This window comes from Citrobacter sp. Cpo040 (assembly GCF_030332915.1).
Lineage (GTDB): Bacteria > Pseudomonadota > Gammaproteobacteria > Enterobacterales > Enterobacteriaceae > Citrobacter > Citrobacter portucalensis.
In genome coordinates, this window is record NZ_JAOWGX010000034.1 from 630,119 (window position 1) to 687,789 (window position 57,671).

A 57,671-nucleotide genomic window follows, 5' to 3' on the forward strand; every position below is an offset into this window, starting at 1 on the left:
TATCGCGGTGCTGGTGGCTAGCCAGTTAATCGGCGGACTGGTGCTGGATATTCTACGTAGTCACGGCGTGCCGCTGCGGGCGTTGGTAGGTCCGGTCTGTGGCGCGGTGCTGTTGGTCATCGGGGCGTGGCTGGTGGCGAGACGTTCATTTTAATTGCCTGATGGCGCTTCGCTTATCAGACCTACAGAACGTGCCTGTAGGTCGGATAAGGGAAATATCAGAGGATTGTGCCGCCTTTGGTCAACTGTTCGCGACGGGCTTCCATATCTTCTTTATGCTGACGGCCATGATGTGCGATAGCCGTACGCAAACGCTGTTGCTGGGTATAGCGGTCTTCCCGGCTCAACGCGACATCATCGCTGAGCTCAATCAGCAATTCATTCATATGCGTAATGACGCTCTCTTCAATGGCGGCATCAACACGTGCGCTGACCTCATCCAGATGCGACATAACCTCTCCTTAACTCATTAATTTAATTTTGCTTTTGAAAAATCACTGCCCATCAGGCTGACGCTGTATCCGCTGACGTTGCTGCGCGTAGCGTAGAACGTTTTACCGTTTGCCAGAGCTATCCACGGAGCCTGCTGGTAGAAAATCTCTTGCGATTGCTGGTAAAGCGCGGCGCGCTCTTCCGGTTTACTCACCAGCTTCGCCTTTTGAACCAACGAATTATACTCTTTATCGCACCAGCGCGCGGCGTTAGATCCGGTTTTTATGCTGTCGCAGCCCAGCAGCACATCGGCGAAGTTATCCGGATCGCCGTTGTCTGACATCCAGCCAAACAACGCGGTGTCATGCTCACCTTTACGCATTCCGGAGAGATATTCCCCCCACTCGTACGACACAATTTTCGCCTTCACGCCCACCTTTGCCCAGTCGCTCTGGATCATCTCAGCAATCCGTCGGGAGTTCGGGTTGTAAGGGCGCTGAACCGGCATTGACCACAGCGTCGCTTCAAAGCCGTTTTCCAGCCCCGCCTGCTTCAGCAGATCTTTTGCCTTTTGCGGGTCGTAAGCGTAATCCTGCAGATCTTTATTGAAGCCCATCATATTCGGCGGAATCGGCGATTTTGCCACCGTACCGGAACCTAAAAAGACGGCGTTAATAATGGCCTTTTTATCGGTCGCGTAGTTTAGCGCCTGACGCACCAGTACGTTATCAAACGGTTTTTTCTCGGTATTAAACGCCAGATATCCTACGTTCAGCGCTTCAACCGAATGCAGCGTCAAATCTTTATTCTTTTTAATCTCGTCAAACTGTACGGGGGCTGGCGCCGGGATTATCTGGCACTCATTGGTTTGCAGTTTTGCCAGCCGCGTCTGGACGTTTGGCGTGATTGAGAAGATCAGGTGCTTCGTTGGAACGGCGCCATCCCAGTAGTTAGGGTTGGCAAGATAGCGGATTTGCGAGTCCTGCTTGTACTGTTGCAACACATAAGGACCTGTGCCAATCGGCCAGTTATCGACGTTTTCCGGGGTGCCTTTTTTCAGCATCGCGTCGGCATATTCCGCAGAAAGGATGGAGGCAAAATCCATACCCCAGTCGGCAAGAAACGCAGCATTAGGTTCATTGAGGACAAACTGAACGTGATAATCATCGACCTTCTTCACTTCTTTAATCAGTTTATCCAGACCAACATCGTTAAAGTATTCGTAGCTTCCCTGAGAAACCTTGTGATACGGATGATCGGCATCTTTCTGCCGTAATACCGAGAAAATCACGTCATCAGCGTTGAAGTCGCGGGTCGGTTTAAAGAATTTATTACTGTTGAATTTCACGCCCTGACGCAGGGTAAACGTGTAAGTTTTACCGTCCGGGGAAATCGTCCAGTCCGTTGCCAGAGACGGTATCGGGGTATTCTTTATCGGATCAAAGTTGATGAGTCGGTTGTAGAGCACCTGTGAACTGGCCACAAATGAAGGACCTGAACTGGCGATTTGCGGGTTAAATGACTCCGGAGATGCTTCAGAGCAATAGATGATGGTGTCAGTATTGGCCGCGAACGCAGCGCCTGACGGTAAGACAGCGCTGAGAGCCAGCGCGAGTAACGTTTTCCTTGCAATCATGGTTATAAGCCTTCTTATTTTATTATTAACAGGGATATCAGAGCATAGCTGACAAAAACTGACCAATAACAAATCACTATCAGGTTATTCTAATCCGGTGTATTTCGCTGAATAATTCATCACTCCAAGCGAATTAATTTCCCTTAAGTCTTTTTCAAAACGTCAAGATTTTTCCCGGCACTCTATGCCATGAAAATTAGCCCCTTTTTGCCTCTCTTTCGCCGTTTGCTCGTTTTTATAAAACGTAAAGTAGATACGTGAAGAAGTCTAAGGGGTAACAACGTGGCAAAAACTCTCTTGCGCAGCGGCAATTTGGATGACTATCAGGCCGTGGGCGGCGGTGGTCAGGCCGTGTTTGATTCAGCATTGCAAATTCGTGAAACGCTTCGTCTGCGTAAACAGCAGGCGATGGTGGATTGTCTGGCGATCCCACAAATTAACGACAACGGCGATCGGGTTGACTGGTATTCCCCGATAGAAGGGAAAGCCGTGGCGTGGAAAGCCGCTGATGAAGAAGCACGTTTTCGTGCGCTGCGCTATCTGGGGAGCACGCTGGAAAATGCGGCGACCCTGAGCCGTAAAAGCCTGCAATCGGGGAAAACCTCCCTACAGCTGTTTGGCTCGCTGCTCGAAAAAGCCATCCAGTTTCCCGGTGAAAATCACGTGTTTCTGGTTGATGGCAAACCCGTTATTACGTTCTGGGGCTTCGTCAATTTGAATGAAAATCCCCGCGACGATGTGCTCGACTGCCTGCGCATTGCCGATGTCCCTCCTGTGGTTACCGTAGCAGAGCCAGAACAGGAAGAAGAAACCGCACCGGAAATTACCTTTGCCGAGGCCGATGTCCCCTTACTGACGCCGGTCGTTGATCAGCCAAAACCAGCTGAACCTGAACCTCAACCCCCGGTTATTGTTAACGAACCTGAAGTCACTGCGTCGCCGGTACAGGAGAAGCCCATACGCCGCCTGCCGCTGTGGAGCCTCCCCGTTGCCGCAGTGATTATTGCAGCCATCGTTGGGCCACTGCTGTGGAAGCAACAGACCACCCAGCCCGTACCCGCAGTAGCCGCTATTGAAGTCGCTAAGGTTGATATGGCACCGCTGCCAGCACTGACATCTGCACTGCCCCTGCATCGTGCTGAAGTGACCCCAACTGCGAAGAAAGAGAAACCTATCGAAGGACCGGTGGTGATCGCCGCAATTCCAAAAGATGCGCTGGTGATGGATGCCAACCAGATGAAGGCAGGAACGACACGTTTTCTCAACGGTAACTGGCGCGTCATGGTCGATGTTAAAGATCCGGTGAGCGGCAAAGCGCCGTCGCTGCGCTATCAGATTCAGGCCAATAAAGGCACTGCGCGCGTGGTTCATGGTGACAATATTGTTTGTCGTGCCGAGATTTTCTCCGGTTTGCACCAGTCGGGTGAATTAATGATTAAGAGTCGTGGCAATGCCCGCTGTACCGACGGTTCACGTTATCCGATGCCTGAAATTACCTGCAAAGCGGGAACCAATGACGTCGCCGCCTGTACCGCGCGTTATGACGATCACGCGGAAATCCCTCTGACGATCAAAAAGATAGGTGCCTGATTTTATGTTGGTGAATCTGTGTGATTACAAACAGAGCGTGACGCTCATCGCCAATAGCGGTGTGCAATTTCTGGATTTCGGCCTCACGCCGCAGGAATCTGCGCACCATGGACGCTTTGTGCGCAAAACGGCAAACGGTCCGCTACTGAGACTAGATTTCGATCTGACGTCAGGACGCTATACCCTACCGGGCAGCACCGGCGCGCAACCCGAAGTGGTGAAGCCGGAAAGTACTCAGACGCTGCACTATTCGCTGGACGTGCTCGACGGCGTCTGGCTGCCGCTGCCGTTTTTGCGCTTTAACCCGCCGCGTACGTTTGTTGAAGGTCCGGATAACTGGGCACGCGTGCAGGTGCGAAAGCTGCCGCAGCCGGACAGCGCGGGCAACACCCACCGTGTTACCGTAGCGCTGGACAGCCAGCTTACTGAAAATGCCCCTGCGGCGTTAACCCCCAACGAAAATGATCTGCTTAACGGTACACGGTTTGCGCTGGCCTGGCATGACAACGAAATTGCTGATTTCCTTGACCAGACCTGGATTGACGGCTGGTTGCGCGAATCTTTTATGCACCATGTCACCCAACATGAGAACCGCTCAGAACAAGAGATCCAGCAGGCGCTGCGTAACTTTGAATACCAGGCGCACTGGCTGAATGTGCTGACCCTGTTAGGTGAGCAGCTTTCCGTCCCGGAAGTGAAACTGGTTACGCACACCCTTAGCACCCCCGCCATTCCCGTCGATCTTATTTTGGATATCGGTAATACCCATACCTGTGGTGTCCTGATTGAAGATCACGGGGATGCCAATGACGGGCTGCGTCAGACCGCTGAATTGCAGGTCCGTTCGTTAAGCGAGCCGCAGTTCCTCAACGATCCGCTATTCACCAGTCGGCTGGAGTTTTCCGAAGCGCGCTTTGGTAAGCAGCACTTTTCCGTTGAGAGCGGACGTGATGACGCCTTTATCTGGCCGTCGATTGTGCGTGTGGGTGATGAAGCCCGTAAGCTGGCGATGCAGCGTATGGGCACCGAGGGCAACAGTGGGATCTCAAGCCCGCGCCGCTATCTGTGGGATGAAACGCCGGTGTTACATGACTGGCGCTTTAGCCAGATGAATGGCAAAACCCAGCGCGAACCGCTGGCTACCGCCTTCCCGCTGATGAACCTGATGAACGATGACGGGCAACCGCTGTTCAGCCTGCCGCAGGACGATCGTCTACCAGTGTTCTCACCACAATACAGCCGCAGCACGCTGATGACGCATATGCTGTGCGAAATACTGGCCCAGGCGCTGGGGCAAATTAACAGCGTAGCGACGCGTTTGCGCCTCGGATTCCCGGCGTCTCCTCGTCAGTTGCGGACGCTGATCCTGACCCTACCGTCGGCGATGCCCAAACAGGAGCGCGAGATTTTCCGCCTGCGCATGTTTGAAGCTATTGCCCTGGTCTGGAAAGCGATGGGCTGGCACCCGCAGGATGAAGACTTCACCACCCGTAAGCAGCAGGAAAAAAGTGTGGTTCCCGTACCTGAAATTCAGATGGAATGGGATGAAGCCAGCTGCGGGCAACTGGTGTGGCTGTATAACGAGGCTATCTCACACTACGATGGCCACACCGAATCGTTCTTTAACGCCCTTGCCCGCCCGGACCGTTTGCCGGAGCCTGGTGAGACTAAAGGTCGAGCACTGCGCGTGGCATCGATCGATATTGGCGGCGGGACAACGGATATGGCTGTCGTTCATTACCAGCTTGATGACGGCGTTGGCGCGAATGTCAAAATTACCCCGCATCTGCTGTTCCGTGAAGGTTTTAAAGTTGCGGGCGATGACATGCTGCTGGACGTGATTCAGCGCTGCGTGTTGCCTGCGCTGCAAACCCGCTTACAACAGGCTGGCGTGACCGACGCCGCCGCATTGCTGGCCACGCTGTTTGGCGATTCCGGGCGCATTGACACCCAGGCGATTTTGCGTCAACAAACGGCGTTGCAGCTCTTTATGCCGCTTGGTCATGTGGTCCTCTCTGCCTGGGAACAAAGCGATATTAACGATCCGGTCGCCGGGCTACATGCCACCTTTGGCGAACTCCTGAGTCAACAACCCACGCGCAACGTGATGAACTACATCCAACAGGCTATCGACCATGCGTTGCCAGCAGGGTCGCCAGCGTTTGATGTTCTGAGCGTGCCGTTACAGGTACAGTTCAGGCAGTTACAAGAAGCACTGTTAGCGGGTCAATTTACCCTGACTTCCCCGCTGCACGCGGTTTGTGAGGCCATTTCACACTATCGCTGCGATATTTTATTAGTGACCGGCAGGCCCGCCTGTTTACCGGGTGTACAGGCGTTGATCCGCCATCTGCAACCTGTTCCGGTTAATCGTATGATCTGGATGGATAACTACCGCGTGCATGAGTGGTATCCGTTCAGCCAGCAAGGGCGAATTGGTAATCCTAAATCCACCGCTGCTGTAGGCGCTATGCTGTGCAGCCTGGCGCTGGATTTGCGTTTGCCACGATTTAACTTTAAAGCTGCCGATATCGGCGCTTACTCGACCGTACGCTTTCTCGGTGTGCTGGATAATACGGTCAATACCCTGCGCGATGAGAACATCTGGTATCACGATATTGATCTGGATAAACCTGGGGCGAAGCTGGATGCCCGGTTGCATTTCCCGTTACGTGGCAACGTGACGTTAGGATTCCGGCAACTGGCAAACAGCCGCTGGCCTGCCACGCCGCTGTATACGCTCAGCATAAACTCTGCCGAACTGGCAAAAACTATCGCCGGAGATGGCGTGTTGAATGTTCGGCTGCAGCTACGCGGCGGCAGCAAAGAAAGTGGCCCGGAATTCTTCATCCTGAGTGATGCCTGGTTACAGGATGGCACCCCCGTTGCCGCCAATGCCTTAACGTTAAAACTGAATACGCTGGCAGACCGTCGCCATAGCGGAAGCCATTACTGGATTGATAGCGGGAGCGTGTACCTGAAATGAGTAAGATGTTAAATACCGCGCAGGCCGCCATCGAGTGGGTGGTAGATACCCGTCAACGTGCGGCGCGTCTTGATGATGAAGCGGATGCCCTGCTGGCACAGCTTACGCTAGCCGCAGTGAGTGAATCTGCGCTGAAGACGACCTTTTCATCGCAAGGATGTATAGGGTTATACGGACACTCACAATCGGCAAAAGCACATCTGCTGGCGGCATTGTGCTGCAATGCCACTGGCAAAGTGAATATTGTTACCCCGGATCGCAGCTTTGATTATTTCTCGCATATTAATCCGGGCCATGCACCAACCAATATGGCGATCCGTTTTACGCGCGATGAAAATCCGCATGATAGCGAATGGCCGTTGCGTCTGCGGTTACTCAGTGAAGCCGAACTGGTACAGCTATTTATCGCCCAGTTCAGCGCGCTCCCGGACAACCGACAGGTCGAGAAATCGATTATTGAGGCCCGCCTGGAAAAATGGCAAACGCTGCGTCAGCGTCACCCGGTGCCGGGCATTACCGCACATGATGTTGCGGCAATTGGTCGTTTCTGGCGCTCCTGCGTACCGGCAAACCAGCAGCAAATTGACGATGCGCTATGGTATCAGTTTGCCACGTTGCTGCCCGCACTGGACCTGACTACCCGGGCAAACGCCTGGGCGTTACTGTGGGGAGAACAACCAGAGCTGACGCAGCAGTGGCTGGCGCTGGCGCACACGTTGCAACAAACCGGACACGCGCAAGAATTAGCGGCCCCGCTGAGCCTGCTGGTTGATCATTTTGGTTTACCGGCCGAAAGTTTCCTGACCCAGGTGGCATTGACCGGCAATAATGAGGCGCAAAGCGATGTGGTGGTTCATCCGATTGAAAATCATCAGTTGCTCAATGCGGTCAGCCTTTCTTTGTCGTCACTGGCGCTGCTCACGCGCGAGCTGGTCCTGACGGTTGAAGACGCGGTGCTGGAGAATGTCGATCTGCTCGATATTCCCCTCGCCCCGGATGCTCATCCTCATCCACTGTGGCAGGCAAAATTAGGCTGGATGCTGGAACATTATCGCCAGCACCTGCAACCGGATGTGCTCTTAATCTGCAACGCGGTCTCTGCCCGCGCCCAGACACCCGCCATCACCCGCAAGCTGTTGGGCTGGGTCAACGATACCCAACCTGTTCATGATGCCGCATTACCGGGCGTGGTTTGGGCCATTACCCCGCAGGATGCGCGTTTTAGTACCCAGCAAAACCTTGATGAATCCGTGCAGCAATTAATGGGCAAGCCCGGGCTGCATTGGGGCACGTTGCAGGCGCTGGATAAACATAGCTTACAACGTCTTGTCGAATGGCTGACTCAGGCAACCTCACCACAGCAGCGCCAGGCCAGGTTGACTTCTCTACGCGAGCAGCATCAACAGCGCATCCGCGAAACTCTGATAAGCTGGATTAATCCCGCTCAAGCTGAATCGGATAGCCACGAATCGGTGATCCGCCAGTTACAGGCGCAAGCGGCAAAACATGGCGAACTGCTGGATGGTTTGCTCCCGCCGATGCGCATTTTTGAGTCGCTGCTGCGTATTCAGCAACCGCGCGAGGAGCAGGTAAGCGGTTTATTTAATGAAGAGATTGACCTGTTTGCCGAGGTGCGTGACACACTACACTCGCCGGAAAGTCAGGAGACCGGATATCAGGCACACAAAATGTGGATTAACCACGTGCGCCAGTGGTGTCGCGATGAAAATAATGCCCGCCGTTTACGACTCGATCCCCGTACGTTAAGGCAGGTTGCCGACATTCTCGTCACCACCAGCTATCGCCTGGAGATGCCACAACGCTTACAGCGCATTATGCAGCGCGAAAATGTCTGTGCCGCGCAGTTACACGCCGATATTGGTGATTTTATTACCTGGCTTGGATTTGCCGACGTTGCTGAGGAACAGCGCCCTGCCAGCAGGATCCAAAAAGGAACGGCTATTTTTAGCGCGCCGAAGCAATCGCCGATGCTACGCCTGACGAAGCTGGATGAACAACCCTCGCATGGTGCAAGCCGTTACGTTTACGACTGGCTGGTTGCCTTGTACACCCGTGCGAATGAGAATGCGGGATATCAGCACCCACAGGATGTCTCTGAAACCGACAAAAAACGATTAGATGCCCTGCTTTTCTCCTGAAACGGCGAATACGCCGTCATCAGAAAAGAGAAAACATCAGCGCAACGGGAAAACTCATCGGCCAGGTCGCCCCGACTAATACCGCGCTAAGAAAGCGGATCCGCTTTTTATCGCGGGAAAGAAACCAGGTGATGATTGCCGTGATGACGGCCATCACCGCATAAAAAACCAACATTTTTTGGTATAGGGACATTTAAGGCATCCTGGCCAGAAGGGAAAATCGCGCGCAATATGCTCTTTTTCATGACTCACATCAAGTTTTATTAATTAATTTAAGAAAAACGGCTGTAAAACAACCCATTTTCATTATGTTCAGAATTCGTACTATTGCGGATAGTTATAAGCCGTACTATACCCATAAGGGTTAAAACGAAAGGTGGCAAAAATGAATGTTTCCAGTAAAACTGTGGTGCTGATAAATATATTTGCTGCTGTAGGACTTTTCAGTCTGATATCCGCAAGGTTCGGCTGGTTTGCTTGATGTAACTCTTCTTGATTAATTGCAGCGTCCGCTGGCAGAGAGGATCTTCTCTCTGCCATCAGTAAACGATCTTCCCACTCTGCTATTACTGGGTAAATTATCCTTAATATGTAATCCCCCTAATCCTTCTGCGGCATTATATTGCCCGAATATCGGCCAGGTGTTGTGCCGGTATGTTGATGGAAGAACGCAATAAAAGCACTGTCGCTGACAAACTCCAGATATTGCGCGACCTGGCTGATATGGCCTCCGTCAGCCAACATCTCCATGGCTTTTAACAGCCTAAATTGCTGCCGCCAGTCCTGATAATTCATCCCGGTATCCCTGATAAATATTCGGCTGATCGTCCTCTCGCATGCCCCAACCTGTCGGGACAATTGATTCAGTCGTGGTGGCAATTCCCCCATGCGTAATCCCTTGAGCCACACGTTAAGCCGCGGATCTGAGGGATACTGCAATGTCCAGTTTTCAGTGCGGGCGGCACGCATTTCCTCACAAAAAACGGTAATGAGGCTGGACTGCTGTGCGGCAGGCATTTCCCATGGCCAGAAGGCCATACGTTCTATCACTTCAAAAAAAAGCGGATTAACTTCGACTATCTGCAGCGGAAACTCAGATAACGGCAATGTGGTAGAAAAGTACAAAGAGCGATAAGCCATCACACCACGCATTATGGCGCGATGTACCGTGCCTGCCGGGATCCAAACCGCACGGCGTGGCGGTAGCAGACACAGGGCCTGCTCCAGTTCAATCGTAATACTTCCCGCTGCCGAAAAAAGTAGCTGATTACGAAGATGACTGTGCCGCCCGGAATCATGTACCCCCATATCGGCAGCAATACCGATTACCGGTTTATCAAAGCTATCCGCATCAAAAGCATCATCAGGGGCAATTTTCATTATCTGTCTGATATTTGATATTTAAAGTCCTGATAATGGTAATACGACATATCCCTTTCAGCAATAATGCCCGCCTGTTTTCTGTCTCTCTGGATATTGCTATGAACACACTTCGTCGCCCATCGCTGTGGCTTCTTACGCTACTGATTATGTTTCCACAACTGGTGGAAACCATTTACAGCCCGGCATTGCCGGGTATCGCTACCTCTTTTCACGTAAGCAGTGAGCGCGCGGCTCAAACACTCTCCGTTTATTTTGTTGCCTTTGCCGTCGGCGTAGCGATGTGGGGTTGGCTAAGTGACTGCATCGGACGACGTTGGGCGATGTTGGCAGGGCTTATCTGCTATGGAACAGGTTGCGCATTGGCCGTTTTTGCCACCGACTTCAGCGTTTTGCTGCTGGCACGGATGATCTCCGCCGTCGGTGCGGCTGCGGGGTCGGTCGTGGTACAGACCATGCTAAGGGACAGTTATGAATCAACTGCGCTATCCCGCGTCTTTTCCTTGATGGGGGCCGCGCTGGCATTGAGTCCGGTTTTTGGCCTGCTAAGCGGAGGTTGGTTAGTGAGTCTGTACGGCCATACCGGTGTCTTTGTTGCCCTTGTGCTGTTGGCGTTGCTACTGCTAATACTGACAGCGACCATGCTGCCAGAAACCCGGCCCGAACATACGCTCAGCCCGAAGCTTGCCGCGCTATTTTCCCGCATGATGCGGGACAGTGAGTTGCGGAAAAACGCCATGCTGGTTGCACTGCTGAACACCATGCTGTTTAGCTATTACAGCCTGGCACCGTTTCTTTTTGGGCAATTAGGATGGAGCTCCAGAGCCTTTGGCTGGACGGGGTTGCTACTTGCGTTTGCTTCTCTGTCAGGTAGCCTGCTGAACCGAAGACTGTTAACGACAGGTCTGACGCCGGAGCGACTGGTACGTTATGCCTGTGTGCTGGCAGCGTTGTCAGGTCTCGTCGCATGGTGTTTACAGCACTCCGCGTGGATCCTGATTCCGGTGTTCGGCGTGGTGATTGCCTATGGTATCGCCATTCCCAATGTGCTGAGTCAGGCGCTGAGTCACTACCGTGAACAGGCCGGGGCCGCCGGTGCTTTGTTCGGATTAAGCTATTACCTGTTACTTGGGATGATGCTGGGTTTAGCAGGCATGGTGCAGCAACTGGGGCTGGTTCTGAGCGTCTGTGCCCTACTCGCCTGGCTTTGCAGCCTGGGCCGCAGATAAACCCGATGGCGATCCTGAAAGCACAAAGCCCCGGCTATATGCTGGGGCTTTGTTGTATCAATTAGCTTGACCTCGCGGATATTTCCAACTTACCGCCGTCCGATGGCGACGAGGCCAGTGGCGCGAATAGTATAGACACACGTATGCCAATATTTAGCTATCCGTGCCCCATTCGCCGATCGCGCTTAAGATATTACTCATGCTTGATCATAACATGGCGAATAACCGTGTAATCCTCCAGCCCATAAACCGACATATCCTTTCCATAGCCGGACTGTTTTTGCCCACCGTGCGGCATCTCGCTAACCAGCGTGAAATGGGTATTGACCCAGGTGCAACCATATTGCAGGCGAGCGCTAAAGCGATGCGCTCGCCCAACATCCCGGGTCCAGACGGAGGATGCCAGGCCGTATTTCGAATCGTTGGCCCATGCCAGCACCTGATCTTCATCATCAAATACGGTCACGCTGACCACCGGACCGAAAACTTCCCGCTGTACGATGGCATCGTCCTGCTTCGCCCCAGCAAGCAGCGTCGGGGCAAAATAGTAGCCTGAACCAGCCACTTTTTTACCGCCGGTGATGACCTTAATATGGCCCAACGCTTTAGCCTCATCGACCGCTTTAGTCACGCGATCGAGATGTGCCTGCGAGCTCACTGGTCCCAGCTCGGTCGATTCATCATTCGGCGGACCGATTTTCAGGCTGGCAACGGCGGCGCCAAGTTTTTCGACCAGTGCATCATAAATGCCTTTCTGGGCATAGATTCGGCAAGCGGCGGTACAGTCCTGCCCGGCGTTGTAATAACCAAAGGTCCGCACGCCGCTCACCACTGCATCCAGATCGGCATCATCAAAAATGATCACCGGAGCTTTTCCGCCCAGTTCCATATGCGTACGCTTAATTGACGGCGCGGTGTGCTGAATAATGTGTTCGCCGGTTGCAATGGAGCCGGTCAGCGAAACCATACGCACTTTTTCATGACCGGTCAGCGGATCGCCCACCGTTTTACCGCGACCAAACAGCACGTTAATCACGCCAGCCGGAAAAATGTCTTTGGCGAATTCGGCTAATTTAAGCGCTGTCAGCGGAGTAATTTCTGACGGTTTAATCACCACGCAGTTCCCCGCCGCCAACGCTGGAGCCAGCTTCCACGCCGCCATCATCAGCGGATAGTTCCACGGCGCAATAGAAGCCACCACACCCAGCGGATCACGGCGAATCATCGAGGTATGCCCTTCCAGATATTCACCGGCCGCCTGTCCTTGCAGGGTACGCGCCGCACCGGCAAAGAAGCGGAAAACATCGACAATAGCGGGAATTTCATCGTTGAGAACACAGTGCAGCGGTTTACCGCAGTTAAGTGATTCCAGCTCAGCGAAGGTTTGCGCGTTATCAGCAATAGCATCCGCCAGTTTCAGCAGCAGTTCAGAGCGGACTTTCGGCGTGGTTTGCCCCCAGGTGGCAAACGCGGCGTCTGCCGCACGTACAGCGGCATCAACCTGCATGGCTGACGCCTCAGCAATCTCCAGAATGAGTTCACCAGTGGCAGGGTTATAGACTGGCTGCTTTTCACCTTCACCGTTGACCAGCTCGCCATTAATCAGTAATTGATGTTGCATAGCAATTTCCCATATCGTCGTTTATTTACCGTTTCCGGCGAGAGTGTCGCCTTCACGCGTTAGCCACCAGGCCCCTAAAATTGGCAGTGTTGTCACCAGCATTACCAGCAATGCCACAACGTTGGTGACAGGCACATCCCGTGGACGGCCCAATTGATTGAGCAACCACAGAGGAAGTGTTCTTTCATGTCCGGCGGTGAACGTTGTCACGATGATTTCATCAAACGACAAGGCAAACGCCAGCATCCCCCCCGCCAGAAGTGCCGATGCCAGATTTGGCAGCACGACATAACGAAAGGTTTGCCAGCCATTGGCGCCAAGATCCATAGACGCTTCGACCAGACTCCATGAGGTACGGCGAAAACGCGCCACAACGTTGTTAAACACCACCACCACGCAAAACGTCGCATGGCCCACTACGATCGTGAGAAAACCCGGTTCCAGGTTGATGGTTTTAAACGCCGTCAACAGCGCAAGGCCGGTAATAATGCCCGGCAGCGCGATCGGCAACAGTAGCAACAGCGATATTGCACTTTTGCCAAAAAAATCCCTACGCCACAGCGCGGCCGCGGCCAGCGTCCCCAGAACAAGGGCAATAGCTGTCGACAACGCAGCGATCTTAAGTGACAACGTCACAGATTCCAGGATATCGCTACGCTGCGCAGCAACGCTAAACCACTTCAGCGTTAATCCCTGGGGTGGAAAACTAAAAGCAGCCTCCTCAGTATTAAAAGCATAGGTGGCGATGATGAGGATGGGAAAGTGCAGGAAAATAACCCCGCCCCATGCCGCCAGTTTGAGTAGCCAGGGTGCGCGTTCAGAGTGCATCGAAAGCTCCCAGACGCTTCACGAACGCCAGATACAGTGCGATTAACACAATCGGCACCAGAGTAAATGCCGCCGCCATCGGCATATTGCCGATCGCCCCTTGTTGCGAATACACCATGTTGCCGATGAAATAACCCGGCGGTCCCACCAGTTGCGGCACAATAAAGTCACCCAACGTCAGAGAGAAGGTAAAGATCGAACCCGCTGCAATACCCGGTATCGCCAATGGAAGCACCACATAGCGGAAGGTTTGACGCGGACGCGCGCCCAAATCAGCAGAAGCCTGTAACAGCGACGGCGGAAGTCTCTCCAGCGCGGCCTGTACCGGCAGGATCATAAACGGCAGCCAGATATAGACGAACACCAGGAAACGCCCTAACCCTGAAGTCGACAGCGTATTGCCGCCTACCGCAGGCAATGTCAGGAACGAAAGCAGCAACGGCTCCAGCCCAAGGTGGGTTAAAAACCACTGCGCCACGCCGTCTTTAGCCAACAGCAGCGTCCACGCATAGGCTTTAACGATGTAGCTGGCCCACATTGGCAACATTACGGCAATGTAAAAAAAAGCCTTCATTTTGCCGCTGGTATAGCGAGCCATATACCACGCCATCGGAAACGCCAGAATCGCGCTGGCGATGGTGACCGCTACCGCCATCGTCAGAGTGCGCAAAATGATGTCGTAGTTAGCGGGATTAAACAGCGCCTGCAAATTCGCCAGCGTCAGGTCTGGTGTGACCGACATGGTGAAATCGTCGAAGGTATAAAAACCTTGCCACAACAGCGTCAGTAATGAGCCAAAGTAGACGATGCCAAACCACATCAGCGGTCCGAGGAGCAGCAAAAACAACCCCAGCCCCGGATTACGCCAGAAGTAACCGGAGATCCGGTTCAGGCTTGTCGACTGTGGAGGCGAATGTAAGACGTTCATAGCCATTCACCTCTCCTCAACCAGCGGTACCATCACGTCGCGTGACCAGGATGCCATCACCTGCTGACCCGGCGACAACGTTGACGGTAGCATTTCTCCCGTCAGGTTCGCCTGGCTAACCAGCAATTTTTCCCCTCCGGCGAGTTTTAGCTCAAACCGCGTCGCCGCGCCCTGGTACTGCACCGCCTGGATAACTCCCGTAGCCTGGACTTCTCCCCCGGCATCATTCAAACGAATATGTTCCGGACGCAGGGAGAACATCCCCTGTAGCCCGCAAACGTTCGCCGACATCGTCGCATCGAAGACATTTGACGTCCCGACGAAACTTGCCACAAACGGCGTACGTGGACGCATATACAGTTCACGCGGAGAATCTACCTGTTCAATGCGACCGTTATTAAACACCGCCACACGATCGGACATCGACAGGGCTTCACCCTGATCGTGAGTAACAAAAATGAACGTGATGCCAAGAGATTGCTGTAATTTTTTCAGTTCCAGCTGCATCTGTTCACGCAATTTAAGATCCAATGCCCCGAGCGGCTCATCCAACAGCAGGACGCGCGGCTCATTGACCAGTGCCCGGGCAATCGCCACGCGCTGACGTTGCCCACCGGAAAGCTGCGACGGTTTACGCTCATGCACAAAGCCGAGTGCGACCTTATCCAGCGCTTCACGTGCTTTCGCGTGGCGCTGTTTTTTATCAATGCCTTTGACCATCAGCCCGTAGGCGACGTTGTCGAGAATCGACATGTGCGGGAACAACGCGTAATCCTGAAATACCGTATTGACGTCCCGTTCCCAGGGCGGTAATTCGCTGGCCTGCTTACCAAAAATGGTAATTGCGCCGCCTGACAGTTGCTCAAACCCGGCAATCAGGCGCAGACAGGTGGTCTTGCCGGAGCCGGATGGCCCCAGCATAGAGAAAAACTCACCGTCGTTAATCGCAATACTCACCCCATCTACTGCACGAACATCCCCATACAAACGCGAGACGTTATGAAACTCCACTGCGTACGTCATAAAACCCCCAGCGGAATTAACGACCGCCCATAATGGCGATGTAATCCTGCGTCCAGCGACTGTAAGGAACGAATTTTCCACCTTCGGCAATCGGCGTTTTCCAGAAGGCAATTTTGTCAAAGTAGCTATAGCCGTTGGTTTCACAACCCTTTTCACCCAGTAACGGGCTGGCTTTACAACCTTCAGGCACCACTGGCAGAGAACCAAACCAGGCCGCTACATCGCCCTGTACTTTCGGGGTTAATGACCAGTTCATCCATTTGTAAGCACAAACCGGGTGCTTCGCTTCACTGTGCAGCATGGTGGTATCAGCCCATCCGGTAACCCCTTCTTTTGGGAAGACCGTTGCAATTGGCTGACCTTCGCCTTTCAAGGCGTTAGCCTGATAAGGCCAGGCGCTTGACGCTACCACGCCTTCGTTTTTGAAATCGCTCATTTGCACGGTGGTATCGTGCCAATAGCGATGGATCAGCGCGTGCTGATCGCTCAGGACTTTGATCACCGCCTGATACTGTTTTTCAGTGAGCTGATAGGGATCGGTAATACCCAACTGCGGCTGAGTGGCTTTAACGAATAACGCGGCATCGGCAATATAGATCGGGCCATCGTAGGCCTGAACGCGCCCTTTATTGCTTTTCCCATCCTCAAGTTTTTGCTCAACAAACACCACGCTCCAGCTATCCGGCGGCGTTGGGAAAATTTTGGTGTTATACATCAGCAGGTTTGGTCCCCACTGGTACGGTGTGCCGTAAACTTTTCCGCCAACGTTAAACCATTCGCCTTTTACCACGCGTGGATCGATGGTTTTCCAGTTAGGGATCAGTGCGGTATTAATTGGCTGAACGCGTTTTCCCATAATCAGGCGCAGTGAGGCATCACCAGAAGCGGTAACCAGGTCGTAGCCGCCTTTTGCCATCAGGCTGACCATTTCATCAGATGTGGCTGCCGTTTTTACATTAACCGCGCAGCCGGTATCTTTCTCGAACTGCGAGACCCAGTCATATTGTTTATCGGTTTGCCCACGTTCGATATAACCCGGCCAGGCAATAATATCCAGGCGGCCTTCCGGTTTATCTAATGATGTGGGGGGTTCGGCTGCCTGCGCAGTCATCAGCGTCATACTGAGTGCGCACAGGCTACTGAGGGCAAACTGCTTGCTCATAACGTCTTACTCCTGTCTAAAAAATATTGAGCGGCAGCCTTGCCGTAAATATATGTCCTTTTCTAAAAATAGTCGGGGTGTTGTAAGCGTTCCTGCTGGCGCAAGGAAATTTAATCAGGTTGTGAGCTAACGCTCATTACGCTACAGACTCTGACCTGGGGGGTAATCTTCTGGAGTATAGACAAGGAGTTAGACGCAGAGGTGGCAATAGTATTAACTATTGATATTTTGTATGGACGCACCCGATATTAATAATACCGTGGTTCAGCATTCACTATTTCGAAAATAAGAACACGCTATTCATTTATATTGAATAGCGCGTTATGGTTTATTTCATCATTTCACGAATTAATTTACCAAGCTGTTTTACGGCCTGCTCTTCGCGATCTCCCCAGTGCCATGCAGTATTAAAACGAAAAAAACGTGTCCAGCTTCCCGAGGTCGAGAACATTTTCCCCGGCGCAATACTGATGTGATGTGCCAGCGCATGGGTACTGAGCACACCGGCATCAAGCGGTTCCGGCAGCTCCAGCCACAGAAAATAACCGCTGTCGTTGTGGTGAATTTTGACTTCCGCCGGAAGATGACGCAGCAGCGTTTTCCAGGCCTGTTGTTTGCGTTCCGCCAGTTGCCGACGCAAGCGCCGCAGATGCGCGTCATAGCGTCGGGTTGAAAGATAATCAACAAGGGCAAGCTGCATAGGCGAACTGGTAGATAAGGTGCTCATTAGCTGGAGTCGCTGAATACGCCGGGCATGTTTCCCTGCTGCTACCCAGCCAATACGAAATCCTGGCACCAGGCACTTGGAGAAAGACGAACAATGCAGAACGCTGTCGGCGCGATCCCAGGCTTTGGCAGGCAACGGTTTTTCGCGGCCAAAGTACAACTCGCTGTAAACATCATCTTCAATCAGCATTACGTGGTATTTTTCCAGCAAGACGACCAGACGCGCCTTTTTTTCTGCGCTGAGCGTAAACCCCAGTGGATTTTGGCTGTTGGTCATTAGCCAGCAGGCTTTTACCGGGTACTCCTGCAATGCCTGCTCCAACGCAGCAAGATCGATCCCCTCGTTAACGTCGGTGGCTACCGACAGCGCTTTCAGACGTAATCGCTCCAGGGCCTGCAACGCCCCGTAAAAACAGGGGTTTTCGACAATCACCCAGTCACCCGGCTCGGTGACCGCCTGTAGGCTCAGATTAAGGGCTTCCAGCGCGCCGGTGGTGATGACGATTTCGTCAGGTGAAATGGTCATCCCCTGTTGAGCATAGCGACGGGCAATGGCATGACGCAGGTCAGCATTCCCCGGCGGCAGGTTTTCAATCACGCTCATGGCGGTGGCGGTTTTACTCACCTGCGCCAACGAGCGGTTCAACTGCTGAAGTGGAAACAGACGCGGGTCGGGGAATGCGGAGGCAAAGGGCATCACTGACGCATCCCGGCTGGCCTGCAACATATCAAAAATGTAGGTATTGATATCCACTGCTTCATCGCGCATGACCTGCACCTGTGGCGCAGCAAGTTCACGTTCGGGGCGCGCGGCGACATAATAACCAGACTGCGGTCGGGCAATAATCCGCCCCTGGCTTTCCAGCAACTGATATGCGTGTCCGACGGTCATAAAACTCATTCCGCTGCTGACCACCTGCTCACGCAAGGATGGCAAGCGATCGCCTGGCTGCCATACGCCAGACGCAATTTGATCGCGAATTTGCTCTGCCAGTCGCTGGTACTTTTTCATTTTTCGTCCTGATTACCGGTGTCGGTGACAACCACTGTGTATATCAGTTTACATAATCAGGGTATTTTATTTAACTGTTATAGTTAACAGTTTTACAACATCGTTAATGACAGTTCTTTGCCTACGGCGCGCACAGCTATCTGCACTGCATCAATTTTTGTCGCGAGATTTAAATCGAATAAGCGAGTAATTTCCTGCTTAGACCTGCCGATCCTGTTTGCCAACTCCTGCTGGATGATATTGGATTCAAGAAAGGCATTTAACAACAGAACCTTAGACGCAACGCTCAGTGGTATTTCCACATAGTCAGTTTCAGTACCTACTGCAGAAGGTAAAGGAATCGGTTCGTTATCGTCGAAGTGACCAATGCGGCTTGCGCAGCCTGCGCCATTTGACACCATAGGGATTCCTACCGGAGTTTTTGCTTTCTATAACGTAACCTGCTTTCGCTTTTGTGGTTTTCGCAGTAACCGGAACAAAGCAACTGCAATTTCTTCAAATCCCACAGGGAGTATTTAACGACACACCGAAAGTGAGAGGTTGCCGATGGAGTTTGCGGAAAAATATCCACAGATAACCAGAGAGTTACCAGCATGAAAATTCAATTAATTGGCTAAATGAATTTGTTACATCTAATTATTTACTCATTAGTTTCGATTCAGTACACTGTCAGATGAAAATGTCTGGCAACCGATAAGAGATTAGTAAATGAAACAAGTATTATCTTTCTTAATCTGGGTTGGGATCGCTTTAGCAGCATTCTTAGCAATAACATCAACATTATCAAATTTAATACTAATGTTTAGTGTTTATCCAGACTCCATTGCGGACAAATATGCTTACATGTTTATATTTGGACGTTGGACATTTACGGCAACAATGATTCTTACTAGCTGGTTGCTTTACCGCTTAACAAAAAATTGATGAGCTACATCCCCTTGAAAAAATACTCTACCGCCTGTTTGAATAAAGCAGGATTTTCTTTTGATAATCTGGTTGCTTTCTCAAATGGCTCAACCCGCTCCTGAATAGCAAAATAGAGAAGATCTAAATCTCCCAAGTCCTTAAGCTTCCGGTAAACTTCATAGTTTGATATTTTTAGGTATCTCGAAGCATGTATAGCACTTGATACTCCACCACCAATCATTAACAATGTGCTGACCGACATACTAAAAGCAATAGACACGGTGATCCGTGAAGAGATTAAGGCTCCAATTTTTAAACCAGAAAGTTCACCGAAAGTATAACTACCCAATGTAGAAGCTACAGTGTCTTTTGCTACATTTGTTACGATATCAGATAAATTAACGTGCTGCATGAAACCATCAATGAATACATTGACCGCTTTTTCCACAATGTTAATATTTTTCGTTGATGTTGCCCGCTTCACTAGTCCCGCAATCCTCATATTATCATCCATATTTTGCCGCCTGTCATCGGTATGGATAAAATCGGATGCGAGAGAATACAAGTCTACAGGAAAGTGAATCAAGCCTTTAATGTATGCAACCAGCATCCCTTCATTTTCTAAATTCAGAGCTGAGAGCATTTCCTTTGCCAAATCTTTTGCGTATCCCATCCCTTAAGGTCCATGTGGTATTATTTTAAACACAATCATAGAGATCATCTTATGTACATTCCATAATTAGACAGCTCGTGACTGTCCATTTTAAGAATAATGCTCACCAGCGATAAAAATTCCAGGCAGGTACCGGCGGTTCCGCTGTTGGTCGCGGATCACCATGTTCATTTCAGTCTGATTGACACGATAACCGGATGTCACCCGAAGCTCAGTGATGCCATTCGCCCTCTTTCCCTCACTACACCGTCATGAGAACTCAACCGTATGAATGCCGTCGTCGCTATGCCAGCTAGCTGGCGGTAATGCAAGGACAACGCGGCACGCAGGACTGCTGGGTCATAAATCGGCCAAAATGACCGAGAAATATCACGATGAAAGGAATGACAGTTGGGTGATTCTGGCAATTTAATTTTAGCCATTATTGGGGAGGAGTTTTGGGGAAGGCCCATAACAGTCGGGTAACTGTTATGGTTAAAAAGAACTGTTCTGTTTCTGCCTTCCATTGCTCCTCAGACTTAGAATTGCGCTAAATCAATTTTGCCTGCGGAGTTAAGCATGTTCGGTCTTGACGCGTTTCACCTGGCAAGGATCCAGTTCGCGTTTACGGTATCCTTTCACATCATCTTTCCGGCTATTACTATCGGGCTCGCCAGTTATCTGGCTGTGCTGGAAGGGCTATGGCTAAAAACGAAAAATCCCACCTGGCGATCGCTTTACCATTTCTGGTCGAAAATATTCGCCGTAAACTTTGGTATGGGTGTAGTTTCCGGGCTGGTGATGGCTTATCAGTTCGGCACCAACTGGAGTGGTTTTTCCGAGTTCGCCGGGAGTATCACTGGGCCGTTACTGACCTATGAAGTATTAACCGCCTTCTTCCTCGAAGCTGGTTTCCTTGGGGTGATGTTGTTTGGCTGGAATCGGGTTGGTCCAGGACTTCATTTCTTTGCCACCTGCATGGTCGCACTGGGTACCATTATTTCAACCTTCTGGATCCTCGCCTCCAACAGCTGGATGCAGACACCGCAAGGCTATGAAATAGTTAACGGCCAGGTCGTTCCCGTCGACTGGTTCGCCGTTATTTTCAATCCTTCGTTCCCCTATCGTCTGCTGCATATGTCGGTTGCCGCCTTCCTGAGCAGCGCGTTGTTTGTTGCCGCCTCTGGGGCATGGCATTTGCTGCGCGGGAATAACACACCAGCAATTCGAGCGATGTTTTCGATGGCGCTGTGGATGACATTAATCGTCGCTCCATTGCAGGCCTTGATTGGCGATATGCACGGTTTGAATACGCTGAAGCATCAGCCGGCAAAAATTGCTGCGATTGAAGGACACTGGGAAAATCGCCCCGGTGAACCGACTCCGCTGCTGCTGTTCGGCTGGCCGGATATGGAGCAGGAACGCACCCGCTATGGGCTGGAAATCCCGGCTCTGGGCAGTCTGATCCTGACCCATAGCCTGGACAAACAGGTTCCGGCCCTAAAAGAGTTTCCTAAAGAAGACAGGCCCAACTCCACCATGGTGTTCTGGTCGTTTCGCATAATGGCCGGGCTAGGCATGCTGATGATCCTGTTGGGCGCGTTTGCCCTGTGGTTGCGCTATAAGCAGCGTTTATACGCCTCGCGCCCTTTTCTGCGCTTTGCCTTATGGATGGGCCCCTCCGGTCTGATTGCCATCCTTGCCGGTTGGGTGACCACTGAAGTTGGCCGTCAGCCTTGGGTGGTTTACGGTCTGCAACGTACGGCGGATGCGGTTTCTGCACATGGCGATTTACATATGAGCATCAGCCTGCTGTCCTTCTTTGTGGTGTACAGCTCAGTGTTTGGCGTGGGTTACAGCTACATGATCCGCCTGATCCGTAAAGGGCCACAGGAAGATGACCCGACCATTCCGCCAACAGGCACGCCTGCCCGGCCGCTTTCAGCCGCCGTCCTCGATTCTCAACTGGAGGCACATCGCTAATGGGTATCGATTTATCAGTTATCTGGTTTGTGATTATCGTCTTCGCCACGCTGATGTATATCGTGATGGACGGTTTTGATCTCGGGATTGGCATTTTATTCCCAGCGATTCAGGACGCTGACGACCGCGACGTTATGGTCAACAGCGTCGCCCCGGTATGGGACGGCAATGAAACCTGGCTGGTGTTGGGCGGAGCCGGATTATTCGGCGCTTTCCCCCTGGCCTATGCGGTGATTGTCGATGCGCTGACGATCCCGTTGACCCTGATGCTAATCGGCCTGATTTTTCGCGGCGTCGCGTTCGAGTTTCGCTTCAAAGCCACACCGGCTCACCGACCATTCTGGGATAAAGCCTTTCTCGGCGGTTCAATCCTCGCGACATTCACGCAAGGTGTCGTGGTGGGTGCCGTACTCAACGGATTTTCCGTTACCGGACGCAGCTACAGCGGCGGTCCTTTCGACTGGTTGACCCCGTTCACGTTGTTCTGCGGTGTTGGTCTGGTCGTGGCTTACGCCCTGCTGGGGGCGACATGGCTGGTGATGAAAAGCGAAAATCCGTTGCAGGATAAAATGCGCAGTGTGGCCAAACAACTGCTGCTGGCAATGTTGGTTGTGATTGCCATTATCAGCCTGTGGACACCACTGGCACATAGCGCGATTGCCGAGCGTTGGTTTAGCCTGCCCAACCTGTGGTTCCTGATGCCTGTTCCGCTGCTGGTTGCGCTTATCAGTCTCTGGCTGTGGCGTTCGCTGGGGCAACATAACTGCCATACACTGCCTTTTGTATTAACGCTGGGGCTGATTTTTCTCGGGTTTAGCGGGCTGGGGATCAGTATCTGGCCACATATCATTCCACCGTCTATTACGCTCTGGCAGGCGGCGGCTCCGGCACAAAGTCAGGGCTTTATGTTGGTTGGCGCACTGCTGATTATCCCGATAATCCTGGTGTACACCTTCTGGAGCTACTACGTTTTCCGCGGCAAAGTTCAACATGGTGAGGGGTATCATTGATGCAACAAACAATCTGGAAACGCCTGATGTGGCTGGTGATCCTCTGGGGCGGCAGCGTGCTGGCCCTGGCCGCCGTTGGTATGTTCTTTCGTCTCCTGATGACAGCCGCCGGATTTAAGTCCTGATACTCTCCTTGCAAACAACCGGGCAGCACTGTATTGCCCGGTTGTGACAAATCCCAACACTGGCTAAACAAATATGTAAAAAACATCGAAATGGCAAAACAGAGATTGTCATTAACCCGATTAAAATATTGAATAGTCACCAGGCGAAATTATCGCCAATTCCGCAGCTAACGTACCAGAGGGTGCATGATGTTTAAGAAAGGGTTAACGGTGTTATTGCTGGCCAGCGCGCTTTTTTCCGGTCAACTTTTCGCTACTAATCAGGGACATGAATATCTTCAGGTGCAGGATGCCGATCACTTACTACGACACACGGCCGACAGCGATGAGCTGCGAGTGACGGCGGAAGAATCCGCCGCCGATCTTCGTGAACACCATCACTGGCAAAAATCACGCAAACCCGATACACATCTGAGCTAACGATTAACCTTTGCGCTTCGGCAGTGTCTTCATCAGTTCTTCTGGACTGACCGAAGCCACGACGCTGCCCGGCAACGGCATCTTCAGAATGTGGTGCTTCATCTTGCCGATTACGTGCATTTCGCACGGTCGGCAATCAAATTTCAGCGTCAGGACTTCATCGCCGTTAACCAGTTGCATCGGTGTTGCTTTCCAGCTTTTGATGTTACCTTTCGCCTGTTTCGGACACAGGTTAAAGGCGAAACGCAGGCAATGTTTGGTGATCATCACCGGCACTTCACCCTTTTCTTCATGTGTTTCATAGGCTGCATCAATCAACTGAACGCCATAACGGTGATAAAACTCACGCGCTTTTTGGTTGTAGACGTTAGCCAGGAAACTCAAGTGCGTTTGTGGATAAACCGGCGCTGGCTGAGATATCGGTTTGCGGCTACCGCGCTGATAGCTTTGCAGGCGCGCTGCATCCAGCATATCAACGGCTTCACGCCGGAACTGATTTAGTTGACCGTTTGGCACAAACAGTGCGCCCGGCAGATTCACCTGAATATTACGGGCGTAGTACATCGTCTGACCAAGTTTTGCCAGTCCGTCCTGTAGGTTACTCAACGCTTTTTCCGCATTGTTCGCTTCCTCAAACTGGCCGTCCAACGTATGGGTGATACTCACGCCCTCTTCACTGGTGAGCGTCAGAATCAACTGCTCCTGCCAGCCGCCGAGCTCAATATCGATCGCAACACGGCGTTCGCTGGAAGTTTTTGTTAACGCTTGCTGCCAGTTATGATCGAGGTTGCGATTCAGCGGATGATGCGGACGCACTTTGTGCAGGTCGACGGGCATTTCATTCGGCCATACCCGATAACGATTGTTCCCCGTTTTTTCCACGGTGTTGGCGCGAAATCCAACAACCTCACGTTTGATTAACACGTTCAGGCCATCCCCGTTTGCCAGCGGTTCAGTCACCTCAACATCGAGATGATCTTTCGCCACCTTCAGGACTTCGCCGACCGGCAAACCGATAAACTTTGGTGAGTCGAATGCGCCAATATCCCCTTTACGGGCATTCACAAAATAATCGGTACTGCCGCGATGGAAGGTTTTCTCTGTGGATGGAGTAAAGAAATGTTCGGTACGTCCCGCTGATGAACGGGCCAGATCGCCGCGCTCTTCAATAATGGCGTCGAGCATCTGGCGATAATGCGCGGTAATATTCTTCACATAACTCATGTCCTTATAGCGCCCTTCAATTTTGAAGGAACGCACACCTGCGTCAATCAACGCGCCCAGGTTGGCGGTCTGATCGTTATCTTTCATCGACAACAGATGTTTTTCATAGGACACCACGCGTCCCTGATCGTCTTTCAGGGTATACGGCAGACGGCAAGCCTGGGAACAGTCGCCGCGGTTAGCGCTGCGTCCGGTTTGCGCATGTGAAATATAACACTGCCCTGAATAGGCAACGCACAGCGCACCGTGAATGAAAAACTCAATGGTCGCATCAGTAGCCTGATGGATAGCGCTAATCTGCTCAAGGCTCAGTTCGCGCGCCAGCACAATCTGGGTGAATCCCACATCGGATAGAAATTTCGCCTTCTCAACGCTGCGAATATCGCACTGGGTGCTGGCGTGCAGTTCAATCGGGGGAATATCCAGTTCAAGAATCCCCATATCCTGCACGATCAGGGCATCAACGCCGGTCTGATACAGATCGGTAATTAACCGTTGTGCGGGCTCCAGCTCATCATCATGCAAGATCGTGTTTAGCGTCACAAAGATTTTTGCCCCGTAACGATGGGCAAAAGGCACTAATTCGGCAATATCTTTCAGGCTATTACTGGCGTTATGACGCGCGCCAAAACCTGGTCCACCAATGTAAACGGCGTCTGCGCCGTGCAAAATGGCTTCGCGCGCAATGGCGGTATCCCGAGCCGGGCTTAACAATTCAAGGTGATGAGGCTGCTGGCGCATACAGTTGTTACCATCCACAAGCGGTAAAAATGGCGGTTATTGTAGTCACAAGCGCGGCGTTTCGAAATAGTTTTCCCGATTAACCGCGTGGGTAATGGATCAGCGAGTGAAAATGAACCGTTTGCTCGCTACTGTTACGGTAGCTATGTGCCGTATCTCCGGCGAAACGGACACCTTCACCGGATTTAAGGGTGCGCCACTGCCCCTCAATACACATATCCAGCAGACCACTAATCACCACCACGTGCTCAATTACGCCGGTTTCATGCGGAGTAGATTCACTGAGCGCGCCGGGTGCCAGCAGTATCGAAAAATGATCGAAGCACAGTTGCGGATCCCACGGGAACAACGGCGTGACGACCATCGCCTGCTGCTGGGGATCGAATGTTAGCGTGCCTTCTGACTCTGGTGGTGAAATAAACGTTGAAAACGGGACGTTCAGTCCAGTGGCAATTTTCCACAATGTCGCCACCGTTGGACTGGATTCGTTGCGCTCAATCTGCCCCAGCATCGCTTTTGAGACGCCAGTTTCCTCCGCCAGACGCGAAAGGCTCCATTCACGCTGGTGACGTAGCGTCTTGAGCGTTGTGGCCAGATAGTGGGTTAAGTTGTCCATTTTTCTCCTTCATCGCTCTCCTTTCTCGGGGCTACAGCTTAGCACTTGTACGCTATAACGCACAGTGCTACAGTGACTGACCGTTATAACGCACGCGGAGTTGCTATGCGCACATTTTCCATCCCCTTGCCTACAGTTTTGTCGGGTTTTGTGGCTGTCCTGGTCGGCTACGCCAGTTCAGCGGCCATTATCTGGCAAGCGGCGCTCGCCGCAGGTGCGACGACCGGACAAATCGCAGGCTGGATGACCGCACTGGGGCTAGCAATGGGGGTCAGTACGCTGGCGCTGACATTGTGGTATCGCGCCCCTGTACTCACCGCATGGTCAACGCCCGGTGCCGCGCTGCTGGTGACGGGCCTGCACGGGGTATCGATTCAGGATGCTATCGGTGTTTTTATCGTAGCTAATGCATTGATTGTGCTGTGCGGTATAACCGGGTTGTTTGCCCGCCTGATGAAAATTATTCCCCACTCGCTGGCATCGGCCATGCTGGCCGGGATCTTGCTGCGTTTTGGTTTGCAGGCGTTCAATAGCCTGAACAGTGAGCTTATCTTGTGCGGCAGCATGCTGCTGGCGTGGTTAGTACTAAAAGTGATTGCCCCAAGGTATGCCGTAATCGCCGCAATGTTGGTAGGTATAGCCATCGCCCTGGTTAAAGGTGACATTGTCACCGATAGTGTTAATCTGTCACCGGTATTGCCAGCGTTTATTGCCCCACACTTTTCATTAGCCCACAGTATCAGTATTGCGCTACCGCTGTTTCTGGTCACTATGGCTTCGCAAAATGCCCCCGGTATTGCGACCATGAAAGCATCTGGATATTCGTTACCCGTTTCACCCCTGATTGTTTTTACGGGTCTGCTGGCACTGCTATTTTCGCCGTTTGGCGTCTATTCCATCTGCATCGCCGCCATAACCGCAGCAATTTGCCAAAGCCCCGAAGCCCATCCAGATGCAAATCGACGCTGGCTCGCCGCAGCGGCAGCGGGTGTCTTTTACATTCTGGCTGGGGTGTTTGGCGGTTCGGTCACAGGACTGATGGCAGCCCTGCCCGTAAGCTGGATCCAGATGCTTGCTGGTCTGGCATTACTCGGCACGATTAGCGGTAGTTTATTTCAAGCCTTACATAATGAAGCAGAACGCGATGCGGCCATCGTCACTTTTCTGGTTACGGCCAGTGGTCTGACGGTATTTGGTGTTGGGTCTGCATTCTGGGGGCTGGTCGTCGGCGGTATCTGCTACTCAGTGTTGACGTTATTTCGCCGCGCGTAGCTGCGTTGGCGTTTTACCCGTCACTTGTTTAAACCGGTTACTGAAATGGCTCGCCGAACTGAACCCACAGGCCATTGCAATATCCGACAGGCTGCGTGATGAACAACAGACCAGTTGCTGCGCCAGCGCCATACGGCGTTGCATGACGTACTGATGAGGCGCCATATTCATCGACTGGCGAAACATTCTGGCAAAATGGAATTCACTTAGCGCTGCTTCACCTGCCAGATCGCTCAACGTTATGGGATACGCCAGATGTGCTTCAATATAGGCCAGCACGTTGCGCAATGTGGCAGGCGCAAGCCCTCCGGTGACAACGGGAAGTCGCCATTGCACATTGCTGTAATGCTGGATCAGATGCGTTAACAGTAGTGAAGATGCCGCGCTAAGCGTGAGGTGATTGGCCGGTTGCTGCCAGTCATTACCAAGCAAAAACTGACGGTAAACCGCCGTGATCCCCGGGTCACTGCCAAACGTATGCTCGTCCAGCGTGAAACTATAGGGGCTTTTGTCCCAGACTTTTTCACCCACTTCGCGCAAATGGGCGTCCGTACAATAGAGATGAACAAAGGAAAGATCGTCACGAATATCCCAACTAGACTCACTCTCTTTCGGCATCAGGCAAAAACGGTCTGGCCCCCCGCCATTCTTCCAGCCTCCCGCCGTCTTGTGGTAACTCTCGTAACCATCTGCGATGTATAAACTGAGCGTATGATGATCGCAATACTGGGTGATGGTATCGCGTTTGTTCGACCAGGCCGCCAGTTGGATCCCTGAATGTAACGCAACCGATTCATGCAGCACGGCATTATGTTTGCGCAAGTTTTCAAAGGCACCGTAGGGCTGAGACATACCATCACATTCAAAATAAGTTAGCAGGCTTTCAGTCTATATCAGCTACATATCGTTAACAGCTGCCTTTTCACTATTACGCTAAAAAAAGCGCAAGATTTTGCAAGTCCACCGCAAGTCGATGAAAGTCTCCTGCATTCCGTCGTGACACAGTGTAAGTCTGAAAGCATAAAGAGAGAGTCGTATGAACGCACTGTTGTACTGCCTGGTGGTGGTTATTTGGGGAACGACATGGATTGCGATTTATTTGCAGCAAGGTCCGGTTTCTGCACCGGTTTCTATCTTTTGGCGCTTCGCCGTTGCCAGCTCGGTGATGATAGTGATCCTGTTGCTAAGCGGTAAATTACGCAAACTGTCTGGTCGCGATCATCTGTTTTGTCTGTTACAGGGCGGATGCGTTTTTTGCTTTAACTTCTGGTGTTTTTATACGGCTGCGGCGTGGATTAATACCGGCCTGGAGTCGGTGATTTTCTCAATGGCCGTCCTGTTCAATGCAGTCAATAGCTTCATCTTTTTTGGTCAAAAACCACCGCTGCGCTTCTATATTGCAGCGGGTCTGGGACTGACGGGCATCGTGACTCTGTTCTGGCAGGATTTGCTCAACAGCGGGTTTAATCATTCACTGCTGCTGGGCATCGGCTTAAGCGCCCTCGGGACCTTCGGCTTCTCACTGGGTAATATGATCAGTCTGCGTCACCAGAAAAAAGGGTTAGAAGTGTTAACGACCAACAGCTGGGCCATGCTGTACGGCACATTGCTGATCGCGGCCATTGCTCTGGTGCGCGGCGACAACTTCACGCCACAGTGGACATTCAGCTATCTTAGCGCGCTGTTATATCTTGCTATTTTCGGCTCAGTGATTGCCTTTGGCGCTTATTTCACGCTGGTAGGTCGCATTGGTCCCAGTAAGGCGGCATACAGCACGCTGCTGTTCCCGCTGGTGGCGCTGACGCTGTCAACATTGTATGAAGGATACATCTGGCAAGTTAATGCAATTGCCGGATTGGTGTTGATCTTACTGGGAAATCTGGTGATGTTTGCCCGACCGGAAGCGCTGATGGGTAAACTACTCTATCGTCGTCGTGTGGCATAAAATAACGCACCATCCTGAGATGGTGCGTTCATCATTTTTATTGTGGTTTTTGGTTCACATCAAACATGGAGGCATCGGTCGCCATGTCATCAACAACTTTCTTCAACGTTTCGAACGCCATCGGCGTACTTTCGTTGTTCAGGTCTTTACCTTCACCCTTACGTACAACTTTAATCACCGGTTTATTGGTCGCTGCATCAATCAACTCACCCTCGAAATAGAGGTTGGTATCCATGGTACGGTGACCCGTCGCCATTTGCGTTCCCGCAACGAGCAGTGCAACCGGGACCACTTCATAGAACTGCAGTCCTTCTTTGCTGGTCGCTACACCGGTAATCGCCCCGCGGAAAATCAGGCTACGCGGTCCAGGGGTCGTAACCAGAGGCTTACGCTTGCTGATGGCGGATTTCAACTGTGTATTGGTATAGGTCAGTAATTGATCAAGAACCTGCTGCCCTACCTGCGTAGTAGGTTTCGGAACCGGATAATACGTTACCGGGTTATACACGATGTTGTCATATTTGGATTCGTTGTAGCTCGGGTCAACCCAACGGAGTACCGTTTGTCCCGAGGCTGATTTTGTTTCCTTCAGATCAGAGTAATTTTTTAAAAACCCAGAATATTTATCCGGCTCGGTCACTTTTGACGCACAGCCGGATAATGCCAACAAGCCAGTAAGCGCTGCAACTTTAAATAAAGTTTGAGTACGCATGAAACGATCCCTTTAGTTTTCGCAATGATGCCTAAAAAGGATAGCAAAACAGTTTCATTTTGGATGTACTAAAAATGGTAAGCACCGCACAATTTTATCTCTGCGCTCAGCACAAAAAATGCTGAACGCAGAAAGAGTTAACCCAGACGCGAGGTTCAGGCAGTTTTGCGTGCCAGCATGGTGGCAAAGCGCAGTTTAATTCGATTACCGTTTTCATCTGTACGATGAAGTTCACCTACGTCTTCGTTATATTTCAGCAGATCCCACCCACTGTAATAGTTGCGTAATTCTCCGGTTTTAAACGCAAACGGAAAACCAACGGTGCACGGAAAATCATCAGTATCCATCGCTGCGACGATTAAGTTATATCCACCCGGTTTAGTACAACGTTGCATATTCTCAATAAGGCCAGGGATCGTTTTGGCTTCAAGAAACATCAGTACAACGGTAGAAAGAATAAAATCGTATTCACCCTCAAAACGCAACGCATTAAGGTCAGCGACCTTCGCGTTCAGGTTGGTCAGCCCCTCAGCCGCTTTGATGCGCTCAAGGTTAGCGATGCTCATGGGGTTTTTATCCCATGCGGTAACGTCATAGCCGTTTGCCGCCAGGTACAGGCTGTTTCGGCCGTTACCGCAGCCCAGATCTAACGTTTTACCTGGTGCAACCACTTTTGCCGCTTCAACGACATCGGAATGCGTACGGGTTAAATCATATTTTTCAGTAAAGTAGTTTTCGTCGCAAAGGGTCATTATTTATCCTCAGATTTCAGTAATGCAGCACGCTCCGTGCGGATGAGCAGTTTCCCCTGCATCAGCAATGCAAACGTACGTATCAGTAATAATGCAATGATAAAATTGGTAAAAATAAACAGTGGGATAGACAGAGTATGAAAAAATCCTGATTCACTGCCGTGTCCAAGATGCAATCCCGTTGTCGCCAGGGCCGACACGCCAAACGAGAAGCTCCAGAAAGACGCATTAAACGGCTGTGACAAATACCACGGCATAAGGCGTAGCATGAACAGAAGTTGCAGCAAACCATAGCCGAACAACATTTTGGCTAACGTATCCCCCTCGCCACCGTTGACGCTAAGCCAGGCGCTACAGGCGACCAGCGCGGGTGCCAACTGAATACCAAGTGAAGTCCGTAAAACCGTCGGCAGCTCGCCGCAGCTTCGTAAACGTTGCAGAATCACTGGCTCCAGGCTGAGCCATGAAAATACCCCGGCGCCCAAAAACACCAATCCGGCATCGTTGAACCCAAGTGCACCACAGGCCATGGCGCTGATAAAGTTATTGGCAACGGTTGGCAGATACAGACCCGGCGTGGTGGCCTCTTCCGGATGCTCCCCACGCCACAGCCCTGCCGTTTGCCAGGCTGCGTATGCCAGCTGTATGACCACGCCAATACTGAATAACCCAATCGCCAGCGGTCGATACCACGGAACAAATCCAATCGCGACCAGCATCGTGGTGGCCGGAAACAGACTGACAAAGCTACTCATCACCGGATGACGAATTTCCGCCAGTACGCTATGCGGAAAACGCAGTAAACGGCTCAGAAAGGCCAGCGTCAGCAATCCCCAGATGACCATTGCAAGGATGACTAAGCCATCACCAATCCAGTGGCTCACCGGCCACACCTGGCTGGCGTAACGCCACGCAAATCCCATCCCAATTGTACCCAGTACCATGCCAAAATAACCGGCCGGAAGATTGAGGACCCGTTCACTCTGTTTGTTCTTACTCATTTTGTTTATTTTTTAAAGTATATTTGAAATGCATTTTATGGAATATCTGCCGGTTTAGCCAGTGCAGAAAACTTTGCTACGTTTAACTAAGGTGCGCAACATGGAAATGAGCTATGACCAAATACCGTCTAAGCGATGAATCTCGCTCCTTTAGTTACCTGGATAATGGCAATAAAAAAAGTGTATTACTACGCCAAATCATCGCACTCATTGATTTTAATGATGTTAGATCCGGTACGCTCGGTGGCTGGATTGATGATGAAAGCGTTCTGTCGCAAAGCGGTAATTGCTGGATATACGATGAGAATGCGCTCGCGTTTTGCGGCGCGACGATAACAGGAGACGCCCGTATTACACAGGCAAGCGTGGTCAGAGATGGCGCGCAGATTGGTGATGCCGTCTGGATTGACCGAGCAGAAATCAGCCATAACGCGCAAATACGTGACAACGTCACCATTCAGGATTCTGTTGTTCGCGGTGAGTGCCTCATCTGCGGTGATGCACGCATTGTGTGTGACTCTGAAATCATTGCAGCCAGAGGGTTAACCCGTGAAAGCGACCAGCTCCTGCAAATTTACGAGCGGGCGGCAGTCAGCAATTCACGCGTGGTGCATCAGGCGCAAATCTATGGCGATGCGATGATCAATTATGCCTTTATAGAACATCGGGCTGAAGTTTTTGATTTTGCACGGATAGAAGGCAACGAAGAGAATAATGTCTGGATCTGCGATTGCGCCAAAGTCTATGGGCATGCACGCGTCATCGCCGGAACGGATGAAGACGCCATTCCTACCCTGCGCTACAGCTCGCAGGTGGCGGAACACGCGGTGGTTGAAGGTAACTGCGTGCTGAAACACCACGTGCTGGTTGGGGGGCATGCGCAATTACGTGGCGGACCGCTCCAGCTTGACGGTCACATCCTTATTGAAGGCCATGCCTGTATTCTGGGTGAAGTGCTGATCGAGCATCATATTGAGATAACCGATCAGGCCCAAGTTGAAGCCTTTGATGGCGATGCGATCCATCTGCGCGGGCCAAAAGTGATTAACGGCGAACAACGTATCACGCGCACCCCTATCGCCGGTTTATTCTGAAGAGCCATCAATGATGCGGGCGTAGAGATTCACGTCATGGTAATCGCCATTAAGGAACTCCGCCTGTTGCATACATCCTTCCAGTCGGAAGCCATTGCGCAGTGCAACCTGGTTGCTCTTGACGTTATCTACACGACATTTAATCACGAAGCGGCGAATCTCCTGGCGCTGCGCATAATGATGAATCATTGCCTGTAGCGCCTGAGACAGAATGCCTTTGCCCTGGTGCTCTTCACCCAGCCGATAACCAATATAAGCGGCTTTGTTCAGCGGCTCTATCTGGTTAAACGAGATAACGCCAGCCACCTCCCCTTGTTCGAAAATAAGGAACATTTTGGCGTAGCCGCGCTGGTGCAACATCATATTCCCCTGCACGTTCTTACGCGTGTCGTCCTCAGATTCGACAAACTGCGGCCAGTTCAGTGACTGTTGGAGCCAGGTTTTATTTTTAAGCACCAACTGATGCAGAGGGGTGACGTGGTGTTCTTCTACCGCCCGCAGTTCCAGCGCGTCACTAACGATAATTATTTCTGACATGTTTATCTCCTTTGCGATCGTAAACGGGGCATTTCTGACTGGCAGTAGCCGATATTACTCTGTTTAGCGCCGGGGATGTCTTATTTTTATGCTGTAACAGCAATCACTTAGAAAGAATCTCTGGCGTTGAACCCGTTACTCTGGTGATCCGGGTATCCCCTCATGGATAGACCGTAATGATGACAATAACACTTTCATTCTATTGCTAAGGAGCAAGCATGGCAGCACCTTTGGGTCGTTTAGCACTTATTCCGCTTTTACTGATTACCGCCTGTCACCAACCTGTTTCTACCACGCAAGCGGGCCCCGTTCCCTTTGCCGTCAATAAGCAACAGGTCGTGGATAATACCACGCTGGAAATTTCCCGTAGCGCGCTGGAATATAACATTCATAAAGTTCAGCAACTGCTGGGAGATAAAACCCGGATGTGCGCCATTCTTAAAGGCGACGCGTATGGCCACGATCTCTCACTGGTAACACCGGTGATGATGCAAAACGGCGTACAATGTATTGGCATCGCCAGCAACGAGGAGATTAGTACCGTTCGCCAGTCAGGCTATACATCGCAGCTCATGCGCGTGCGTAACGCGACGGAAAAAGAGATGCGCCAGGCGGCGGATTTCGATACCGAAGAGCTTATCGGTAATCTGGATATGGCTAAGCGTCTAAGTGCAATTGCTCAAGAGAAAGGTAAAACTATTCGTATCCATCTTGCGCTGAACTCTGGCGGTATGTCGCGTAACGGTCTGGAAGTCAGTACCGCTGCAGGTCTGGAAGAAGCACGCGCTATTTCCGCATTACCCGGCCTGAAAATTGTCGGTATCATGTCGCATTTCCCGGAAGAAGATGCGGCAGTGGTAAAACGCGATCTGGCCCGTTTCAATACGCAATCAGCCCAGGTACTGAAAATTACCGGGCTTAAGCGCGAAGATGTCACCCTGCATGTCGCGAATACGTTCGCTACCCTGACCGTTCCAGAATCCTGGCTCGACATGGTGCGTGTTGGCGGTATTTTCTATGGCGATACCATCGCCAGCACCGAATACAAACGCGTCATGACGTTTAAATCTGCCATCGCGTCGGTAAACCATTACCCCAAAGGAAACACCGTCGGATATGACAGAACCTATACCCTTAAACGTGATTCCGTTCTGGCCAATATCCCGACAGGTTATGCCGATGGTTATCGCCGTGTGTTCAGTAATGCGGGACACGTGCTGATCCGCGGCCAGCGGGTTCCGGTACTGGGTAAAACATCCATGAATACCGTGATCGTCGATGTAACCGATTTGCCGCAGGTTGCATCCGGTGATGAAGTGGTGCTGTTCGGTAAACAGGGAAATGCGCAGGTTAGTGCAGAAGAAGTCGAAGAAATTAGCGGCGCGTTGTTCACTGAAATGTCGATCCTCTGGGGGGCGACGAACAAACGCGTGATGGTCGATTAACACCTAAAACAGGAAGGGCTTCCGTTTCTCGCAGGAAGCCCTTTTACACAGCAAGCGCCGTTCTACTTAGCTCTCACTGACACTCTCTTTTTGCAATATTTTGAGCAGATCTTCCTTCAGGTGGAGTTTCTGTTTCTTAAGACGAACAATGTCCAAACTATACCCCCGACCATCCGAACCTTCCAGTCTGGAGATCTCATGATCAAGGCTGTTGTGTTTTTCGAATAAGGACAGAAAGCGAGGGTTCTCGGATTTCAGTCGGGAAATAAGGTCTCTGTATTCTGGAAACATACTTTCTCCCTGTTAGTGGACAAGAACGTGTATAAGAAATACACACCCACAGAGTACCCATTTGCCATACAGAAAAATGCGAACAGGATCGAGTAAATAGTGTACAGAGTCGTTATGAGGATGAATGCAGATACGGCTCCCCATCAGGAGAGCCGTAAAGGGGGGCTTAACGCATCTCGCGGTCGTCAACGTACTGACGTTTATCCGGCGCTGGCGGGAAGTACTGATACAGCCAGGTTTCGCTGATGGCGTCACCCTGACAACGCAGGAACATACGCATATCTACCGGATCGGTTGAGTCAGAGGTCGGATACCAGTCAAACTGAATGCGATAACCGTCGATAGGCTCCACGTAGAGGATCTCAATCTGTTTCGCTTCACCGCTGGAGAGCGTAATCACCGGTTCAATGCCTTTCGGCGCAGCCGCTTTTAGATCGCCACCAACGAAGTCAACGGCAAAACGACGTGCCCATTTTTCTGGGTAATGCTCGCCCGGTGCCCATCCTTCCGGGAAACCGCCCATGCCTGTCCGGGTCGCCATCACGCGAGCCAGCGGTGAACGCACCGGCGGTTGAGCGCTCCAGTACAGGCGATATTTGAATTCCAGCTCATCGCCGGCTTTGATCTTCTTGTCCGGCTGCCAGAAGCAGACAACGTTATCCAGCGTTTCGCCGGTCGTCGGGATCTCCATCAGACCGATGGTCCCCTTGCCCCACTGGTTGCGCGGTTCGACCCACAGGCTTGGGCGCTTGTTATACCAGCCCATGATGTCCTGATAATGGGAGAAGTCGCGATCGAGTTGCAGCAAGCCAAACCCTTTCGGGTTGTTATCGGTATAGGCGTTGAACTGCAGCTTTTGCGGGTTATTCAGCGGACGGCAGATCCACTCACCATTGCCCCGCCACATCGCCAGACGATCGGAGTCATGGATTTGCGGGTGAATAGTGTCGCACATCCGACGCTCATTGTTGCCGCAGCTGAACATGCTGGTCATCGGCGCAATGCCGAGCTGCTTGATGTCTTTGCGCGCATAGATGTGGTTTTGTACATCCATAATCACCTGCGTTTTCTCGCAGTGGATCACGAACTTGAATGCGCCGGTTACGCTTGGGCTGTCGAGAAGCGCATACACGGTAAAAGAGGTTGCGCCCGGTTTAACCGTTTCAAACCAGAAAGAGGTGAAATCAGGAAACTCTTCTTTGCTGTCGGTGTAGGTATCTACCGCCAGACCACGGGCCGATAAACCGTACTGATAGGTGTCATCCACGGCGCGGAAATAGCTGGCGCCCAGGAAAGAAACGACATCGCGGCGGGCCAGTTCTGGCGCTTTAAACACGCGGAATCCAGCGAATCCGAGGTCAGTCTGCCCTTCCAATTGTTTGGTATCCACACCCGCGTCGTTGTATTTAAACAGTTCCGGACGGAAGTGAATTTCACGCGCCATATGCGTACTACCATCAACCGAGAACATGCGTACACGGCGACGGAAGCCCATTCCCACGTGGAAGAACTGCGCATCAAGCTGACGATTTTCAACATTGTTCCACAGAGACTGCTCTGCGTCATATTGAATGCTGTTGTAGGCCTGCGGCGTCAGTTTCGCCAGCGTTTCCGGTAACGCGCGCGGTGCGCCGCCCCAGGGCTTCTGTGCTAAGTCATGGGCCATCGATTGCAGAACGGAAAAATCAAAACGTACGGTTTTTCCGTCTGCAATGTCAGACTCTGCCGCAAAGGCGGCGCGGGAAAAGAGTGATGCAATACCACTGGTTCCGCACACGGCGGCCATTGCCATTGAACCTTTAATAAATCGTCTGCGATTCATGCCTGAAAGTGAGTCCTTCTGGTCGTGTAAATGGTCCCGCGCCGGTCAAAATCAGCGGCAAGAGAGTGCACATTTCTGACCGCTCACTCTAGACAAAATTCATTAATAATCCAATTGTTGGTCGCCGATTATCTGTACAAAATCGAAAATATTTTATGTCGATGGGAACAGACCGAATCCCATGTAAATTCCGTTAAAGTAAACCACACCGACGTTTACTTCGCTCTTGAGCCTCCTGATACAGCGCAAACTCATCATAAACCGCGCAACCCAGCGCCTGTTCAAACGCGTCGCGGCTGGAATTTCCGTGGCTGCGAGCCTGTGTTTCATTACCCAAATTGGACTGGAAAATTCCTGCGGCGCTCACCGGTAAAAAATCTTCGTAGGTGATGGGTTGCGCAACCAGCCAGCCCCGTTCAATAAGCGGCTGTGGATCGTCATCCGGGCGAATCGCCTGCCGATGCGCTTCACCCGATGGCGTCAGACGATAGCGGAACCAGGCTAGCCCCTGCTGGCGCAGCAGGAATTCGCTGTCCGGGAAGGCCTTGAATACTTCCTGAAGGTGTAGCTGGTGCGTCAGATTGTCTTTCCCCGTTCCCGCTTTATTCAGCAATTCGTCGTACAACGCTCTGCCTTTCGGCGTCAGGGCCACGCCGCGCTGTTCGATTTCACCAAAACGTGCCGTGTGAGTGCCGCGCATTTCACCGGCAAACAACACCGGTTCTTCCAGCGCTTTGAAACTGGTCTGACGCAATAAAATGGGCACCTCGCGGCGCGGCGGCCCTTCAATCAGTATTTTCGGTTCAATGCCGCATTCCGGCATCATCGACTGCACCCGGTCAATATCCAGCGTTCGCGGTGTCAGATGGTTGATATGACAACCGGGGAAGCACACTACATCAGCAATCAGCCGGTGTTCGTTATGTAATGCGTGATAGGTCTCTTCATCGACCGTGGCGTGCTGATGCCAGCGGAATGTTTCCAGCGCTTCATGCACAAATTCTTGCGCCTGTTCAGATGTAAAACTGCCCTGCGCATCAAATTCATCCAGTAGTTCGTGGCAACGGCGAGTGAAAATATCGCGTTTCGCGAGGATCTCAGCGGCTTTTTGCCGCAGCGCGGCGTTTTCGATTAGTTCGAGCCGTAATAACGAGGTGAATACCCGAAACGGGTTGCGCGATAGCGAGGCATCGTCGATGGGACGAAAGGCTGTAGAATGTACGGGGACGCCCGCCTGGGAGAGATCGTAATAACTCACCGGATACATGCCCATAACGGCAAACATCCGGCGCAGCGTAGAAAGCTCCTGCGCGGTACCCACTCGAATGGCGCCATGACGCTCAACGTTTAGCCGGGCCAGTTCATCCGCATTCGCCAGTTTTTCATGCAGCGTCGGATTATTTTCCAGTACCGCCAGATTCACATCAGCGACAAGTTCCAGCAACGTGCCGTACTGCGGGACTTCCTGCTGGTACATTGCTGACATTGCCTGCGAAAATTGTTCCCGAATCTCATCTGCCGTGATGGTGTTCGCCATAATGTCATGCCTCCAGTGAATATTACCTGGAGTGTAGAAAACGCCGCTGACTCCGGTGGGAAGAATTTACAAAGTGTGACCCCGCGTAAACTTCCCACCCATACAAACGATGAACAGTACCTACTGGCGTGGTTTCAAATGACTTTCCAGCCAGGGCAGCATCTGTTTTTTACGGCTAAGCATACCTTCTACCTTGCAAGGCTGCGGGATGTCTGAAAGTTCTGCTCCAGCAAACCATAAGCTGGTATCACCCAGATTGATGTCAGTGAGCATCAGCACGACTAACGCAGCGTTCTTTTCTTCTGCATAGCGCGCCATTTCCTGACGGAGATCGTCCAGCACCGCATCCACCTGTTGCAGCGCATACAGTTCAAGCTGCGCTACACAAACTGAATGCCCATGGATGGTGAAGGTTTTAATGTCTTTCTGCAGAAGCTCGCGGGCGCTCATCCCTTCCACGCTTGTTTTGGCTGACAGCAGGTCGCGACTGAAAGCGTCAAGATCCACTCCGGTTTTTTGGGCCAGCGCATCAACCGCCTGGCGATCGTCAGTGGTCGTCGTTGGTGAACGAAGCGTGACAGTGTCACTCAATACGGCGCCGAGCAGTAAAACAACCTCAGCGGAAGATAACTGGTTGCGTTCATCCTCCGTCATCAGGTGCCACAGCAGGGTTGCGCTACTGCCGACGGGCTTCACCCACACTTCCGGTGGCAGACGGGTGACTAACCCACCAAGTCGGTGATGATCGATAATTCCCACCACGTTACTTTCTGTTAACGATTCCGGTCCCTGGGCCGGCTCGGTGAAATCGACCAGCCAGACATCACGATCGGTCAGTTCAAACGTCAACCGTTCAGGCATCGTCAGCCCCGCATGCTCAAAGATAAACTGCGTTTCGCGATTAGGCTCGCCCAAACGCCATGCCGTCGCCTGCTGGCCACGTAAACTAAGCCAACGCGCCGTCATTGCGGCGGTGCAGATGGCATCGCTATCGGGATTAAGGTGCCCTATTACATGTATCATTCATCAGTGCCTTGTGAAGAGAAATCGTTCAAAAGTAAACAATCACCAAAGTATAACGACTGGGCACACTCCCTTCCATGATCCCACCACCCAGCAATGCTGTACAAAACATAAGCAAAATAAATCAGTTGTAAGTAAAACATGATAAATGTTAATAATATTTTGCTATCAGGTTATCAAAAACAAACAACTTTACTTGTCACCGATACGGCTCTGTTTTTAACATCGCTTATGGAAAAAAATGTTCTGTTCAATCAGCGCATTCGCTTGCGCCACCTTCATACTTTTGTCGCCGTTGCACAGCAGGGAACGTTGGGGCGCGCGGCTGAGACCCTTAACCTGAGCCAACCGGCTCTCTCCAAAACGCTAAATGAACTGGAGCAACTGACCGGTACCCGTCTCTTTGAGCGTGGCCGCCTTGGCGCGCAGTTAACGCTGCCCGGAGAACAGTTTCTTACCCACGCGGTAAGAGTGCTGGATGCGCTCAACACCGCCGGACAAGCGTTAAATCAGCGCGAAGAATCGCAGACTGATGTCGTACGGATCGGGGCCTTACCCACCGCGGCACTGGGCATTCTGCCTGCGGTAATTGGTCCTTTCCACAAGCAGCAAATGGAGACCACGCTACAGGTCGCCACCATGAGCAATCCGATGATTCTGGCAGGTTTAAAATCCGGGGAAATCGATCTTGGCATTGGTCGCATGGCCGATCCGGAATTAATGGTCGGTCTGAACTATGAATTGTTGTTTCTGGAATCACTTAAACTGGTCGTGCGCCCTAACCATCCGCTGTTGCAGGAAACCATCACGTTAAGTCGGGTAATGGAGTGGCCGGTGGTGGTTTCGCCAAAAGGAACCGCGCCTCGCCAGCACGCAGAAGCATTGTTGCAAAGTCAGGGTTGTAAAATGCCGCCAGGCTGCATTGAAACGCTGTCAGCATCGCTTTCCCGCCAGCTGACGGTTGATTACGACTATGTGTGGTTTGTCCCTTCAGGCGCGGTTAGAGAGGATTTACGCCAGGCGACGCTGGTGTCGTTGCCGATACCTACCCATGGTGCGGGTGAACCCATCGGTATTCTTACCCGTGTCGATGTGCAACTCTCTCAGGCCGCGCAGATCCTCATCGCCGCAATACGCAAAACCGTACCGTTTTGATGCCAAATATTAAGGGACCATCAGGTCCCTTAATTTATTGTTAAAACGTTTCCCAGTTATCGCCACTGGCCGTTGCCGTCTGCGGACGCGAATGGTCAGGCGTAGTGGTTACGGGAGGGCGTTTAATTGCACTCGTTCCCGTTAAGCGAAATGTACCTACGGCTTCCGTTAAGCGCGCCGCCTGCTCTTCGAGAGAGGCCGCCGCAGCCGATGCTTCTTCAACCAGCGAGGCATTTTGCTGCGTAACTTTATCCATTTCTGATATCGCCTGGCTCACCTGTACGATACCCCGGCTCTGCTCATCAGAAGCCGCCGCGATTTCCAGCATGATATCGGTCACGCGTTTTACCGCATCGACAATATCCGTCATCGTATTGCCCGCCGCGACGACTTCTCCGGAGCCCTGGTCAATCAGTCGGACCGATTCGCTGATCAATCCTTCAATCTCTTTTGCCGCCTGAGCGCTGCGGCTTGCCAGCGTACGGACCTCACTAGCGACCACGGCAAATCCACGCCCCTGCTCTCCTGCCCGCGCCGCCTCAACCGCCGCGTTCAGCGCCAGGATATTGGTCTGGAAAGCAATGCTATTAATCACGGCTGTGATTTCGGAGATTTTCTTCGAACTCGTTGAGATATTACCCATGGTTTTCACCACGCCAGAAACCATCTGACCGCCCCGGCTGGCCTTACCGGACGCATCTTCCGCCAGCTTACTTGCGTGATGCGCGTTGTCGGCGTTTTGCTTCACCGTGGCGGTCAGCTCTTCCATGCTGGCTGCCGTTTGTTCAATCGCTGCGGCCTGTTGTTCAGTACGTGAAGACAAATCGGTATTACCCGCCGAAATCTCACTGGTACCGCGGTATATTTCTTCCGCACCCTGACGTACCGTACCCACCGTTTTCCCCAACGATCGTTGCATTGTCTGCAGATGGCGGCTCAGGCGACCAATTTCGCTGCGCCCGGTCGGTTCATCTTGCATGGTCAGATCGCCCGCGGAAATTTGCTCAATACGCTTGGCCGCGCGTAACAGAGGATGAATGACCGTGCGGCGCAGAACAATGAACGTCATTACGGTCAGCGCCAGCGCAAGAACGAATGCCCCCAGCATAAAAGCCATGCCGAGCTGTGTACGCTGGTGCGCCTGTTCGCTTAACTGGTTCGCCCTTGCGGTACGAATGTCGATCGCTTTTAACAACACCTTGTTGTAAGCAGAGTCCAGCGGTCTGGCCTGTTCATTTTCATGGTTGATGATCGCTTCAAACATGCCGTTTTTAGCGTACTTCAACATAGGCTGTAAGCCGTCGATATAGGCTTTGAAGCTGGCGCTCAGTTCAGCATCTAACGCTTCATCGGCAGACGTTTTTACCGCGCGTGACATATAAGCATTGAAACCGTCCTGCGACTGCTTGATCCGTTTTTCTGCCTCGGCAATATTGGCCTTCATATCATCCATTTCGGCAATACGGCTCGCCGCGCCGGCGTGGATCATGTTGATACGTGCGGTACGTAAATGGTTAGAGCTGTTAGATAACCCCATCCTGACCTGAATTTCATCGGTCACGTCGCGCTGATCGCGATCGGCCTGCATAAGAAAATAGCTTGCCAGTCCGGAACTTAAGGCGAACAGCAGAAGGATGCCACCGAGAATGGAGGAAAACAGCGGAACCAGCCGGATTTGATGCAGAAAGCCCAGTTTATGCTGGGCTTGCATCGATGTAGTGTTGTCCATGACCGTCGACTCTCTTGTAGGGTTTATGCGTGAAAACACGCCCGTTAGATAGTCATCGGCAATCCGGGAAGTTTACTTACCGTGAAAAGCGCCGGATTCGTCACACTTTCACAACATAATTCTAAAAAATTCAGGAAAGTGCCAGCGGTTAAATCCGCTGGCCAATGAATCAGTTATCGCCAAAGTGGATAACGGTACGGATGGACTTACCCTGATGCATTAAATCGAACGCTTCGTTAATCTGCTCCAGCGGTAAACGGTGGGTAATAAAGGGATCCAACTGAATTTTCCCACTCATTGCTTCTTCAACCATGCCAGGAAGTTGAGTACGCCCTTTCACGCCGCCAAACGCGGAACCGCGCCAGACGCGCCCGGTAACCAGTTGGAACGGACGCGTTTTGATCTCTTGCCCTGCTCCCGCCACGCCAATGATGATGCTTTCGCCCCATCCTTTATGGCAACATTCCAGTGCCGCACGCATCACGTTAACGTTGCCGATACATTCAAAGCTAAAATCCACGCCGCCATCGGTCAGCTCAACGATCACATCCTGAATCGGTTTGTCGTAATCCTTCGGGTTGATGAAATCAGTCGCGCCCATTTCACCTGCCAGCTTAAATTTTTCCGGATTGGTATCAACGGCCAGAATACGCCCGGCTTTCGCCTGCACCGCGCCCTGAATTACCGCCAGACCAATACCGCCCAGACCAAATACGGCGACGGTGTCGCCTTCTTTCACTTTTGCGGTGTTATGGACTGCTCCGATACCGGTGGTCACGCCACAACCCAGCAGACACACTTTGTCCAGCGGGGCCTGCGGGTTAACCTTCGCCAGAGAGATCTCCGCGCAAACGGTGTATTCGCTGAAGGTGCTGGTGCCCATATAGTGATAAATCGGCTCACCGTTATACGAGAAGCGCGTTGTGCCATCCGGCATCAGACCTTTGCCCTGGGTCGCACGTACGGCCTGGCACAAGTTGGTTTTACCCGATTTACAGAACTTACACTCGCCGCACTCTGCGGTGTACAGCGGGATCACATGATCGCCCGGTTTCAGACTGGTGACGCCTTCGCCTACTTCAACCACAATGCCGCCACCTTCATGGCCAAGTACCGCCGGGAATACGCCTTCCGGATCGTCGCCAGAGAGCGTAAAGGCGTCGGTGTGGCACACGCCGGTATGGGTAATTTTAACCAGCACTTCACCTTTCTTTGGCGGTGCGACGTCGATTTCGACAATTTTTAACGGTTGGCCGGGGCCGAATGCAACTGCTGCACGTGATTTCATTTGTCTCTTCCCATTATTGCGAGGTGATGATGTTATTTTAGATAAGCACGCAGAAGATGGCCGATTTCAGCCATACGCACGGCACGCTGGTCTGGCGTAGTTTCCCCACTGACCAGCTCGTCTTTCAGATGGATCTCAACCATTTCGCCCATCAGGCCATTTGATGCACCGCGCACAGCGGCAATTTGCTGCAGGATAGCCAGACACGGTTCGCCAGATTCCAGTGCACGCTCAAGCGCATCAACTTGACCGCGAATACGGCGTACACGGGTGAGAATGCGTTTCTTGTCTTCAGGTGAATGCGGCATACGCCCTCCAGATACTATAGGGGGGTATACTATCAGATTTGTTATTTGGCTGTAAAATATATGATTTATTTAATATCAGTAGCTTAGATTAAGCTGTTATCGGATATATGCGGACACCCGTTTACTATCGCCTGTGCAGGCAAACGGCCCCCCGGTTTATATCCATAGCGCTATGTGGGTATGAATGACTGTCGCCAGTTCCCGCTGGCGGCGGTCAACCACCTTCTAATAGTCACTACGCTGCGATGGAGCTGGGTGCTGATTACTGGCAATAAAAAAATGCCCGAGGGCGGCTGATTTTGATGTATAACTGTTTAGCTAATTGGTTGATGATTAGTGTCTAATATCATTTCCCAAATATTGAAATTCGGCACAATTGATATGAAATTATTAATATTTACCAGCCTATTAATCTGCACTTCCGCGTTCGCGACTGTTTCCCCTACTGGTCCAGAGGCAGCAGCATTGAAATTTAATCACTGGTATATTGCACAATTGTTAAAAGAGAAAAATCCTTTAACGGATTACGCTGGACTTAAACCTTACGTCACTACCAGCACGATTGCCGCATTGAAAAAATCTAATGCGGCTGACCCCAATACCGAAGACGTACCGGACTCTGATATGTTTATCAAAGCCCAGGATTATAGTGAAGACTGGCGGCAGATCGAGATTGTGTCGTCAGATTATGATCCCGTGTGTATGCAAGTTTATGTGTCGTTTGGAACGAATAAAGCACATACCGTTATCGACTGTATGATGCAGGAAGGCGGGGCCTGGAAAGTTCAATCTGTAGCCAGACAGGATATCTTGCCGAACATCAGTCTAAAGTAATCTATGTAAAGCCCGTTAATTCGTACGGGCTTCATTCCCCTTAATTATTTTTTCGTTGCGCTATAAGCTTGCGCAAATCGATACCAAACCGTTTTTTAATACCCCGAAGATAACTTCCTTCAGCCCCTTATAACCGAGCATACCCAACACAAACACGATCTCATTGTGTGTAAATGTGACCTCGCCAACTTGCGGGATAGTGAACGTTACGTTTGGGAGGTGAGCTGCTGCAAACATCATGATCACTGCCCCGATCAGGACGTCACCGCAACATTCACGGAACTTTCCACCCCAATGAAAAAACCGAACGATAACGCCCAGGGCAACCAGGATTACTAATTTATGGTTCACCGCAGCAGATTTATCAATACCTCATCACAGGCCATCGCGAGGGAACGGATATTATTCAGCATTTCAAGGAGTACGGCAGCAGAGAAACGCAGCATCACAAGTTTGTATTACTGCCAGGACTAAAAAAATTGTTTTTTTATCACATTAATTTGAACAACACCCTGATTGGCTTTAACTGTGTCAGATGCACCCAAAGATTATGTAAATTAATAATGCCTGCCTGAGCCAGTATTGCCAGGGTGATCATCAATGTGGACGCGGTAATCACAAGCATCAAACGACTAATATTTTTCTGGATCCTGATCTGCTGCTTTTCCCGTTTATCTTCAGATTCCCATGAAATAATTGTTGAAATAGCCTTGCCTTGTATATAATATTTTTCATCACTAAATCTGACATCCTCTGTAATTACAAGTGACTGGAGCAGCAGAAAGACCTTCCTCCTGAAATCTTCATTCTTGATATGTTTATACCAAAGCGTCCCGTACAATAGATCAATAACCTCATCACATGTCACTCCAGTGTGAGTTTTCTCTGGCGATTGATGTACATATTCGTTCACCAGCATCTGTAGCAACATTATACGATCAAGTCCATTCAACGCCCTGTTACTGGCGAATGAAAAAAAGAGATTGCTTTTTGCTCTCGCCAGAGCATTTTTTGCATAAGCAATACGCGTAAAATAATTTATTGCAAAAAGAAAAATCGAATCAAACCTTAACGGACCTTGCTTTCTCCAATGAATAATCTCAACATTCATTTTTTCAATATCATTGAGTGGAAGGTTTATTTTCTCCATATAGGCGTGCTGCTCAGCATGCCATTTTTCAAGCACAACATTTTTGCCTCTTAGATTCACAAGCTGATATTTTTCTTGTTTTACATCCGAAAAGTAAACACCATAGTAATTATATACTTGATCATCCACATGATTTTTCAGAGTAAACCGTGGCAGAAAATAACGCCATAATCTACCTTTAGTTCTCGAAACTAAGGATTCTATGAACATAATTACGCTCTAACACCTTTAATTTGTCACAGTTAATGATAGTTCACTGTGCGAATAAAAAAGCCCTCCCCATTCAATAATGAGGAGGGCTTTTGTACACCGATTTAGTGCTTATCAGTGATCTCAACAACGACATGGCGATCTGGAGCAAGACAATTGATCAGCTGCTGTCCGGTCTGCCCATCACAACTGGATCCCGTGACAGAATCACTCGAACCATATCCTTGTGCAGTAATGTTTGCAGCCGGCATACCTAATGCGACTAATTCATCGGCGACAGCCTGCGCGCGTTGGGCCGACAGTTGCTGGTTATAATCTGCGGCTCCGGTGCGATCGCTATAGCCAATAACAACGGTCGCTTTATCTTTTGCCGGTTGCAGACCGGGGTTTCGGTATAGCTGCGCAATCGCCGCTTTCCCTTCTGGGGTTAGTGCTGCTGAATCATAACCAAACATCACATCAGATTTTAAGTTAAAACGCTGAGGTTCAGGCGCAGGAGTGGCGGCAACTGCCGGAGCAGGCGTAACCTCCGCGTCGTCATGCTGGCCAAAGCGATATGACAACCCAGCGGTAACGGAACTAACATCGCTTGATACGCCAATCTGGTTTTCATTACCCACGTTGCTCACCCATTGGTATTCCACGCGACCAGCCCAGTTCTTGTTAAAGGCATATTCCGTACCGACAGCCACAACCGGACGCACACCGGTATCAAAGCGGTTATTGCCTTTAATATCTGACTCCGCGCGATATCCCATTGCCCCTGCACGGCCGTAGAGATCCCAATTATCTGTCAGACCATAACTTGCCTTCAGAGATAATTGCAGGCCCTGACTTTTCATTTGAGAACCAGATGCGCCATTTTTACCGTTGAATTGCATGTTGCCTAAATAGTCATAACCGCCTTCAACTGCCAGCCATGGAGTAATCTGATAGCCTGTAAATACACCACCACCGACGTTATCGCTATCAAAACCAACATCACCATATTTATTACCATTAGCCCCCGTTTGCTGGCTTGCGCTGGTATCAAAGTAATGCGACCAACCAAATTTCCCACCAGCATACCAGGTTCCCGCATCCGCTGCGGCAAATGCCGTAGTCGCGGTCAGCGCATTTGCAATAATGAGTGTAATAAGCGTCTTTTTCATAAATTTCCTATTATAGACTTGCCGTTTGTCAGTTAGTTATCTGTTAGTCGGCGCTACAATAAAATTTTTAATGGCGGCTGATAATCGTTTTTTTATTTATTTCTGGACAGTTTTAGAATCGCTCTTAAGACTTATTTACGATAACCACCCTACCCAACCCGCAGTAAATCACTGTATCTCGTTGTATAACGCGGTGAGAGCATATCTCGCTTCATCGCCCACGGTTGTTGTATACCTTGTCCGGCAAAATAGAGCGTTCCTTTACCTTTATCAGCATTGAGCGTATCCAGAACGGCCATCAGCTTATCGCTGTTATGCCGTGGGGCGTTGTCATCAAACAAATTCAACTGCGCAACGCCAGAACTAAAAAAATCGCCCAGCATGACCCCTGCTTTTTGATAACGCAGCCCCTCCCGCCATATTGCGTCCAGGCTACGTGTGGCCGCCCTTATAATTTCCCGACTATCCTGGGTTGGTGTCAGCAGTTTTATCGATGCGCTGTTACCGTAATACGGTTCATTCAGGGAAAATGGGCTGGTTTTGATAAACGTAGAGATAAACCGGCAGAACTGGTGCTCTCTGCGTAATTTTTCCGCAGCACGTGCAGCATAGGTACAAATAGCCTCTCTCATCGCATTGTAATCCGTGAGTTTTTCACCAAACGATCTTGAACAAATGATCTCCTGCTTAACTGGCGCAAACTCTTCCAACGCCAGGCACGGTTCACCGCGCAATTCCCGCACAGTGCGCTCAAGCACAACGTTGAAATGTTTGCGGATAAAGCGAATATCGGTATCCGCCAGGTCGCAGACCGTTTTAATGCCCATAGCGTCCAGTTTTTTACTGATACGTCGTCCGACACCCCAGACTTCATCAACCGGGAGCGCAGCCATCAGCTTACGCTGACGCTCAATATTCGAGAGATCCACCACCCCGTCAGTCTGTTCCTGCCACTTTTTGGCAGCATGGTTCGCCAGCTTGGCCAGGGTTTTGGTCTGGGCGATACCGACCCCAACCGTGAGGCGCGTTTTCTGTAAAATGGTTTCTCTGATTTCACGACCAAAATCTGTAAGATCCCTGCAGTTTCGCACGCCAGTTAAATCACAAAAGGCTTCATCGATACTGTACATTTCCACGCGCGGAGACAGCTCCTCCAGAATCGACATTACCCTGCTGCTCATATCCGCATACAGCTCGTAGTTCGAACTAAAGCAGAACACGCCGCAGCGCCTGAACAGATCTTTCTGTTTGAAGTATGGTGCTCCCATATTGACGCCAAGCGCCTTCGCTTCCGCGCTGCTGGCAATGACGCAGCCATCATTATTTGAAAGAACAACAACGGGTTTACCTTTCAGGTCCGGTCGGAATGCCGATTCACAACTGGCATAAAACGAATTAACATCCACCAGCGCAAACATGATCAGCCCGCGGATTTAATGATAAATGTCACCACGCCAAATATATCCAGCGTGTCCTCGCTGCCGATCATGATCGGTGCGTAGGCGCTGTTCTCTGGCTTCAACATCACCACCGGATGCAATTGCAGGCGCTTAACGGTGAATTCGCCTTCAATAGCAGCAATCACAATGTCTCCGTGGGCCGCTTTTCTGGCACTGTCGACTACCAACAAGTCGCCAGCACCGATCCCTGCCCCCATCATGGAGTCGCCAGACGATTTTACAAAATAGGTTGCGCTGGGATGCTGCACCAACAGGTCGTTAAGATCGATACGTTTCTCAACGTAATCCTGCGCCGGAGAAGGAAAACCGCAGGGCACGAGATCGCTAAATAGCGGGAAGTGTTTGATTTCGGGATGTTCAACTGGCTGGAAAAACAACATAATAATCTGCCTCTCATATAACTGTATTTATATACAGTAGTTTTAATGAGGACAGTGATCAAGTGACAGACGTGGCGAACTGAGCGTTGTTTAATCATCTTGCCGGTAAGCGTTTATGCTATCTGGAAAAATAATTTTCGGTTTTATTCCACAGAAGAAAGTACAAATTTTCGCGACATGTACTCAGCCGGAATGATAACGACTACGGCGCCCTGAAAGCGCGTATAGTGGCGTACTAAAATCATTAAAACGGACACATTATGACCACCGCAGGGAAAAGTCATCCGCTGGCCATTGGCGGCCTCATCACCTTAACGCTCATCTGGAGCTACAGCTGGATCGCGATGAAACAGGTCACGCACTACATCGGCGCGTTCGACTTCACCGCACTACGCTGTTCTTTTGGCGCATTATTGTTATTCATCGTTCTGTTACTGCGTGGCCGAGGAATGCGCCCGACACCTTTCGGCTATACGTTAGCGATCGCCTTGCTACAAACATGCGGCATGGTTGGATTATCACAATGGGCGCTAGTCAGCGGCGGTGCAGGTAAAGTAGCCATACTGAGTTATACCATGCCATTCTGGGTGGTGATTATGGCCGCCATTTTCCTCGGTGAACGCATGCGGCGTTTACAGTATTTCGCCATTGCCGTGGCAGCAGCGGGATTATTGCTGGTTTTACAGCCATGGCAACTGAACTTTGCCTCAATGCAGAGCGCGCTACTGGCGATCCTTTCTGGGATCAGTTGGGGGGCCAGCGCGATTGTCGCCAAGCGAATGTATACCCGCCATCCGAATATCGATCTGTTAGCGTTGACCGCATGGCAGATGCTGTATGCCGCGCTGGTGATGAGCCTGGTGGCCTGGCTGGTTCCACAGCGAGCTCCAGACTGGCAACCTGTCGTTTTCTGGGCATTGGCTTATAGCGCCGTGCTGGCGACGGCGCTGGCATGGAGTTTATGGCTGTTTGTGTTGCGTAACTTACCAGCCAGTATTGCCAGCTTAAGTACGCTGGCGGTACCTGTCTGTGGCGTTCTGTTTTCCTGGTGGTTGCTGGGTGAAGAGCCTGGCGTTGTTGAAGGCTGCGGTATTGTGCTGATTGTTGTTGCGCTGGCTATCGTCAGCCTGAAAAAACGCGTCTCCCAGGTTCAAAGCGTACGAAAAGCACCACCCTGCGAAAATTAATCGGCTAAAAAAATGCCCCGCATTTGCGGGGCGTTACCTCAGGAGCGTTTACGCGGCATCATGCGCAACAGCGTATTATCCTTCCAGAAATAGTGATGCATCAGGGCGGCAACGGCATGCAAACCAATAACAAAATAACCCAGGTTTGCCAGCGTCACGTGCCAGGACTTCAGCATATCCACTAAATCAAAGTTAGCCTCTGCCGCATGCGGCATGACTATACCAAATGCAATCCACGGATTACCCCGGTTGTACATCATCACCAGCCCAATAATAGGCAGCACAATAAACAACAGATAGATAACCAGATGCCCCAGATGCGCCATGCCGGTCATCATTGGCTTTGGTTTTGGCACAATCGGCGGTGCCGGATATTTCAGCCTGACCAGCAGACGTGCCACCATCAGCGTTAATATCGTGATACCACAGGATACGTGCACCATGTTGAATAAGGGACGATAGCTGCGCGGGAAAAATCCGCGAAACTCCATGGCGCTATAGGCCACAATAACTAACAAAAAGACCAGCCAGTGAATACCGATTTGCAGGCCAGAATACTTATTCCCCATAACACTTCCTGAATAAAAACAATAATGCGTCAACATAACGGGCTTTTGTTAAAAATTCATTAACTTTTGTTCACCCATTTTCAGTCGCTTACGCTTAACCGCAAGAACCGCTATTGCCGAGGATGCCTGTCTGGACTAAGCCTGGTAAGGAAAATATGTCGTACCGCCTCATCCTGACAGGAGAAAACCATGAGTAAAATTGGCATTAACGGTTTTGGTCGTATCGGCCGTCTGGTATTGCGTCGGCTACTGGAAGTCAAAAGCAACGTGGAGGTTGTGGCCATTAATGACCTCACCTCGCCCAAAATTCTCGCCTATCTGTTAAAGCACGATTCAAACTACGGCCCGTTTCCCTGGAGCATCGACTTTACCGAAGACGCGCTGATTGTCGACGGTAAAAAAATCGCGGTTTACGCAGAAAAAGAGGCCAAAAATATCCCGTGGAAAACCACTGGCGCTGAGATAATCATCGAATGCACCGGTTTTTATACCTCGACAGAAAAAGCCAACGCGCACCTGGATGCAGGTGCCAAAAAAGTGCTGATATCCGCCCCGGCTGGCGACATGAAGACCATTGTCTTTAACGTCAACGACGACACAATGGATGCGAACGATCGGATTATCTCGGTCGCATCGTGCACCACCAACTGCCTGGCACCGATGGCGAAAGCGCTGCACGATAGCTTCGGTATTCAGCTTGGCACTATGACCACCATCCACGCCTACACGGGAACGCAGTCGCTGGTTGATGGTCCACGCGGGAAAGATCTGCGCGCCTCGCGGGCAGCAGCAGAGAACATCATTCCCCATACCACTGGTGCCGCCAAGGCCATTGGTCTGGTTATTCCGGCGTTGAGCGGAAAATTAAAAGGCCATGCCCAGCGTGTTCCGGTGAAAACAGGATCTGTCACGGAACTGGTATCGATATTGGGGAAAAAAGTCACTGCTGAAGAGGTCAACAACGCGCTGAAAAAAGCCACGCAAAATAATGAGTCGTTTGGTTATACCGACGAGGAAATCGTCTCGTCAGATGTCATTGGCTCGCATTTCGGTTCGGTATTTGATGCAACACAAACCGAGATTACCGAAGTGGGCGATCTGCAACTGGTAAAAACCGTCGCCTGGTACGATAACGAATACGGTTTTGTCACCCAGCTTATTCGTACGCTGGATAAATTTATCAAGCTCTAATGTTCTGGCGGAGGCCTGCCTCCGCCCTCTTTCATTTCCCGCGAATTCAATACGTTGTGAGTCTCTCCCCGTTTTCAATTCACTGACTGTGCTATAGCTAACCTTTGCCACTGAGGGAGCATAGTAATGGAAGCACTGAGTCGTGAAACGTTAGAAAACATGATGGAGCAAGCCGTTGCCCACGCAACCACCGTCTCATTCTGGCCGCAGAGTGAAGCCCCCGGAGCAAAAAACAGCGATGCGGTCTTTACGCCAGAACCCCGACATACAGGAACATCTCAGTATGATCGTGCTGTCACCGGTATTCGCGCCCCGGAAATTACCGTTTATGCCCCCGAAAAACCTAACGGCGTAGGGATCCTTGTTACACCGGGAGGTTCTTACCGTCGCGTGGTGATGGATAAAGAAGGCAGCGTACTGGCACCATTCTTTAACGCCCGCGGTTATACCCTGTTTGTGATGACCTACCGCATGCCGGGTGATGGCCATGAGGAAGGTGCAAACGCGCCGCTGGCCGATGCCCAGCGCGCCATGCGCTACATTCGCGCCAACGCCCATGAATGGAAAATTAACCCTGATCGTATCGGTGTGTTGGGCTTCTCTTCCGGTGGTCACGTAGCCGCCAGTCTGGGAACCCGGTTTGCCGAACCGGTTTATACACCGATTGATAGCATAGACGAGCAACCAACGCGTCCTGCGTTCATGGCGTTGGTCTACCCGGTGATTACTCTGCGTGAAGACATCGGCCACCCGGGCTCTCGTCTTGAGCTGGTTGGCGCTACGCCCGAAAAGGAAGATCTGCGCCACTATTCTCTGGAAGAGCGAGTGGATAACACGACACCGCCGACATTCCTGCTACACGCCATCGACGATCCGGCGGTGAAAGTAGAAAACAGCCTGGTTTTCTTTAATTCGCTACGTGGGCTGGGCGTTCCGGTCGAAATGCATCTGTTTGAACGCGGTAAGCACGGATTTGGTATTCGCGATGCGCAAGGGTTACCGCTGGCCATCTGGCCGGAAATGATGATGAACTGGATCGCCACCAAAGTGTGAGAATTGCGCCGGGTGGCGTACAGGCTCACCCGGCGAAAAACTTAAGACTGCAAATACACTACCTGTGTTTGCAGGTATTCATTCAGACCGTGTTTACCATCTGCCCCGCCAATCCCGGACTTGCGCCAGCCAGCGTGGAAGCCCTGCATCGCCTCGAAGTTTTCGCGATTAATATAGGTTTCGCCAAACTTCAGCCCCTTAATCGCCTTCATTGCCGTATTCAGATTCTGCGTATAGATCGATGAGGTCAGTCCGTAGTCGCTGTCATTGGCCATCGTCAACGCCTGTTCCAGCGTATCAAATGCCACCACCGGCAGCACCGGACCAAACGTCTCCTCGTGCATAATCGCCATATCCTGGCGCACGTCTAACAGTAACGTCGGCGGATAGTAATAACCTTTACCAGCAACGGCTTTACCACCCAGCACCACACGGGCGCCTTCCTGCACCGCTCGCTCGACTTTTTGCTCTACACGCGCCAGCGCAGCGGCATTAATCAGCGGCCCCATCGCAATGTCATTGCGTTCGGCCGGATTGCCAAACTGCACGGCTTTCATCGCCTCACCCAGACGATTAACGAACTGGTCATAGATACCTTTCTGAACGTATACGCGCTCGGCACAGTTGCATACCTGTCCGGTATTGATCACCCGCGAGTCAACAATAGCCTTCACCGCCAGCTCAAGGTCAGCATCGTCCATCACGATAGCCGGGGCCTTGCCACCCAACTCCAGACAAACTTTGGTGATGTTTTTGGCCGCTGCGGCCATAATTTTCTCACCCGCACCGACGCTACCGGTCATGCTCACCATGGCGACCTTCGGGTTTCCGGCCAGCTCCTGCCCGACCGTTTCACCGCGTCCCAGCACCAGGTTAAAGACTCCGCGCGGTAAACCAATGTCATCAACAATTTTGGCAAAGGCGATGGCGTTATTCGGTGTGAATTCACTCGGCTTAATGACGATGGTATTTCCCGTCAGCAAGGCGGGAGCCAGTTTGCGGGCAATCAGGAAAAACGGGAAGTTCCACGGCAGAATGCCCGTCGTCACGCCCAGTGCACGCTTAAACAGCAATATATTCTCACCTGGGCGATCGCTTTGCAGGATCTCGCCTTCATAGCGACGCGCCCACTCCGCCATGTAATCGATATAATCAGCGGTAAACGCGACTTCAACGTCAGCCAGTTGTTGAATTTTTCCACCTTCCGCCACAATCAATGCGCTGATTTCATCGGCTCGCTGGCGGATACCTGTAGAAATTTTGCGTAACCAGTTTGCCCGCTCAATGGCAGGCAACGCTTCCCATTGCGGCTGAGCGCGATCCGCGGCATCGATCGCTTTACGCGCATCTTCGGCACGCCCATCGGGAATACGCGAGATAATCTCTTCCGTGGCCGGATTGACGACATCAATCCAGGCGTCATCGTGCCAGGTCACAAACTGCCCATCGATATACATAGGATGTTGTACGGGTACTGACATGCGGCTCTCCTGTGATTGATTTGTTTTTAACAAGTAAAACTATTGTTAATTAATATCAATCATGCATGACGCATTATCGCTGGAGTGGCGGTTCTGTGAACTGCTTCATAAAAGCGTCTGGAAAAGTAAGAATAAAGAGAAAAACCAGGTGGGATTTCTGCCCGTTTGCCGTAAAACGCCGACAAACGGGCAGCAAGAATTACAGAGAACGGCTCTCCAGTAAGTCGGTCAGCGCGGTATCATTTTTTAGCTGCTGCCAGGCTTGCTCGACGTCCTGGGGTATATCAACATGTACGATAAAATCGTGTCCACAGGGCCCGTAGCCAGTTGCATCATCACGCAGACGCGGAAGTTCACCGGTAATGAGAGAAAGGTAGCGTTCTACCGACCACAGACCTTCTGCGGCAGGCACAAAATCCACGCCGTTGTGCTGCTGAGACAGTTCAGGGATGAAACCAGGGAAACTCAACCAGCGCGGCGCATGCGGCTCATCGCGGGTGACGCGCTGAAACGTGGCCATTGTGCGGCGTTGCATAGTGGGATCCTGCACCACTATGACGGTATGAATACTTTCTGCCGCCTGATTTAGTAATGCACAGCTAAACCGGGCATTCTCACCGCAGTTTGTCGACTGATCTTCCACCCAAATTTTCTCACCCGGAATTTGCCAGAACTGGTGAGCAATATCGGCAAGGATCGCCGCTTCCGCGCGTCCGGTAGTACGAATGATGTTATAACGCGGATGCTGGGCAATCGCATCATACAGAAAGCGCGTGGAATGACCGATACCACCGCTAATCAGCAAGGGAACCTGTTGCTCTTTCGCGATCCGACAGGCGGCGTCGATGGTCGGAATAACCGCGTTCCCTGCCAGAATCACGCAATCTGACTGAACGGTGATATTCCCCGTAAAATCATTCTGCGCCAGCCATCGCCCTACGGTATTGATAGCCGCGAGGGTGGTTGCGGAAAGTGTCGGAAACTGACTCATATTGATGACTCCTGGTGTTTATCTTTACCGGGTACAGATGCCGGGTGGCGGCTACACCTCATCCGGCCTACGGCCCTGCACCGATTTATCCCGAAATCTGCTCCATCGCCTGCAGAATACGTTTATCGGAGATCGGATACGGCGTACCAAGCTGCTGGGCAAAATAGCTGACGCGCAGCTCTTCTATCATCCAGCGGATCTCTTTGACATCGGCATCTTGACGGCGCGCGGGAGGCAGTTTATTGAACCACTGCTGCCAGGCCTGCTGCACACTGTCCACTTTCAGCATCTGTGCACGGTCACGGTGCGGATCGATAGCCAGTTTTTCCAGACGTTTTTCAATAGCCTGCAAATAACGCAACGTATCGCCCAAGCGTTTGAAACCATTGCCGGTAACAAACCCGCGATACACCAGTCCGCCCATTTGCGATTTGATATCCGCGAGACCCAGCGCCATGGTCATATCCACGCGCCCTTTCAGACGTTTATTGATATTAAACACTGCGGTCAGGATCTGTTCGACCTGCTTCGCAATCTCCACCACCGTATCGTTCAGTTCAGCCCGCACTTTCTCATGCAGCGCGGTAAAGCCTTCTTCAGTCCACACCGGGCCACCGTTGGCGTCAATTAACTGATCCACACCGCAGGAGATACAGTCGTCAATCAAATCCAGAACTTTACCGTATGGGTTAAAGTACAGCCCCAGCTTGGCTTTATTGGGCAGCTTCTCATGCAAATATTTGATTGGCGAAGGAATATTCAGCAGCAACAGGCGGCGTAAACCGCACCACATCGCCTGCTGTTGTTCCAACGGATTATCAAACAGTTTGATGGCAACGCTGTCACGCTCATCGACCAGCGCCGGCCACGCTTTCACCTTATAGTTACCGCGTTTTTGTTCGTAACTTTCCGGAAGTTGACCGAAGCTCCAGATGTGCAACCCACTCTGTTCGATGCCGTCATCAGCCACCGCAGACAATGTTTCCTGAACTTTACCCTTCAGCGCATCCTTCAAATCTTGCAGCGAACGTCCTTCCTGTAGCTTCTTATTTTTATCATCCACCACCCGGAAGGTGATTTTTAGGTGATCGGGCACCTGATCCCAGTGCCAGTCTTCACGGTCAACGGTAACGCCGGTCATGCGGCGCAGTTCACGCTCCAGCGAGTCCAGCAGCGGCAGTTCCAGCGGTGTGACGCGGCCTAAAAACGCTTCCGCATAGTTCGGCGCGGGCACAAAGTTGCGTCGTACCGGTTTTGGCAACGACTTAATCAGGGCGATCACCAGTTCGCGGCGCAGCCCCGGGATTTGCCATTCAAAACCGCTCTCTTCGATCTGATTAAGCAGCGGGAGTGGAATATGTACGGTCACACCGTCCGCATCGGCTCCAGGTTCGAACTGGTAGCTCAGGCGCAGCTTAAGGTTACCCTGATGCCAGAAGTTCGGATAATCCAGCTTACTGATTTTCTCCGCGCCCTCTTTGATGAGCATGCTCTTTTCAAAGTTGAGCAGATCCGGTGTTTCACGGCTGACCTTTTTCCACCAGCTATCAAAGTGACGAGCAGAAACCACGTCATGGCTGATGCGTTGGTCGTAAAACTCAAACAGCGTCTCATCATCGACCAGAATGTCGCGACGGCGTGATTTGTGCTCTAACTCTTCCACTTCAGCCCGTAACTTCAGATTGTCACGGAAAAACGCATGGCGCGTTTGCCA

The 57,671-nt window shown here is 51.4% G+C and carries 53 protein-coding genes and 1 pseudogene (2 of these 54 running past the window's edge); 20 read left to right on the plus strand and 34 right to left on the minus strand.

Features of this window, described 5'->3' with window-relative positions:
* Positions 1-154, plus strand: partial view of a DMT family transporter gene (locus OGX86_RS07800; RefSeq protein WP_286562371.1) — the end only. Its footprint begins 296 nt before the window's first position; only the last 154 of its 450 coding nucleotides appear in the window; its start codon lies off the left edge, out of view; the stop codon is at positions 152-154.
* A gap of 64 nt (positions 155-218) precedes the next feature.
* On the opposite strand, the gene OGX86_RS07805 is transcribed toward OGX86_RS07800, so the two are convergent.
* Entirely contained in the window at positions 219-452 is a 234-nt protein-coding gene (locus OGX86_RS07805) for a YdcY family protein (RefSeq protein ID WP_003020183.1), read from the minus strand.
* Between the two features lie 17 nt (positions 453-469).
* Entirely contained in the window at positions 470-2,068 is a 1,599-nt protein-coding gene (locus OGX86_RS07810; protein WP_136391899.1) for an ABC transporter substrate-binding protein, read from the minus strand.
* Positions 2,069-2,350: 282 nt separating this feature from the next.
* Here OGX86_RS07810 and OGX86_RS07815 point away from each other — a divergent pair, with 282 nt between their 5' ends.
* Genes OGX86_RS07815 through OGX86_RS07825 form a run of 3 tightly spaced genes read left to right on the plus strand, consistent with a single transcriptional unit; the run spans position 2,351 to position 8,803 of the window.
* Entirely contained in the window at positions 2,351-3,658 is a 1,308-nt protein-coding gene (locus tag OGX86_RS07815) for an SrfA family protein (RefSeq protein WP_286639749.1), read from the plus strand.
* Positions 3,659-3,662: 4 nt separating this feature from the next.
* Positions 3,663-6,644 (plus strand): virulence factor SrfB, encoded by a 2,982-nt coding sequence (locus OGX86_RS07820; RefSeq protein WP_286639751.1) that lies wholly within the window; start codon positions 3,663-3,665, stop codon positions 6,642-6,644.
* Entirely contained in the window at positions 6,641-8,803 is a 2,163-nt protein-coding gene (locus OGX86_RS07825; protein WP_286639753.1) for a virulence factor SrfC family protein, read from the plus strand. Before OGX86_RS07820 ends, OGX86_RS07825 begins: the two co-directional genes overlap by 4 nt.
* Before the next feature lie 19 nt (positions 8,804-8,822).
* Here the strand turns inward: OGX86_RS07825 and OGX86_RS07830 are convergent, their stop codons facing one another.
* Positions 8,823-8,996, minus strand: coding sequence for a GhoT/OrtT family toxin (locus tag OGX86_RS07830; protein ID WP_003020198.1), 174 nt, complete (start codon positions 8,994-8,996; stop codon positions 8,823-8,825).
* Positions 8,997-9,188: 192 nt separating this feature from the next.
* Here OGX86_RS07830 and yncL point away from each other — a divergent pair, with 192 nt between their 5' ends.
* Positions 9,189-9,284, plus strand: coding sequence for a stress response membrane protein YncL (gene yncL, locus OGX86_RS07835; RefSeq protein ID WP_071524268.1), 96 nt, complete (start codon positions 9,189-9,191; stop codon positions 9,282-9,284).
* Between the two features lie 119 nt (positions 9,285-9,403).
* On the opposite strand, the gene OGX86_RS07840 is transcribed toward yncL, so the two are convergent.
* Complete coding sequence (locus tag OGX86_RS07840; protein WP_286639755.1) at positions 9,404-10,183, minus strand: AraC family transcriptional regulator; 780 nt, start codon at positions 10,181-10,183, stop codon at positions 9,404-9,406.
* A gap of 101 nt (positions 10,184-10,284) precedes the next feature.
* Here OGX86_RS07840 and OGX86_RS07845 point away from each other — a divergent pair, with 101 nt between their 5' ends.
* Positions 10,285-11,412: a multidrug effflux MFS transporter gene (locus tag OGX86_RS07845; RefSeq protein WP_286639756.1), complete on the plus strand. Its 1,128-nt coding sequence runs from the start codon at positions 10,285-10,287 to the stop codon at positions 11,410-11,412.
* A 193-nt stretch (positions 11,413-11,605) separates the two neighbouring features.
* Here OGX86_RS07845 and patD read toward each other — a convergent pair whose 3' ends face one another.
* The 7 genes and pseudogenes from patD to OGX86_RS07880 form a co-directional block, all read right to left on the minus strand.
* Positions 11,606-13,033: an aminobutyraldehyde dehydrogenase gene (patD, locus tag OGX86_RS07850; RefSeq protein ID WP_286639758.1), complete on the minus strand. Its 1,428-nt coding sequence runs from the start codon at positions 13,031-13,033 to the stop codon at positions 11,606-11,608.
* 21 nt (positions 13,034-13,054) lie between these two features.
* The gene (locus tag OGX86_RS07855) at positions 13,055-13,861 is read right to left on the minus strand and encodes an ABC transporter permease (protein ID WP_003020204.1); all 807 of its coding nucleotides are present in this window, start codon (positions 13,859-13,861) and stop codon (positions 13,055-13,057) included.
* Positions 13,851-14,795, minus strand: a complete 945-nt coding sequence (locus tag OGX86_RS07860; RefSeq protein ID WP_008784840.1) for an ABC transporter permease — start codon at positions 14,793-14,795, stop codon at positions 13,851-13,853. Before OGX86_RS07860 ends, OGX86_RS07855 begins: the two co-directional genes overlap by 11 nt.
* On the minus strand, positions 14,796-15,812 hold the full coding sequence (locus OGX86_RS07865; RefSeq protein ID WP_125363256.1) for an ABC transporter ATP-binding protein: 1,017 nt from the start codon (positions 15,810-15,812) through the stop codon (positions 14,796-14,798).
* 16 nt (positions 15,813-15,828) lie between these two features.
* On the minus strand, positions 15,829-16,974 hold the full coding sequence (gene ydcS, locus OGX86_RS07870) for a putative ABC transporter substrate-binding protein YdcS (RefSeq protein WP_008784842.1): 1,146 nt from the start codon (positions 16,972-16,974) through the stop codon (positions 15,829-15,831).
* Positions 16,975-17,302: 328 nt separating this feature from the next.
* Positions 17,303-18,712 (minus strand): aminotransferase-like domain-containing protein, encoded by a 1,410-nt coding sequence (locus tag OGX86_RS07875; RefSeq protein ID WP_286639760.1) that lies wholly within the window; start codon positions 18,710-18,712, stop codon positions 17,303-17,305.
* A 92-nt stretch (positions 18,713-18,804) separates the two neighbouring features.
* Positions 18,805-19,074: pseudogene (locus tag OGX86_RS07880) on the minus strand (type II toxin-antitoxin system HicB family antitoxin); the annotation flags it as partial.
* A 346-nt stretch (positions 19,075-19,420) separates the two neighbouring features.
* Between OGX86_RS07880 and OGX86_RS07885 the strand changes: the two are divergent.
* Positions 19,421-19,636, plus strand: a complete 216-nt coding sequence (locus OGX86_RS07885; RefSeq protein ID WP_128316890.1) for a hypothetical protein — start codon at positions 19,421-19,423, stop codon at positions 19,634-19,636.
* 4 nt (positions 19,637-19,640) lie between these two features.
* On the opposite strand, the gene OGX86_RS07890 is transcribed toward OGX86_RS07885, so the two are convergent.
* Positions 19,641-20,291: an Ssp6 family T6SS pore-forming effector gene (locus OGX86_RS07890; RefSeq protein ID WP_053069304.1), complete on the minus strand. Its 651-nt coding sequence runs from the start codon at positions 20,289-20,291 to the stop codon at positions 19,641-19,643.
* 558 nt (positions 20,292-20,849) lie between these two features.
* Between OGX86_RS07890 and OGX86_RS07895 the strand changes: the two genes are divergently transcribed.
* The 4 genes from OGX86_RS07895 to OGX86_RS07910 all read left to right on the plus strand — a co-directional run bounded on the left by OGX86_RS07895 (position 20,850) and on the right by OGX86_RS07910 (position 23,808).
* Positions 20,850-22,253: a cytochrome ubiquinol oxidase subunit I gene (locus tag OGX86_RS07895; RefSeq protein ID WP_048227580.1), complete on the plus strand. Its 1,404-nt coding sequence runs from the start codon at positions 20,850-20,852 to the stop codon at positions 22,251-22,253.
* Positions 22,253-23,263, plus strand: a complete 1,011-nt coding sequence (cydB, locus tag OGX86_RS07900; RefSeq protein ID WP_048214147.1) for a cytochrome d ubiquinol oxidase subunit II — start codon at positions 22,253-22,255, stop codon at positions 23,261-23,263. The genes OGX86_RS07895 and cydB overlap by 1 nt, the downstream gene beginning before the upstream one ends.
* A complete protein-coding gene (locus OGX86_RS07905) occupies positions 23,263-23,388 on the plus strand; it encodes a DUF2474 domain-containing protein (protein WP_003020230.1) in 126 nt (41 codons plus the stop codon). The genes cydB and OGX86_RS07905 overlap by 1 nt, the downstream gene beginning before the upstream one ends.
* 189 nt (positions 23,389-23,577) lie before the next feature.
* Complete coding sequence (locus OGX86_RS07910) at positions 23,578-23,808, plus strand: DUF2554 family protein (RefSeq protein ID WP_003020233.1); 231 nt, start codon at positions 23,578-23,580, stop codon at positions 23,806-23,808.
* A 3-nt stretch (positions 23,809-23,811) separates the two neighbouring features.
* Here the strand turns inward: OGX86_RS07910 and OGX86_RS07915 are convergent, their stop codons facing one another.
* Together OGX86_RS07915 and OGX86_RS07920 are read right to left on the minus strand one after the other, a co-directional pair.
* A complete protein-coding gene (locus OGX86_RS07915; protein ID WP_286639762.1) occupies positions 23,812-25,773 on the minus strand; it encodes a peptidase U32 family protein in 1,962 nt (653 codons plus the stop codon).
* A gap of 79 nt (positions 25,774-25,852) precedes the next feature.
* Positions 25,853-26,389, minus strand: coding sequence for a helix-turn-helix domain-containing protein (locus tag OGX86_RS07920; protein WP_032943531.1), 537 nt, complete (start codon positions 26,387-26,389; stop codon positions 25,853-25,855).
* 105 nt (positions 26,390-26,494) lie between these two features.
* Between OGX86_RS07920 and OGX86_RS07925 the strand changes: the two genes are divergently transcribed.
* Entirely contained in the window at positions 26,495-27,661 is a 1,167-nt protein-coding gene (locus OGX86_RS07925) for a benzoate/H(+) symporter BenE family transporter (RefSeq protein ID WP_168978241.1), read from the plus strand.
* On the opposite strand, the gene OGX86_RS07930 is transcribed toward OGX86_RS07925, so the two are convergent.
* Complete coding sequence (locus OGX86_RS07930; RefSeq protein WP_048214144.1) at positions 27,644-28,513, minus strand: AraC family transcriptional regulator; 870 nt, start codon at positions 28,511-28,513, stop codon at positions 27,644-27,646. The two genes, OGX86_RS07925 and OGX86_RS07930, sit on opposite strands and share 18 nt — an antisense overlap.
* A gap of 184 nt (positions 28,514-28,697) precedes the next feature.
* On the opposite strand from OGX86_RS07930, the gene OGX86_RS07935 reads away from it, so the two are divergent.
* Positions 28,698-29,606: a DMT family transporter gene (locus OGX86_RS07935; RefSeq protein ID WP_032943534.1), complete on the plus strand. Its 909-nt coding sequence runs from the start codon at positions 28,698-28,700 to the stop codon at positions 29,604-29,606.
* Positions 29,607-29,643: 37 nt separating this feature from the next.
* Here OGX86_RS07935 and OGX86_RS07940 read toward each other — a convergent pair whose 3' ends face one another.
* The 3 genes from OGX86_RS07940 to tehA form a co-directional block, all read right to left on the minus strand.
* The gene (locus OGX86_RS07940; RefSeq protein ID WP_048227575.1) at positions 29,644-30,318 is read right to left on the minus strand and encodes a DUF3313 domain-containing protein; all 675 of its coding nucleotides are present in this window, start codon (positions 30,316-30,318) and stop codon (positions 29,644-29,646) included.
* A gap of 155 nt (positions 30,319-30,473) precedes the next feature.
* Positions 30,474-31,070 (minus strand): tellurite resistance methyltransferase TehB, encoded by a 597-nt coding sequence (gene tehB, locus OGX86_RS07945; RefSeq protein ID WP_048227574.1) that lies wholly within the window; start codon positions 31,068-31,070, stop codon positions 30,474-30,476.
* Positions 31,070-32,071, minus strand: a complete 1,002-nt coding sequence (gene tehA / locus OGX86_RS07950) for a dicarboxylate transporter/tellurite-resistance protein TehA (protein ID WP_008784854.1) — start codon at positions 32,069-32,071, stop codon at positions 31,070-31,072. The genes tehB and tehA overlap by 1 nt, the downstream gene beginning before the upstream one ends.
* A 113-nt stretch (positions 32,072-32,184) precedes the next feature.
* Here tehA and ydcK point away from each other — a divergent pair, with 113 nt between their 5' ends.
* Positions 32,185-33,165 (plus strand): YdcK family protein, encoded by a 981-nt coding sequence (gene ydcK, locus OGX86_RS07955; protein ID WP_286639766.1) that lies wholly within the window; start codon positions 32,185-32,187, stop codon positions 33,163-33,165.
* Here ydcK and rimL read toward each other — a convergent pair.
* Positions 33,157-33,702, minus strand: a complete 546-nt coding sequence (gene rimL / locus OGX86_RS07960) for a 50S ribosomal protein L7/L12-serine acetyltransferase (protein ID WP_286639768.1) — start codon at positions 33,700-33,702, stop codon at positions 33,157-33,159. The two genes, ydcK and rimL, sit on opposite strands and share 9 nt — an antisense overlap.
* Before the next feature lie 218 nt (positions 33,703-33,920).
* Here rimL and alr point away from each other — a divergent pair, with 218 nt between their 5' ends.
* Positions 33,921-35,147, plus strand: a complete 1,227-nt coding sequence (alr, locus tag OGX86_RS07965) for an alanine racemase (protein ID WP_003833167.1) — start codon at positions 33,921-33,923, stop codon at positions 35,145-35,147.
* 66 nt (positions 35,148-35,213) lie between these two features.
* On the opposite strand, the gene OGX86_RS07970 is transcribed toward alr, so the two are convergent.
* From OGX86_RS07970 to OGX86_RS07985, 4 genes are all read right to left on the minus strand, one after another.
* Positions 35,214-35,438 carry an HP1242/YdcH family protein gene (locus OGX86_RS07970; protein ID WP_003833168.1) on the minus strand — a complete coding sequence of 75 codons (225 nt, stop codon included), beginning with the start codon at positions 35,436-35,438 and terminating at the stop codon, positions 35,214-35,216.
* Between the two features lie 166 nt (positions 35,439-35,604).
* Complete coding sequence (locus OGX86_RS07975; RefSeq protein WP_103015377.1) at positions 35,605-37,260, minus strand: glucan biosynthesis protein D; 1,656 nt, start codon at positions 37,258-37,260, stop codon at positions 35,605-35,607.
* A 193-nt stretch (positions 37,261-37,453) separates the two neighbouring features.
* Positions 37,454-38,797 carry a 2-oxoadipate dioxygenase/decarboxylase HglS gene (hglS, locus tag OGX86_RS07980; RefSeq protein WP_003020282.1) on the minus strand — a complete coding sequence of 448 codons (1,344 nt, stop codon included), beginning with the start codon at positions 38,795-38,797 and terminating at the stop codon, positions 37,454-37,456.
* 120 nt (positions 38,798-38,917) lie between these two features.
* Positions 38,918-39,820: a manganese-dependent inorganic pyrophosphatase gene (locus OGX86_RS07985; protein WP_128316883.1), complete on the minus strand. Its 903-nt coding sequence runs from the start codon at positions 39,818-39,820 to the stop codon at positions 38,918-38,920.
* 231 nt (positions 39,821-40,051) lie between these two features.
* Between OGX86_RS07985 and pcaQ the strand changes: the two genes are divergently transcribed.
* Positions 40,052-40,975, plus strand: a complete 924-nt coding sequence (gene pcaQ, locus OGX86_RS07990) for a pca operon transcription factor PcaQ (RefSeq protein WP_003020288.1) — start codon at positions 40,052-40,054, stop codon at positions 40,973-40,975.
* A gap of 40 nt (positions 40,976-41,015) precedes the next feature.
* Here pcaQ and OGX86_RS07995 read toward each other — a convergent pair whose 3' ends face one another.
* The 3 genes from OGX86_RS07995 to OGX86_RS08005 all read right to left on the minus strand — a co-directional run bounded on the left by OGX86_RS07995 (position 41,016) and on the right by OGX86_RS08005 (position 44,300).
* Positions 41,016-42,704 carry a methyl-accepting chemotaxis protein gene (locus OGX86_RS07995; protein ID WP_048214135.1) on the minus strand — a complete coding sequence of 563 codons (1,689 nt, stop codon included), beginning with the start codon at positions 42,702-42,704 and terminating at the stop codon, positions 41,016-41,018.
* Positions 42,705-42,873: 169 nt separating this feature from the next.
* On the minus strand, positions 42,874-43,992 hold the full coding sequence (locus tag OGX86_RS08000) for an S-(hydroxymethyl)glutathione dehydrogenase/class III alcohol dehydrogenase (protein WP_008784862.1): 1,119 nt from the start codon (positions 43,990-43,992) through the stop codon (positions 42,874-42,876).
* Positions 43,993-44,024: 32 nt separating this feature from the next.
* Complete coding sequence (locus OGX86_RS08005) at positions 44,025-44,300, minus strand: metal/formaldehyde-sensitive transcriptional repressor (RefSeq protein ID WP_003833178.1); 276 nt, start codon at positions 44,298-44,300, stop codon at positions 44,025-44,027.
* Positions 44,301-44,636: 336 nt separating this feature from the next.
* Between OGX86_RS08005 and OGX86_RS08010 the strand changes: the two genes are divergently transcribed.
* Positions 44,637-45,134, plus strand: coding sequence for a DUF3828 domain-containing protein (locus OGX86_RS08010; protein WP_286639771.1), 498 nt, complete (start codon positions 44,637-44,639; stop codon positions 45,132-45,134).
* Positions 45,135-45,624: 490 nt separating this feature from the next.
* Here OGX86_RS08010 and OGX86_RS08015 read toward each other — a convergent pair whose 3' ends face one another.
* The 4 genes from OGX86_RS08015 to OGX86_RS08030 form a co-directional block, all read right to left on the minus strand.
* Positions 45,625-46,413, minus strand: coding sequence for a hypothetical protein (locus tag OGX86_RS08015; RefSeq protein ID WP_286639773.1), 789 nt, complete (start codon positions 46,411-46,413; stop codon positions 45,625-45,627).
* Positions 46,414-46,598: 185 nt separating this feature from the next.
* Positions 46,599-47,645 (minus strand): porin OmpA, encoded by a 1,047-nt coding sequence (ompA, locus tag OGX86_RS08020; RefSeq protein WP_048227567.1) that lies wholly within the window; start codon positions 47,643-47,645, stop codon positions 46,599-46,601.
* A 149-nt stretch (positions 47,646-47,794) separates the two neighbouring features.
* Complete coding sequence (locus OGX86_RS08025; RefSeq protein ID WP_168978236.1) at positions 47,795-49,063, minus strand: Y-family DNA polymerase; 1,269 nt, start codon at positions 49,061-49,063, stop codon at positions 47,795-47,797.
* A 2-nt stretch (positions 49,064-49,065) separates the two neighbouring features.
* Positions 49,066-49,485, minus strand: a complete 420-nt coding sequence (locus tag OGX86_RS08030; RefSeq protein WP_003833182.1) for a translesion error-prone DNA polymerase V autoproteolytic subunit — start codon at positions 49,483-49,485, stop codon at positions 49,066-49,068.
* A 260-nt stretch (positions 49,486-49,745) separates the two neighbouring features.
* Between OGX86_RS08030 and OGX86_RS08035 the strand changes: the two genes are divergently transcribed.
* Entirely contained in the window at positions 49,746-50,672 is a 927-nt protein-coding gene (locus OGX86_RS08035) for a DMT family transporter (RefSeq protein WP_032943549.1), read from the plus strand.
* A gap of 38 nt (positions 50,673-50,710) precedes the next feature.
* Here the strand turns inward: OGX86_RS08035 and cybB are convergent, their stop codons facing one another.
* Entirely contained in the window at positions 50,711-51,241 is a 531-nt protein-coding gene (gene cybB, locus OGX86_RS08040; protein ID WP_008784870.1) for a cytochrome b561, read from the minus strand.
* A gap of 189 nt (positions 51,242-51,430) precedes the next feature.
* Here cybB and gap point away from each other — a divergent pair, with 189 nt between their 5' ends.
* Together gap and OGX86_RS08050 are read left to right on the plus strand one after the other, a co-directional pair.
* On the plus strand, positions 51,431-52,432 hold the full coding sequence (gene gap, locus OGX86_RS08045; protein ID WP_008784871.1) for a type I glyceraldehyde-3-phosphate dehydrogenase: 1,002 nt from the start codon (positions 51,431-51,433) through the stop codon (positions 52,430-52,432).
* A 126-nt stretch (positions 52,433-52,558) separates the two neighbouring features.
* On the plus strand, positions 52,559-53,485 hold the full coding sequence (locus OGX86_RS08050) for an alpha/beta hydrolase (RefSeq protein ID WP_048214132.1): 927 nt from the start codon (positions 52,559-52,561) through the stop codon (positions 53,483-53,485).
* 41 nt (positions 53,486-53,526) lie between these two features.
* On the opposite strand, the gene aldA is transcribed toward OGX86_RS08050, so the two are convergent.
* The 3 genes from aldA to hrpA form a co-directional block, all read right to left on the minus strand.
* Positions 53,527-54,966, minus strand: a complete 1,440-nt coding sequence (aldA, locus tag OGX86_RS08055) for an aldehyde dehydrogenase (RefSeq protein WP_048227564.1) — start codon at positions 54,964-54,966, stop codon at positions 53,527-53,529.
* 199 nt (positions 54,967-55,165) lie between these two features.
* Positions 55,166-55,963, minus strand: a complete 798-nt coding sequence (locus tag OGX86_RS08060; protein WP_171846022.1) for a YdcF family protein — start codon at positions 55,961-55,963, stop codon at positions 55,166-55,168.
* A gap of 79 nt (positions 55,964-56,042) precedes the next feature.
* Positions 56,043-57,671, minus strand: partial view of an ATP-dependent RNA helicase HrpA gene (hrpA, locus tag OGX86_RS08065; protein WP_032943558.1) — the final stretch only. Its footprint extends 2,274 nt past the window's final position; 1,629 of the gene's 3,903 nt are visible here — the last part of the coding sequence; the start codon falls outside the window, past its right edge — the gene reads right to left on this strand; its stop codon occupies positions 56,043-56,045.

Coding starts and splice junctions, on each gene's coding strand:
- OGX86_RS07805 (WP_003020183.1), bottom strand. CDS start 452: ATGTCGCATCTGGATGAGGTCAGCGCACGTGTTGATGCCGCCATTGAA.
- OGX86_RS07810 (WP_136391899.1), bottom strand. CDS start 2,068: ATGATTGCAAGGAAAACGTTACTCGCGCTGGCTCTCAGCGCTGTCTTA.
- OGX86_RS07820 (WP_286639751.1), top strand. CDS start 3,663: ATGTTGGTGAATCTGTGTGATTACAAACAGAGCGTGACGCTCATCGCC.
- OGX86_RS07825 (WP_286639753.1), top strand. CDS start 6,641: ATGAGTAAGATGTTAAATACCGCGCAGGCCGCCATCGAGTGGGTGGTA.
- OGX86_RS07830 (WP_003020198.1), bottom strand. CDS start 8,996: ATGTCCCTATACCAAAAAATGTTGGTTTTTTATGCGGTGATGGCCGTC.
- yncL (WP_071524268.1), top strand. CDS start 9,189: ATGAATGTTTCCAGTAAAACTGTGGTGCTGATAAATATATTTGCTGCT.
- OGX86_RS07840 (WP_286639755.1), bottom strand. CDS start 10,183: ATGAAAATTGCCCCTGATGATGCTTTTGATGCGGATAGCTTTGATAAA.
- OGX86_RS07845 (WP_286639756.1), top strand. CDS start 10,285: ATGAACACACTTCGTCGCCCATCGCTGTGGCTTCTTACGCTACTGATT.
- patD (WP_286639758.1), bottom strand. CDS start 13,033: ATGCAACATCAATTACTGATTAATGGCGAGCTGGTCAACGGTGAAGGT.
- OGX86_RS07855 (WP_003020204.1), bottom strand. CDS start 13,861: ATGCACTCTGAACGCGCACCCTGGCTACTCAAACTGGCGGCATGGGGC.
- OGX86_RS07860 (WP_008784840.1), bottom strand. CDS start 14,795: ATGGCTATGAACGTCTTACATTCGCCTCCACAGTCGACAAGCCTGAAC.
- OGX86_RS07865 (WP_125363256.1), bottom strand. CDS start 15,812: ATGACGTACGCAGTGGAGTTTCATAACGTCTCGCGTTTGTATGGGGAT.
- ydcS (WP_008784842.1), bottom strand. CDS start 16,974: ATGAGCAAGCAGTTTGCCCTCAGTAGCCTGTGCGCACTCAGTATGACG.
- OGX86_RS07875 (WP_286639760.1), bottom strand. CDS start 18,712: ATGAAAAAGTACCAGCGACTGGCAGAGCAAATTCGCGATCAAATTGCG.
- OGX86_RS07885 (WP_128316890.1), top strand. CDS start 19,421: ATGAAACAAGTATTATCTTTCTTAATCTGGGTTGGGATCGCTTTAGCA.
- OGX86_RS07890 (WP_053069304.1), bottom strand. CDS start 20,291: ATGGGATACGCAAAAGATTTGGCAAAGGAAATGCTCTCAGCTCTGAAT.
- OGX86_RS07895 (WP_048227580.1), top strand. CDS start 20,850: ATGTTCGGTCTTGACGCGTTTCACCTGGCAAGGATCCAGTTCGCGTTT.
- cydB (WP_048214147.1), top strand. CDS start 22,253: ATGGGTATCGATTTATCAGTTATCTGGTTTGTGATTATCGTCTTCGCC.
- OGX86_RS07905 (WP_003020230.1), top strand. CDS start 23,263: ATGCAACAAACAATCTGGAAACGCCTGATGTGGCTGGTGATCCTCTGG.
- OGX86_RS07910 (WP_003020233.1), top strand. CDS start 23,578: ATGTTTAAGAAAGGGTTAACGGTGTTATTGCTGGCCAGCGCGCTTTTT.
- OGX86_RS07915 (WP_286639762.1), bottom strand. CDS start 25,773: ATGCGCCAGCAGCCTCATCACCTTGAATTGTTAAGCCCGGCTCGGGAT.
- OGX86_RS07920 (WP_032943531.1), bottom strand. CDS start 26,389: ATGGACAACTTAACCCACTATCTGGCCACAACGCTCAAGACGCTACGT.
- OGX86_RS07925 (WP_168978241.1), top strand. CDS start 26,495: ATGCGCACATTTTCCATCCCCTTGCCTACAGTTTTGTCGGGTTTTGTG.
- OGX86_RS07930 (WP_048214144.1), bottom strand. CDS start 28,513: ATGTCTCAGCCCTACGGTGCCTTTGAAAACTTGCGCAAACATAATGCC.
- OGX86_RS07935 (WP_032943534.1), top strand. CDS start 28,698: ATGAACGCACTGTTGTACTGCCTGGTGGTGGTTATTTGGGGAACGACA.
- OGX86_RS07940 (WP_048227575.1), bottom strand. CDS start 30,318: ATGCGTACTCAAACTTTATTTAAAGTTGCAGCGCTTACTGGCTTGTTG.
- tehB (WP_048227574.1), bottom strand. CDS start 31,070: ATGACCCTTTGCGACGAAAACTACTTTACTGAAAAATATGATTTAACC.
- tehA (WP_008784854.1), bottom strand. CDS start 32,071: ATGAGTAAGAACAAACAGAGTGAACGGGTCCTCAATCTTCCGGCCGGT.
- ydcK (WP_286639766.1), top strand. CDS start 32,185: ATGACCAAATACCGTCTAAGCGATGAATCTCGCTCCTTTAGTTACCTG.
- rimL (WP_286639768.1), bottom strand. CDS start 33,702: ATGTCAGAAATAATTATCGTTAGTGACGCGCTGGAACTGCGGGCGGTA.
- alr (WP_003833167.1), top strand. CDS start 33,921: ATGGCAGCACCTTTGGGTCGTTTAGCACTTATTCCGCTTTTACTGATT.
- OGX86_RS07970 (WP_003833168.1), bottom strand. CDS start 35,438: ATGTTTCCAGAATACAGAGACCTTATTTCCCGACTGAAATCCGAGAAC.
- OGX86_RS07975 (WP_103015377.1), bottom strand. CDS start 37,260: ATGAATCGCAGACGATTTATTAAAGGTTCAATGGCAATGGCCGCCGTG.
- hglS (WP_003020282.1), bottom strand. CDS start 38,797: ATGGCGAACACCATCACGGCAGATGAGATTCGGGAACAATTTTCGCAG.
- OGX86_RS07985 (WP_128316883.1), bottom strand. CDS start 39,820: ATGATACATGTAATAGGGCACCTTAATCCCGATAGCGATGCCATCTGC.
- pcaQ (WP_003020288.1), top strand. CDS start 40,052: ATGGAAAAAAATGTTCTGTTCAATCAGCGCATTCGCTTGCGCCACCTT.
- OGX86_RS07995 (WP_048214135.1), bottom strand. CDS start 42,704: ATGGACAACACTACATCGATGCAAGCCCAGCATAAACTGGGCTTTCTG.
- OGX86_RS08000 (WP_008784862.1), bottom strand. CDS start 43,992: ATGAAATCACGTGCAGCAGTTGCATTCGGCCCCGGCCAACCGTTAAAA.
- OGX86_RS08005 (WP_003833178.1), bottom strand. CDS start 44,300: ATGCCGCATTCACCTGAAGACAAGAAACGCATTCTCACCCGTGTACGC.
- ompA (WP_048227567.1), bottom strand. CDS start 47,645: ATGAAAAAGACGCTTATTACACTCATTATTGCAAATGCGCTGACCGCG.
- OGX86_RS08025 (WP_168978236.1), bottom strand. CDS start 49,063: ATGTTTGCGCTGGTGGATGTTAATTCGTTTTATGCCAGTTGTGAATCG.
- OGX86_RS08030 (WP_003833182.1), bottom strand. CDS start 49,485: ATGTTGTTTTTCCAGCCAGTTGAACATCCCGAAATCAAACACTTCCCG.
- OGX86_RS08035 (WP_032943549.1), top strand. CDS start 49,746: ATGACCACCGCAGGGAAAAGTCATCCGCTGGCCATTGGCGGCCTCATC.
- cybB (WP_008784870.1), bottom strand. CDS start 51,241: ATGGGGAATAAGTATTCTGGCCTGCAAATCGGTATTCACTGGCTGGTC.
- gap (WP_008784871.1), top strand. CDS start 51,431: ATGAGTAAAATTGGCATTAACGGTTTTGGTCGTATCGGCCGTCTGGTA.
- OGX86_RS08050 (WP_048214132.1), top strand. CDS start 52,559: ATGGAAGCACTGAGTCGTGAAACGTTAGAAAACATGATGGAGCAAGCC.
- aldA (WP_048227564.1), bottom strand. CDS start 54,966: ATGTCAGTACCCGTACAACATCCTATGTATATCGATGGGCAGTTTGTG.